41 protein-coding genes are annotated in these 49,516 nt (G+C 45.2%); 15 read left to right on the forward strand and 26 right to left on the reverse strand.

The genetic code is table 11. The annotated features are described in order from the left end of the window. Positions 1–292 (forward strand): integrase core domain-containing protein (locus BLS03_RS22035; RefSeq protein ID WP_143015677.1); only part of this gene is annotated, 292 nt, incomplete at its 5' end. Between the two features lie 12 nt (positions 293–304). On the opposite strand, the gene BLS03_RS22040 is transcribed toward BLS03_RS22035, so the two are convergent. From BLS03_RS22040 to BLS03_RS22125, 19 genes are all read right to left on the reverse strand, one after another. After that, positions 305–892: a 4Fe-4S single cluster domain-containing protein gene (locus BLS03_RS22040; protein ID WP_088729721.1), complete on the reverse strand. Its 588-nt coding sequence runs from the start codon at positions 890–892 to the stop codon at positions 305–307. Next, positions 889–2,733 carry an AAA family ATPase gene (locus tag BLS03_RS22045; RefSeq protein ID WP_093279024.1) on the reverse strand — a complete coding sequence of 615 codons (1,845 nt, stop codon included), beginning with the start codon at positions 2,731–2,733 and terminating at the stop codon, positions 889–891. Before BLS03_RS22045 ends, BLS03_RS22040 begins: the two co-directional genes overlap by 4 nt. Before the next feature lie 5 nt (positions 2,734–2,738). Further along, positions 2,739–3,866 carry a hypothetical protein gene (locus BLS03_RS22050; RefSeq protein ID WP_093279026.1) on the reverse strand — a complete coding sequence of 376 codons (1,128 nt, stop codon included), beginning with the start codon at positions 3,864–3,866 and terminating at the stop codon, positions 2,739–2,741. After that, complete coding sequence (locus tag BLS03_RS22055) at positions 3,863–5,962, reverse strand: PIN domain-containing protein (RefSeq protein WP_093279028.1); 2,100 nt, start codon at positions 5,960–5,962, stop codon at positions 3,863–3,865. The genes BLS03_RS22050 and BLS03_RS22055 overlap by 4 nt, the downstream gene beginning before the upstream one ends. Further along, positions 5,959–10,035, reverse strand: coding sequence for a DEAD/DEAH box helicase (locus BLS03_RS22060; RefSeq protein WP_093279030.1), 4,077 nt, complete (start codon positions 10,033–10,035; stop codon positions 5,959–5,961). The genes BLS03_RS22055 and BLS03_RS22060 overlap by 4 nt, the downstream gene beginning before the upstream one ends. Positions 10,036–10,083: 48 nt before the next feature. Next, positions 10,084–10,620 (reverse strand): HEPN domain-containing protein, encoded by a 537-nt coding sequence (locus BLS03_RS22065; protein ID WP_088729726.1) that lies wholly within the window; start codon positions 10,618–10,620, stop codon positions 10,084–10,086. Positions 10,621–10,752: 132 nt separating this feature from the next. Continuing rightward, on the reverse strand, positions 10,753–11,712 hold the full coding sequence (locus tag BLS03_RS22070; RefSeq protein ID WP_093279033.1) for a 5'-nucleotidase: 960 nt from the start codon (positions 11,710–11,712) through the stop codon (positions 10,753–10,755). A gap of 300 nt (positions 11,713–12,012) precedes the next feature. Beyond that, the gene (locus tag BLS03_RS22075; protein ID WP_093279072.1) at positions 12,013–12,654 is read right to left on the reverse strand and encodes a hypothetical protein; all 642 of its coding nucleotides are present in this window, start codon (positions 12,652–12,654) and stop codon (positions 12,013–12,015) included. A 1-nt stretch (position 12,655) separates the two neighbouring features. Beyond that, positions 12,656–13,747: a ComEC/Rec2 family competence protein gene (locus BLS03_RS22080; RefSeq protein ID WP_093279034.1), complete on the reverse strand. Its 1,092-nt coding sequence runs from the start codon at positions 13,745–13,747 to the stop codon at positions 12,656–12,658. A 147-nt stretch (positions 13,748–13,894) separates the two neighbouring features. Then, entirely contained in the window at positions 13,895–14,065 is a 171-nt protein-coding gene (locus tag BLS03_RS25735) for a hypothetical protein (RefSeq protein ID WP_176765669.1), read from the reverse strand. Positions 14,066–14,170: 105 nt separating this feature from the next. Beyond that, complete coding sequence (locus BLS03_RS22085; protein WP_093279036.1) at positions 14,171–15,334, reverse strand: restriction endonuclease subunit S; 1,164 nt, start codon at positions 15,332–15,334, stop codon at positions 14,171–14,173. Next, complete coding sequence (locus BLS03_RS22090) at positions 15,331–16,911, reverse strand: type I restriction-modification system subunit M (RefSeq protein WP_093279037.1); 1,581 nt, start codon at positions 16,909–16,911, stop codon at positions 15,331–15,333. Before BLS03_RS22090 ends, BLS03_RS22085 begins: the two co-directional genes overlap by 4 nt. Before the next feature lie 86 nt (positions 16,912–16,997). Further along, positions 16,998–20,447, reverse strand: a complete 3,450-nt coding sequence (locus BLS03_RS22095; RefSeq protein WP_093279039.1) for a DEAD/DEAH box helicase family protein — start codon at positions 20,445–20,447, stop codon at positions 16,998–17,000. Between the two features lie 62 nt (positions 20,448–20,509). Further along, on the reverse strand, positions 20,510–21,994 hold the full coding sequence (locus BLS03_RS22100; RefSeq protein ID WP_093279041.1) for a sigma-54 interaction domain-containing protein: 1,485 nt from the start codon (positions 21,992–21,994) through the stop codon (positions 20,510–20,512). 209 nt (positions 21,995–22,203) lie between these two features. Continuing rightward, positions 22,204–23,247: a GMP reductase gene (locus tag BLS03_RS22105; protein ID WP_093279043.1), complete on the reverse strand. Its 1,044-nt coding sequence runs from the start codon at positions 23,245–23,247 to the stop codon at positions 22,204–22,206. Positions 23,248–23,613: 366 nt separating this feature from the next. Beyond that, entirely contained in the window at positions 23,614–25,089 is a 1,476-nt protein-coding gene (locus tag BLS03_RS22110; protein WP_093279045.1) for an NAD(P)H-hydrate dehydratase, read from the reverse strand. A gap of 81 nt (positions 25,090–25,170) precedes the next feature. Further along, entirely contained in the window at positions 25,171–25,617 is a 447-nt protein-coding gene (locus BLS03_RS22115) for a PAS domain-containing protein (protein WP_093279047.1), read from the reverse strand. Next, on the reverse strand, positions 25,617–26,621 hold the full coding sequence (locus tag BLS03_RS22120) for a response regulator (RefSeq protein WP_093279049.1): 1,005 nt from the start codon (positions 26,619–26,621) through the stop codon (positions 25,617–25,619). The genes BLS03_RS22115 and BLS03_RS22120 overlap by 1 nt, the downstream gene beginning before the upstream one ends. Positions 26,622–26,750: 129 nt before the next feature. After that, entirely contained in the window at positions 26,751–27,212 is a 462-nt protein-coding gene (locus tag BLS03_RS22125) for a TetR/AcrR family transcriptional regulator (RefSeq protein ID WP_093279051.1), read from the reverse strand. Positions 27,213–27,720: 508 nt separating this feature from the next. Here BLS03_RS22125 and BLS03_RS22130 point away from each other — a divergent pair. Together BLS03_RS22130 and BLS03_RS22135 are read left to right on the forward strand one after the other, a co-directional pair. After that, positions 27,721–28,020 (forward strand): YfcZ/YiiS family protein, encoded by a 300-nt coding sequence (locus BLS03_RS22130; RefSeq protein ID WP_093279053.1) that lies wholly within the window; start codon positions 27,721–27,723, stop codon positions 28,018–28,020. Positions 28,021–28,140: 120 nt separating this feature from the next. Next, complete coding sequence (locus tag BLS03_RS22135) at positions 28,141–28,740, forward strand: hypothetical protein (protein WP_093279054.1); 600 nt, start codon at positions 28,141–28,143, stop codon at positions 28,738–28,740. Between the two features lie 108 nt (positions 28,741–28,848). Here the strand turns inward: BLS03_RS22135 and BLS03_RS22140 are convergent, their stop codons facing one another. Continuing rightward, positions 28,849–29,955 carry a lysophospholipid acyltransferase family protein gene (locus BLS03_RS22140; RefSeq protein ID WP_093279055.1) on the reverse strand — a complete coding sequence of 369 codons (1,107 nt, stop codon included), beginning with the start codon at positions 29,953–29,955 and terminating at the stop codon, positions 28,849–28,851. 175 nt (positions 29,956–30,130) lie between these two features. On the opposite strand from BLS03_RS22140, the gene BLS03_RS22145 reads away from it, so the two are divergent. Further along, positions 30,131–30,733 carry a cupin domain-containing protein gene (locus tag BLS03_RS22145; RefSeq protein ID WP_093279056.1) on the forward strand — a complete coding sequence of 201 codons (603 nt, stop codon included), beginning with the start codon at positions 30,131–30,133 and terminating at the stop codon, positions 30,731–30,733. Positions 30,734–30,803: 70 nt separating this feature from the next. On the opposite strand, the gene BLS03_RS22150 is transcribed toward BLS03_RS22145, so the two are convergent. Beyond that, a complete protein-coding gene (locus tag BLS03_RS22150; RefSeq protein ID WP_093279057.1) occupies positions 30,804–32,153 on the reverse strand; it encodes an alpha-amylase family glycosyl hydrolase in 1,350 nt (449 codons plus the stop codon). Positions 32,154–32,372: 219 nt separating this feature from the next. Between BLS03_RS22150 and BLS03_RS22155 the strand changes: the two genes are divergently transcribed. Continuing rightward, positions 32,373–33,026 (forward strand): DsbA family oxidoreductase, encoded by a 654-nt coding sequence (locus tag BLS03_RS22155; RefSeq protein WP_093279058.1) that lies wholly within the window; start codon positions 32,373–32,375, stop codon positions 33,024–33,026. 21 nt (positions 33,027–33,047) lie between these two features. Here the strand turns inward: BLS03_RS22155 and BLS03_RS22160 are convergent, their stop codons facing one another. Next, positions 33,048–33,971, reverse strand: coding sequence for a DUF808 domain-containing protein (locus BLS03_RS22160; protein ID WP_093279059.1), 924 nt, complete (start codon positions 33,969–33,971; stop codon positions 33,048–33,050). 174 nt (positions 33,972–34,145) lie between these two features. Between BLS03_RS22160 and BLS03_RS22165 the strand changes: the two genes are divergently transcribed. Then, the gene (locus tag BLS03_RS22165; protein WP_093279060.1) at positions 34,146–35,072 is read left to right on the forward strand and encodes a M14 family metallopeptidase; all 927 of its coding nucleotides are present in this window, start codon (positions 34,146–34,148) and stop codon (positions 35,070–35,072) included. A gap of 3 nt (positions 35,073–35,075) precedes the next feature. Here the strand turns inward: BLS03_RS22165 and BLS03_RS22170 are convergent, their stop codons facing one another. Continuing rightward, positions 35,076–35,864, reverse strand: coding sequence for an AraC family transcriptional regulator (locus tag BLS03_RS22170; RefSeq protein WP_093279073.1), 789 nt, complete (start codon positions 35,862–35,864; stop codon positions 35,076–35,078). A gap of 301 nt (positions 35,865–36,165) precedes the next feature. On the opposite strand from BLS03_RS22170, the gene BLS03_RS22175 reads away from it, so the two are divergent. After that, positions 36,166–36,930, forward strand: coding sequence for a DeoR/GlpR family transcriptional regulator (locus tag BLS03_RS22175; protein WP_093279061.1), 765 nt, complete (start codon positions 36,166–36,168; stop codon positions 36,928–36,930). Positions 36,931–37,030: 100 nt separating this feature from the next. On the opposite strand, the gene BLS03_RS22180 is transcribed toward BLS03_RS22175, so the two are convergent. Further along, positions 37,031–38,848 (reverse strand): hybrid-cluster NAD(P)-dependent oxidoreductase, encoded by a 1,818-nt coding sequence (locus BLS03_RS22180; RefSeq protein WP_093279062.1) that lies wholly within the window; start codon positions 38,846–38,848, stop codon positions 37,031–37,033. A 210-nt stretch (positions 38,849–39,058) separates the two neighbouring features. Between BLS03_RS22180 and BLS03_RS22185 the strand changes: the two genes are divergently transcribed. The 3 genes from BLS03_RS22185 to BLS03_RS22195 all read left to right on the forward strand — a co-directional run bounded on the left by BLS03_RS22185 (position 39,059) and on the right by BLS03_RS22195 (position 41,743). After that, entirely contained in the window at positions 39,059–39,217 is a 159-nt protein-coding gene (locus BLS03_RS22185) for a YqaE/Pmp3 family membrane protein (RefSeq protein WP_093279063.1), read from the forward strand. A gap of 202 nt (positions 39,218–39,419) precedes the next feature. Continuing rightward, positions 39,420–40,454 (forward strand): dihydroorotase, encoded by a 1,035-nt coding sequence (gene pyrC / locus BLS03_RS22190; protein WP_093279064.1) that lies wholly within the window; start codon positions 39,420–39,422, stop codon positions 40,452–40,454. 263 nt (positions 40,455–40,717) lie between these two features. Further along, entirely contained in the window at positions 40,718–41,743 is a 1,026-nt protein-coding gene (locus tag BLS03_RS22195) for a glycosyltransferase family 2 protein (RefSeq protein ID WP_093279065.1), read from the forward strand. A 94-nt stretch (positions 41,744–41,837) separates the two neighbouring features. On the opposite strand, the gene BLS03_RS22200 is transcribed toward BLS03_RS22195, so the two are convergent. After that, positions 41,838–42,038: a chromosome partitioning protein ParA gene (locus tag BLS03_RS22200; RefSeq protein WP_093279066.1), complete on the reverse strand. Its 201-nt coding sequence runs from the start codon at positions 42,036–42,038 to the stop codon at positions 41,838–41,840. Between the two features lie 93 nt (positions 42,039–42,131). Continuing rightward, positions 42,132–44,048 (reverse strand): methyl-accepting chemotaxis protein, encoded by a 1,917-nt coding sequence (locus BLS03_RS22205; RefSeq protein WP_093279067.1) that lies wholly within the window; start codon positions 44,046–44,048, stop codon positions 42,132–42,134. 435 nt (positions 44,049–44,483) lie between these two features. Between BLS03_RS22205 and BLS03_RS22210 the strand changes: the two genes are divergently transcribed. The 5 genes from BLS03_RS22210 to BLS03_RS22230 form a co-directional block, all read left to right on the forward strand. Beyond that, positions 44,484–45,440 (forward strand): AAA family ATPase, encoded by a 957-nt coding sequence (locus tag BLS03_RS22210; RefSeq protein ID WP_093279068.1) that lies wholly within the window; start codon positions 44,484–44,486, stop codon positions 45,438–45,440. Between the two features lie 15 nt (positions 45,441–45,455). Continuing rightward, complete coding sequence (locus tag BLS03_RS22215; RefSeq protein ID WP_093279074.1) at positions 45,456–46,382, forward strand: DUF58 domain-containing protein; 927 nt, start codon at positions 45,456–45,458, stop codon at positions 46,380–46,382. Between the two features lie 6 nt (positions 46,383–46,388). Further along, entirely contained in the window at positions 46,389–46,862 is a 474-nt protein-coding gene (locus BLS03_RS22220; protein WP_093279069.1) for a DUF4381 domain-containing protein, read from the forward strand. Next, positions 46,855–47,823 (forward strand): vWA domain-containing protein, encoded by a 969-nt coding sequence (locus tag BLS03_RS22225; RefSeq protein ID WP_093279070.1) that lies wholly within the window; start codon positions 46,855–46,857, stop codon positions 47,821–47,823. The genes BLS03_RS22220 and BLS03_RS22225 overlap by 8 nt, the downstream gene beginning before the upstream one ends. Then, the coding region (locus tag BLS03_RS22230; RefSeq protein WP_093279071.1) for a vWA domain-containing protein at positions 47,816–49,516 on the forward strand (1,701 nt) is incomplete at its 3' end. The genes BLS03_RS22225 and BLS03_RS22230, both read left to right, overlap by 8 nt.

The raw sequence follows: 49,516 nt of genomic DNA on the forward strand, positions 1-49,516 counted from the left end.
AAGTCGTTTTTATCGACAACTGTTGTGGCGTTATCAAATCAAGCAAAGCTTATCTAGGCGTGGTAATTGCTGGGATAACAGTCCGATGGAACGGTTCTTCAGAAGTCTAAAGACAGAATGGATACCCGTGTCGGGTTATCGGAATTTTAGCGAAGCAAAAGAGAATATAACTCGATACATCTCGGGCTATTACAGCCAACTCAGGCCACATCAATATAATGGTGGGCTGACACCCAATGAGTCTGAACGACTGTATTGGGAAAACTCTAAAGCCATGGCCAAATTTAGTTGACCACTACACATGTTATTCCGAGCTCCTAATAATAAAAGGCAGCCCATTTACGACAAGATTATTCTCAGAAGAGATCCTCCATTCATTTGTAATTAAATTATCGTCCACTTCTATATTTTTATCGTAACGCTCGCTGAGGTAATGAAAGTTCTGGTTTGTCGAACCGACCCAGTTCCTGTTTGTTTCTGGTTGATGATGATCATATTCCCCATCAATTAATAGATCGGTAAACTGAATCAGCTTTAACGCGCCTTTAAACTTCTCGTCACTAAGTTCCTCCATGTTGTAACCAGTAAATATCATGACGGTTAACCCCAACTCTCGAGTGAACTTAGCGATATCAACCAAGCCTGCCGCCTGTAAAAACGGTTCCCCGCCCAGAAGCGTAATCCCCTCTATTCCATAGTTTTGATAATTGCTTTTAATACGCTGGCAAATGTCTTCTGAAGACAATACCTTTGCTGGTTTTATCTCCAAAAAAGCCGGATTGCAGCAACCGCGGCATCTTTTTAGACAACCCTGCACCCAAATCGCCGTTCTTAATCCCGGCCCTTCCGCATTGGTTTGGTCAACAACGGCGGCGATGTTCAGATAACTCATCGGAGGATATCAAAGTCGAAAGACTTACCCGCTTGAACAACCGAGATAGTTTTACCAGCAAGCGCATTCGCATCATCAACTTCTTCAAACAGAAATTGAGCCAACGGGTCAAAGAGACAAGAGACCAATGCATTTAATACGCCTCGTCCACCACTTTGCGGGTCGACCTTATCGATGATGGTGCTAAGCGCTTGATCTTCATCCTCGAAAACTAAATCGGAAATTAACCATTTTTCCTTGAGGCGATTCTTTAACGGCTCAAGTTTGGTTTTTGCTATGGAAACAAGAAATTCTCTATCTTGCATGAAGTTGAATGGAACGATATTGGCTTCACCAATACGACCCAGCAGCTCTGGACGTTTCAGTTCATTCACAAAGTGATGGCTTACAGCGCTCTTAAACGCTTCAGCGGTATTGTGCCCCGGCTGAATAGTGCTCGCACCAATGTTTGACGTAAAGACGATAAACGTATCAGAAAACATGACGGTTTCACCTTTACCGTCAGTTAAGCGTCCGTCTTCAAGTATTTGTAGGAATTTATCCAGAATTCGTGGGTGTGCTTTTTCTATCTCGTCAAACAACAACAGAGAAAAGGGACGACGTTTTACTGCATTAGTAAGTTGTCCGCCTTCTTCGAAACCAACGTAGCCCGGAGGAGCACCAATTAATCGCTGGTCAGCGTGTTCATGATTGAACTCAGACATGTCAAATCGCAGGCATGCGTCTTCATCACCGAATAAAAAACTTGCCAGTGATTTAGCTAACTCGGTTTTACCCACACCGGTCGGTCCAACAAAGAACAATGCACCTTTCGGGGTTCTGGAACGGGAGGAATGTTGCAGGCCAGAAAGTCCAGTGTAGGCTCGGATCAGTACTTTTTTAACCGTTTCTATTGCTTCCTGTTGCCCTTTCACTCGGCGGCTTAGCGTTTCTGTGGTTGTTTTTAGCTTGTCGCGATTGAGTTGCTCCCAAGGCGACTCTTTCTTTCCATAGCGATACAGAGAGACGAGCGCATCGATACTCAGCGAGCCTTCTTGTTGGCGGGATAGTCTAGCCAGGTGGTTTATGTCTCTGAGTGTCAGGGCATCAGTTAAATCTGCCAGATCTTCCAATGCACGTGAGCCGGAGCTTAGTGTTTCATCCACATCAAAAACATGAGCGAGAGACAGAATGGCTTGCTTTCTGCTCTCTCGATTAGGCAGCGGAATGTTAACTTCTGCGAACTGGGGGTTTCCTAAATAAAGAGAAGGCGGCAGGATACTTGCGCCCTGACACATAAACACCATCAGACTTTGAACCTTATCTACTTCACTTGCCGTGACAGCGTCGCGAGCGTTACGAAGACCTTGGGAGATCTGCAATAACCAACCGCGCTCTTGCTCTGATAATGCATTAACCTGACCAAATAAATAGTTCGACCAATCGATGATAAATGCAATCTTCGCCGCGTTATGATCAAGCATGACACGCTGCGCCATTGCGAAGAAATCTTCTGGTGTTATCTCTGTCGTCGGGTTTAACGTTTCAGTCTCGGAACCAAAATCTTCGCCCAAATCGTAATCATCTCCCTCCAATTCATCGGTAGATGATTGCAACTGTGACTGCAAATTTTGCCACTCTTGTGCTGTGACACCTGAAATCCCGCCCACACGGGAATAAAATACCACATGTTTAAAGCCCGCTTTTTTAAGGCTGCTATCTAATACTTCTCGCATCGGCATGATGCTATGTTGCGCCGAAAAAGCTAAATCGATCACATTGCCACTTAAGACGATACCGCGACGTAGCTTTGCCTGACGTAAAAAATCATCAAGCCAACCCGCTAATACTTTGTTATTCATTGCGCCTACTTGTTCATTCGTTGTGTTTGGGAAGGAATTGGTTTCATTACCGCATCTTCATCGTCCGGGTTACTCCATAAGACACGAGCTTCTGACAAATCTACGCCATAAATATCCGTGAGTTTTGGCAAGACTTGTTGAATGTCCTTCTGGCAGGTTTGGCCTTTGTAGTTGTCAAACTTGTAGGTGCACTGACCATCAAGTTCTATCTGAAATAAGGCTCTGTTCCCAGCGGGGCGAGATGCGGCAATCAAGACTTCATCCTTGCCTTTACCCTTTACTAATTTGGGCTTTTGTACATGGAATCCAGCTTCTTGGAGAGATTTGTAAACGGCCTTGACCATCTCACGTCGTACTGCTTCTTCTTCAATGGCGGTATCCATTTGCTTACTTATCTCATTGAGTAACTCCTGACTTTTTTCTGGCTCATCATTTGTTTTTCTTCTTACCAACTCGAGCTGCTCAGTCAGGCCAAGCGCTTTTTCTTGAGAAAGATTTTTCACGATATCTTTAGAGATCACTTGAGCAAGCTCCGCACTCGCTTCCTTCTGACTTTGCTTATTTATTTGTTCCCGCCGTCTGTGAGCTCTCTGTTCAGCTTCGATCTTTAGGTTGCCCAAAGCCGTTTTAATATCGTCTTCGCTAACACTTCTCTCGTTTGAAAAAAGGGTCGCATACAGCTCATTCAATTCTCTTAGTACCGCATTACGGCTAAGCTTATCATTCCAGTTCAATAGCTCTTGTTGCCATACGTTAAGCAAATGACTCTTGTGCTGGCGCTCCTTTTCCTCTTTCTCCTTCAATGCAGCCACATATGCCTGATGCTCTGCGTGTTCCACTTCTTTTCTTATGCTACGAGCATTACGTGGCAATGCATGTATTGCCTGACCAATGGACATGCTGATTTCACGCGCTCTAAATGGGTCATTATGCAGCTCTCTTTGCAGATTATTGAGCTGGTTGCGCAAGCGGGTGTAGTCACTTTGGACAAACTCTTCTAGTCCCTGCGCTAATACGTCGGATAAGATTGCTTCATAGCGGTCTGCGTATTCTTGCGTAGTCTGTCTGACTCGACGCGCTGCAATTTCCCGCTCTCTTGCCAAGCGATATTGGCGCTCGTGATATTCACTCATTTCACTTTTCCTTGCTTACCAAGATAATTTTTTACATGCTGGGTTGGGATGTTTTCTGCATTCGCCATGTTTCGCAGGTTCTTATCTTCGGTCACTATTAAAACCTTTCCTAATCGATAGTAGGCAGCGACAGACAACACTTTTGCATCTGCTGTGTTGCTTCTGTTTTTCTTTAGCAAGTTCAAATGTTCCTGCTCATAGTGCTGGCCTTGAGGCAGTTGCGTTAATCTGTCTATCGCTTTTCTTGCCTGTTTGGCCTTGTCACTGAACTCGCCATTTTTCTTGTCCGTTTTCAACCCGTCAAGTTCATCCAAAACAACCGCTGGTATCACCAAATAGTCGGATGATTTGATTTGATCTAGCAGCGTTAATCTGTGCATTAAACAGTTGGTATCAATCACGACGACTCGTTTGTTGTCTGCTCTTGGTGTAGCAAATGAAGTGACAATGTGCTGTTCAATATTATCTATACGTGATTCAACAAACTTTAATGAAGATACTTCCATACACTGAGGAGGCACGACATCAGACAGTTTTTTAAGTGCCGCTTTCCAGTCAGTGATTAACGTGAGCAGTCGGTGATCAGCCGTGACATGTACCAATTCGCCTGATTCAAAGTAACTTTTCCCCGCCATATCCTGAATAGCAAAATAAGCCTTGGAATACTCATTCAGCACTGGTGTCAGCATAAGATTAGGGATAACTTTTCGCTCAGATAACGAGTGCTGAATAAGGCCAGTCACACACGTTGGGAGCAGCTTTTGACTCTCCAGATGTTTATTGGCAAACATCTTCTGGTATTGTTCAAGCTCTTCTAAATTCGCGACAGGTAATACTTTGTTTTCAAGAAGCTTTAAGCTTACGTCAGGGACGACATTTTTGACCCTGTCGTAGTATCGTTTAACATTTCCGATGTCAGTGGCAGGCAAACGTTCCACAGCTTGGTCCACGCCCAATAATGATGAAAACAGTATGACGTCGACGTCGTTTGTCTCTAAAAGGTACTGTTTAATATCCTCCCAAAGCTCCGAGCCACTTAGTTTTACTGCCAAGTCAACCTGTCTCGGTTGGCCCGCAAAGTGAACCGTTGTATTACCTGCATGGATCTCAAACGCATTAAAACTGCTATCAATATTCAACGCTTTCAGGCTATCTTGCGCCTCAAATCGTTGTTTAGGAAGAGTAAGTTGATTTCCGGATAGAGAGACGTCATCCACTGCGGCTAAGCATATTGTCGGCAGTTTGCTGACGTCCACACTTTCCCGAGTCACAATAAGCTTCGATGCATCAATATTGTTCAGTCGCTTTGTATGCGCGGGAGCGGCTATGGCTTTAACCTGCTGCCATTTGAACGATGGTAATTCGAACTCCGCATGGTTTGAAAAACAGCCCTGTACGATTTGAGACCATAAAAACTCTTTGTCTGCCGCATTCAACCAACTTAGGAAAGGCTTTTCCGACGAGGTGACATTCACGTTGCCGTTGGTATCGATATCGAGAGAGATTGTTTTAATGTCCCACGATGTTTCGGATAATCGCGGTTTTACACGTTCAATTCTTATATTTGGCTTACTTTGCCACTCACCACGAATGCGCTCTTCAACAATGCCTTCTACAACTGCTAAGGTCACGTCTAGTGAACGAGGATTTATTGAAGCGACATCATCATTGACGTCTTTTCGCAAACCGTTTTTGTTTACGAGCTTTCTTAGTACCGGATGATAATAGTGAGTCTCTGACGTATTTTTGTTACTACTAGGCAATGCATTATCGACCAAAAATTTTTTTCCGCTTAGTGTTACATCAAAACTATTCAGCGTCAGTGTTCCTCCTTCATCTATCGACAGTCCGTGCATAATCTCAACGGCATTAAAGTCCATCAGATACCTGAGCCCTTCAATGAAAAATACTGCATCCGTCTTTAGTTCTTGAGTAATCTGATCAATGCTTTGGTTGCCCAAGTCATTCCGATATTTAACCAATAATTGCAGGAGGCTTTTTTCAAAAACTGTTGTTTTACGAATAGTTTGATAAGAAATCTGAGAGTTTATCTCATATACAGGCACGGCTATTTTATGGTTTTGAAGGTATCTCATTTACGCGCCCTCTTTTTTCTGTTGCTTGTCGACTCTTCTTTAATTCGCATCTCTGAAGCAGGGAATATCCGAGCAGCGCGATCGAGATCTCCAAAGATGTTTCGATACACCTGCTTTTTCTGAGTCCCCGGTGCATCCATATTCGGGAGATATACATCCCTTTGCTCCAACATATTTCTCGCACCAAAGACGATTAACAAGTTTTGTGCACGGGACATAGCAACGTTAATAAATTCATACCGAGCAACATTGGCTCTAGCCGAGCGTCGTTTGTTCTTTGGTCCGCCATCATTTCTGACCAAGCTAATCAAAATGATCGGTTTCTCTTTCCCCTGATAACGAATTACCGTATTGATTTCCACGTGAATCGCATCAAACTGAATGTTTCCACCATTAACTTTGCGGATTTCATCTCGGATAACACGACACTGAGATGCATAGAACGATACCACTCCAACTTTCTGTTTCTTTTTCTGGCTGAAGCCATTTTGTCTGGACTGCTCATTTATGTTTTTCAGCGAATGCGCAATCAAGCGGGCTTCAAGCCTGTTGGTACGCTCTTCGCTTTCTCTAAATGGATTTCCCTTGAGGTCATAGGATGTATCGATCCAGAGTATATGGTCTTCAACAAGATACTCATCGCCATCTTTAGCGCACCGCTTTTCGCTTGATATAAGTTTGTTGTTTTTTCCATCGATAACAATGCCATGCATGTGCCTTCTATCCTGGTTCTCCTTATTGATTTGTTCACTCTTCTCACGAGAATCAAAACCATATCGCAGCTGTCCTTCATAAAAATGATTAACGATTTTCATGATTTGTGGATGCATTCGATACTGGACAATTAACCGCTCGCGTATTGAAGGGTCCGCGTTTTCAAAATGCTCCTTAAACAAGGACGCCGTCACCAACTTCTCGAAGCGACGAAGGTTATCTTTGGTGAGTGTCTTACTATCCCCTTCCTCCATGGCTTCTTCGGCTTTATCCGTAAAGGCTTGCGCGTCCTGACTTTCCTGAAATACAGGCGGCAACTGCCTATGGTCCCCAACTAGAATGGCTCTGCGGGCACGCATAAGTGGCAGAAGTAATTCAACTGGTGTCGCTTTAGATACCTCATCAATAACCACCGTATCAAAGCTTTCCACCCCCGCATTTTTTAGCGTCTGTTCGCTTTCATTACATGAAATGGCTATCAGATTACAGTTCTCAACAAAGGTATTTTCAATGTGCGCCCAATCAGACTGCGCCGCATTGTTCTCTGAAAGGTTTTCAGCCCAGTCAGAGAAAAAACCTTCCCAAGGAGCTCTGATCTGACTTTCTTCCAGTAACTCAGAAGACAGTTTGTTCATACGCTGTTTAGCGTTACTCAATTGCAACTCAAAATCTTCTGACTCAGCTACGTTCTGTTCTAACAACAGTTTCCCTGCCTGATTCTTGGACTGTTGAAGGGTGCTCTGTAGCTTTCTTAACTTATACTCACAATTGGCTAAGACAGATTCTGCATGTTTAACTGCATCACCATTCGGCGTTTCTGCACTTCCGATCTCTTTTAACCAATGTTCTTGCTCATTGGTCACGATGAGAAGCGCTTCTTCTATGGAGCCAGAAATGGCGTCTAGTTTGTTTATACGCGCCGACAGTAATTGTTCCGTTTCCGATGCATTACTTACGTTAGCAAATATTTCTTTGTCCACAAAACATGAATAGGTCTGTTCATCTAATCCAGTCTGTTGTTGTTTCAACTCGCGCATCTGCCTTCTTGCATCACGCCATTGATTTGCTAGCGAGGCGCTATCGTCGATTTCCATCTTGTCTGAAAGGCGTTCAACTTCATCTGACAATTGTAACAACCGTTTTTGCGTGTCGTCATCTTGCAAACTACCCTCTCCAGCAGCTTGCAAACGCAATATATCGTGCTTCATTTTTTCAGCACGATTTGTCACAACGCGCCAAATAGGCAACGTTTTACTGATAATTAAGGCTAAGCTTTCTGGATTATCTGTTGGTTCGTAAGAGTGGATAAAATCAGGCAACTTAACCTGTATCTCAGACAACTTAAACAAGCGATGAATCAACATATGCGCACTTTGAGGGAAAAATGCTGCTTGAGTTAAATTACCCTCACCTTGTTTGATAAATGCAATACTTTGGTTTGTCGCCTGTCTTTGCTCCTGAAGATGAGCGTATTGCTCATTAGCTTCGTCAAACGATTTTCTTACCTGAAGAAGTTGATCGCGGCCTGCTTTGCACTCAAGCTGAGTGTCACTGTGTTCTTTTTTCGCTTTAGCTATATCAGCCGCAACGAAATCTGCGTGGTCAATCCATTGTTGAAGCTTAGCGATTTCATCTTTTTTGATCTGGTGAGGTTCAATCCATGATGTTTGGACATGGTTATGCAAACTACTGTAGTAACGCTCAAGAGACCGATGTTCAGAAAAAGCCTGCCCTTCTTCGGTTATTTTCCCTTGCCCCTTTGCTAAACGGATTGCTCTTAATTCTGGATGATTACGTATACACCTTAAACAATTATCAATGGCATCATGCGATTGACTGGCAAGCAACACGGTTTCACCTTGTCTCGCCATTTGCAAAATAGCTTCTGCGATAACCGTAGTTTTACCAGTACCAGGAGGCCCCTGAACCAAACACAAGTCTGGCGCTCCCATCATTTTTGCTACAGCACTTTTTTGTGCATCATTGAGCGTTTCATTAAACCAACTATCTACTTTTGGCAACTGCTCCAATTTATTTGCCTGATTGATATCGAAAAGATAGCTCGATAAATAAGGGGAATAACAACTTTCATTTTGTCGCAAATTTTTGATTGTACGTTCATGTCGATTGATAAGCGCTAAGTCACCTACTGAAGGAAATGAGATAAAACCGTCTTTGGGTACACTATCTAACAGCTCTTTTTTTACCTCAACATATTGATGTGGCTGGTCATCACCTTGTGTTTCTTCATCATCATTTAGGACCTCATGTGTTGCATTGTCTAGTTTGTTTTTCCAATCTTCTGGTAACTCAATGGTGGCTGTTGCTAAAACTGGATTATCTACACCCTGTTCGTAAAGCTCTGTCAGCACCTCGGAAAACTGTTTGCTTTGATTAGCATCTATAATGCTTAACTGATTTTTCAATTGTCCAAGTTCCATGCCTCTGGGTATACGATTAGCAAGTTTTTTATCACTGATATTGAATTGCCAATTGTCTGTCGATATACTTAGCTCGTAAGCTTCGAGAGCTTTTCTCCTAAAAACTTGATTCGCTTGTTCTAATTCTTTTTTGCTTCCGCCCACGACCAAAAACTCAAGTTGATCTTGTTCATTTAGATCAAACTTCAGATAACGCAACCCTATTGTTTTTTCACTAACCAATGCTCGTTTGAATTTCAAGAACTCCAGCCACTCTTGGAGTCGATCGGCTGTCTTTACAGAAATGAGAGGAAGTTCTTGAGCGAGTTTGGGGGTTAACACATTGTCACGTGAGTTTCGTTCTGGTTTTAAAGAGGATGCGGTTGCAAGTAACTCAACTTCATAAGATGCTGCGCTGTCATCGTTGTACGTAGTAAAAATATCTTCTGGGATAAATACCGGTTCTCTTTTTCTGACTGGCCAATATCCACGTATAGAAACCGTGCTGTTAGGAGGCAAAAGGTCGATGAAGCTTCCATGATTCGGTAACCTGATAGCTAAGGCGATACGCTTATCAGAGTTATCCTGAAGAGAAAGGTTGGCGAGAAAATAAGATAAAGGAATGTTCTGAGGGAAAAAGTCAGAAAGAAATTGCTCTAATTGCTCCTCTTCATCTTTAGAAACGCGCTTATAATATAAAGCTAACCGCTTGTTTTTACCTAATAGCCGCTTAAATGAACGCAATAAAAAGTCATATTTACTGTTGTTTTCATTGCTCCAGTATAGCGTTCCTTTCAAAGCATCAGGTGACGACTTTTGAATACCACCTCGCGACGAGTAAAAATTGAACTCTTCAACATTTGACTCTTCTATATCTATTCCTGGTTCCTGTTCGTTTTTATCTTGCGTAGATAACTGTTTAAAAAAGTCTCTTAACACAACAACCTCTAATATCTTATATTATATACATAATGCTATTCAGCAATATTATCCAATACTTAAAGCCCTATCAGTAACTTCAACTAACCCTTTAAAAAAACGAATACATTTTTCTGCTTCTGGTTTACTGATTAGATGTGAGGTCTGCTTATCCGTTACTGAACGATGAACTGCATCTCCTCTCTTTTTGATCCAGTCATTTAGCTTTGCTCTAGTGCGCTCTTTATCTTCATAACCAGGCCATGACCAATACTCTGTTACATCTACCCCCAAAAAACGTTCAAATATATCTTTCGTTTTCTTGCTATTCGGGGTGTGGAAGTACTTGAGGTCATTCTCAAGGGTTTTGTTTATGAAATTCCCGATCTGACAGCCTTGCAATACTTTCGTCTGTCTTTCAACCTCTTCACTAATCTTGTCTTCCACATACGTTTCCCAAGCAGTTAAAGTCATAATTAATGCTGCACGCTTTAATTCTTCAGGATCTCTACCCAACTCAGGGATGTTCTTCATATGTTCATATGCTTCTAAAATGCGCTCCGCATCTTGAATCGAAACATCAAATACACTTTTAGCTTGGCACATATAAATTCCTTCTATTCTGGTTGGTTGACCAGCCGTATTGTTTACAAACAAATTTTACATTTCCTAAAGACATTACTATCTAGTACCTTGTAATCCCCTGCGTTTCAGATAAAGATAACGAATGTATTAAGTCTAACCTTTCGGTTTCACGGATAGTTCCGACGTACTCAAATAAGGTACTTTCCCAGAAGGAACTAGATTTGCGGCTTTATCTAAATGCACATCCTGGTCATCAAAAAAGATATGTGGACGAAACGCTTTGAGAACTTTTGTCTTCTCTACTCCTCCGAGAAAAAAGGCTTCATCAACGTATACCCCCCAACTACGCAGTGTTTTGATAACTCGCATCTCAGATGGACTATTTCGAGCGGTTACAATTGCAATACGAACAGGAGAATACTCAACACGCATTGGTAAGCGCTCTTGAAGAGTTGAAAGCTTTTTAAGCAAGCTAGCATAAGGACCTTCTTCCATGGGAATATTTTGCTTTTCATCTTCTTGAGCATGAAATGCTGCAATTCCTTGTGTTTTGTAAACTAATTCGCTTTCTTCAGAAAACAACACAGCATCACCATCAAATGCAATACGCACCTGACCCTCTGGGATTTCAGGAGCATCATGAGGTGGTTCTTTTAGAATTGCAGCAGCACACAACTTTGAATCAATAACTTTTTGTGCATCTTCCACGCTGGTTGTTAAAAACAGATCAACATCAAAGGCGTCTAGATAATCGGGAACAGATTCTCCAGCAGTAAATGCAGAACGCGTGATATTGAGTTGGTCATATCGAATAGTATTCAATACACGCAAACCAGTGTCAGGGCTATTACGAGACATCACCACTACTTCCACTAAAGGCGAATTACCCAATTGATACTGATTCAAGCCAAGTAGAGCCTTCACTAAATGCCACCCCGTTCCCGGAGATAGCGGTTCATTTTCATGCTCACGCATAAAATCTCGGTATTTTTCAATCGCAGTGTCGGGGTCTGATGTTTTGGTATCACGGAAGATACGATCTGACTCTTCCATATCATAAAGCGCGGTGGCACTAACGCCTATAACAAGAGTGTTTGATAAATCCAATGGCATCGTTATACCTCACCTAGCTTAAATAATTATAAAAATCAGAACCATATTTTTAAATCTATCATCGTTACAACTGAGGAATATCACAAAATTTCCATATGCTTTTTTGCACGTTTTGCTACATATATGGCACTGTCGGTTAACTCAATAACTCGTGTTGCTACAATTTCCGTCAACTGACATACTGCCGCTGGTATCAGCCATAACAATAATTGGTAATGGTCGTGCACTCTGAACCTGAAATTTTTTAAGATCTGACATTGTTATATTCTCTTTTATTTAATAACCGCTAATATACGTCATTTATTCTGTAACTATCGTAGTTAAGCTCACAGCAATTGCTGTGGTAACCATTCTCTGCCCTGCATTTCGTGCCGCAACGATAAAACCGATAATGGCAATAGCAAATACCCAAACGGAATCAAAACCAATTTGTGCCATCTGCATGTCTATCAACAATTTCGCCAACACCAAGATAACCGCACTAATCAAAGAAACCGCTGCTGCATCCCGGTAAAGTAAATACGATTTATGCGTTGTTACTACTTCATCCTGATTTGTTACCGGTCGATAAAATTCCCGATACCAGTAACTATTTTGGCTTTTGTTGTCAGATTTAAGAGATTCATAATCAACCACTCTCGTCTTAAACAAGTCGATATCAATACGAGTATCCTTTTCGGCAAGCTGAATAAATCGATGACCTGGTAACACATTTCGCCAGCGAAGAAACACCAGTGCATTTTTTAAGTCCGCAGGCATAAGGTGGCTAAGCCACCCTGCTAATACACTAATTGCCAGCATCGTCCCCCCAGTATCCTTTAGGATATCCAGCAAACTGGTATCGAAGGTATGACGGTTAACCATAGTAACAGCAATAAGTTGAATAACCACTAACACAGAAAGTGGTGCGATATTTTTCGCCTTTAGAGATAAACCAGCCATCTTATGCCGCCTCATCTTCATATCCATAGTGGTAAGGTTCTGGATCTAAACTATTCCAGCCGGCTCGGTTTGGGGCATTGTGGTAATGGTGGATCCCTGTCCCTCTAGTGGCGAGAACTTTAACACCTCGGTGAGTAAAAGCATTCATCACCGCTTTTCTTGGATGTTTTGGCTCAGCCCCTTTCGCTGTGGAAGCTATAGCCGTAATCCCGCGGGACTCTCCTTCTGGAACAGGCTCCCCAACTAAACGATTAAGTACCGTTTTACCTATATTTCGTTTGCTACCATGGTGAGGAATTTGTATAAATCGAAGGTCTGCAGTTTGACCACTTTGTTCTAATTGATCGGCTGCATATTCAAGGGCCTTAATACCAGCATCTCCCGTGAACAGCGAGCGCCGTTCATCCACCAGTAGTTGGGTAATTACACTCGAATTGTTTCTAGGAGAGGTTTCTCCACTATCATCAATTTTATCTTCTCCCCAGGAGACAAAGAAACGACGAAGTGCAGAAGCCGCTTTATTAAATGCGCTTTCCAGCATATTTGTCAGAGCGGCTTTTTCTGGCATTCCTTCAAAGTCCGGAATAAGCGATTCATAAAACTCAACTGAAGGTCCGAGAATTTTAATACCACCACCGGCGTCCGCTAAACCAGTAAATGGTTCTTGAACTCTGATACCTTTTGCTTCGGCCAATTTAACTAACGACCAAGCTTTTTCTAAGTTCTCCTTGAGGCGCTCACCAATACTGTTGTCCGTGACTCGTCCATCTTTAAACTTATCTGCCAAACCTTGGTTGTGTTCCCACGGTTTATGAATCCAGAGTTCTTTGACATCCAGTTCATTGAGTACTGTTTCCAGACCGTTGATATGGTCTAGATCCGGATGAGTGTTGATGACCAAATCAACCTCAGATGTACCGTAATGATTTTTGATATGTTCAACGAGGCTTGAACCTGTATCTTTGAACCCACCATCAATCACAACAACGGTTTGCTCTTCACGAGTACCGTACAGATTGCCATAACGCAAAGCAATCGCATCACCACTCTTAGACTCTTCACCAACACCTAAAAAATCAATTTCATAACCCATAACATCTTTTCTCTCTTGTTAATGTTACAGGTTATATATCAAGTCGTGTGCCAAATTATTTTATTACATAAATTCAATTAGTTACATTAAATCCAGCACAGAAACAAAAACAATAAGTAAATAAATTTACATTATTTGCAATGTTATTTACAGACAACCTAAACTCACGGCAACAAAACATCTAGTGCCAACCCTATGTTGTCTTCTTGCTGTTTTCGTTCTTTGGAATCCATCACACCATGTTTTTTCAAACCAGTTATTTTTAAATAATTTAGGCAAATTTGAGATACGCAGTTTTTGTTTGGTTATTTTTTTCATGCTGAATATTCCATGTAAGGATACTTAAAAATTTCTGCTGATGAAGGCTTGTTTTAAACAGAGATAACAGGCAGAAAAAGAGGCATCCTAGGATACCTCTGAGATTTATAATTGACCTGAAAAGGCCTTTTGGGACAACGAGCTAAATAACAGCTCAGCACTATCAGATTGAATCATCAAGTTATCTAAATTTTCCATCACTACATTATAGATGTCTGCATATTTAGCTTGAATTGTTAATGGCGGTAAATAAACCTCAAACGTCCTTATGTCTTCAAAGTTTAACCCTGCTTTTACTGCTGCTTTGTTTTTAGCCTTAAACTGTTTAAGAGCACCATCCGATGAAAGTAAAGCTGACAAGAACTGAGGTTCCAACTTACTCATTTTTAACCTGAGTAGAGCTAAATGCTGGTTTATATGCCCTTCGCTCAACTCTTTAGTTACGACTGCAGATCTTCCTAAGTCGGCAGTAATCGAGAGCAGAACATCATTCACTTTAACTCTTGTTCGCTCGGCTTCTTTAGTATCTGGAGCATTCACATATGCTAATTCATCAAGCAGTAGTTTGTTTTTACCAACATTCTGAATACGAATGAATTTGCTACCTTCTTCCGAATAGTACTTCGCCCAGCCTCGAGATCCACTCGTCAAAAAATCGAGACAACTATTTAATTCGCCAACCTCCCACCCCTTCGGATTCGTCACCGGATCACCAAACATATCCAAAAACACGCTGCGTAAGAACTCATCGGCAAGGTCAATGGCTTGTTTGCGTTTCTGGCGAATGGCATCGGCTTTCTCCAACATGGCAGCAATGCGTTTTTGTTCTTCTAGTGGTGGGAGTGGAATTTCATGCTCCCAAAAAACCTTCATCGAGACTCTAGGCATCTTCGCACCAGCCACTTGATCACTTATCCAGCTAACAAACTGTTTGGAACGTAAGTAGTGAACTAGATATCGACGGTCTAACATTTCGGGATCTGGAAGCATCGGAACAAATTCTGTTGTAGCTAACCCCTGTTCATCAGGAAGCACTACCTTGTTTAAATATGGACGCAATTTTGAGTAGAGAACATGCCGACTATCAAACCAATGAGTGGAAGAGCCTGCCTCACTAAGTGGAGCTTTAATTTTATTAAGGATTTTTCCAGAACCAGATTCAACCATATCAAGGTTGAGTTGCCATACATTATCTTCATCGCGCACAACTGGTTTCTTCAAAGCCTTTGACGGTGCAACTTCACCAAGTTTTACCAAAGGCCAACTCATAGCATCGACTCCAACTCATTCAAATCGGCCAGAATCTCATTCTCTAGCGCTTTGAGTTTACCTAAAATCACTTTTGGTTCGTCATAAGTTTCTTGCTCGTAAACCACTTCTTTGTAGCGGTTGATTGAAAGGTCGTATTTGTTGGTTTTAATCTCTTCTTTATCAACTAAGAAAGCCTTTTGCGCTTTATCTATCCATTGCTCTGTTGATTCGCCTGCCATTACCGCTGCTTGGTAGGCTTTATATTGTTTCACCAATTCTGGCAGGTCATTATCTTTAATTGGCGTACGTTTATCATCTAGCGAAAGTCCGTCCGCCAGCACATCGTAGAACCAAACTTTATCTGTACTGCCACCTTTGGTGAAAATCAGAATTGCGGTAGACACACCCGCGTATGGTTTAAACACACCGCTTGGTAGTGAGATCACAGCTTCTAACTGGTTATCCTCTACAAGATGCTTACGCAGGGTTTGGTGAGCTTTAGAGCTGCCAAACAATACACCATCAGGTACGATGGTTGCACTGCGCCCGCCTACTTTGAGCATGCGTTGAATCAAAGCGACAAACAGCAGTTCTGTTTTCTTGGTTTTCACCACTTTCAGAATCGCAGGGTCAACATCTTCTTCGTCTAAACTACCTTTAAACGGCGGGTTGGCTAAAATGATGTCAAAACCGTTTTTGGCCTCTTGTGGGCTACGCTCGGCAAAACTTTGACTCAAGGTGTCCTGATAATGAATGCCTGGCTCTTTTACCCCGTGCATCACCAAGTTCATCGCTGCTACTCGGAGCATGGTTGAATCAAAATCAAAGCCGTTGAACATACGATAGTCGATATGACGACGATTTTCGGGGTTAAGCAAATCTCCGGTATAAATGGTGTTAAACATCTCCTGGCCTTTGGTATCGAGCATTGGCTTGCCGTCTTTATCAAACAGCGGTTCCTTCTCAATCCCTTCTGGTGAAGAATATTTTTCCAGCAGATATTCGTAGGCCACCGCTAAGAAGCCACCTGTACCACAGGCTGGGTCACAAATGCGATGAGTCTCTTCGATGTCCAGCATTTCCACCATGGCGCGAATGATATGGCGTGGCGTACGGAACTGACCATTAATCCCAGCCGTAGTTAATTTAGAAAGCAGGTATTCGTACAAATCACCTTTAACATCTTTGTTTTCTAGCGGCAGATCATTAACAAGATCCACAGCACGCGCTAGTAGCGACTGCTTTTGAATCATCAGCTGCGCGCCCTGCATAAATTCCGCAAACAGTGTGCCTTCACCCGCTAACTCTGCAAAGAATGGGAATAATTCATCTTTGACTAACGGATACAGTTCTTCAGCACTTTTGTGACGAAATTGCTCCCAGCGGATATGTTGCTTATTTTCGGGGAAACGACGAGAAAATGGCTTCCCAGTACGCGCGCTGCGTTTTTCATCGTTACGCTCGTTCATATCCAGCATACGGGCGTACATCAAATAGGTAATCTGCTCAATTACGGTTAACGGGTTAGTTATCCCCCCCGTCCAGAACTCTTCCCAAAGTTTGTCGATTTTACTTTTTAGTTGACCGTTGATCATGATTTTCTCATTCTGTTTTCTCAGCGTGTATTACTGAGATTTAATATTGGGGCTAGTGTAATGCCACTCTTGGCATCACACTATGATTAAGCGTTATTAGCCGTAACGGATGCCTGCTTTTTACCCAAGGGGACGCTGTAATGGGAGACGAATTGGGCAATTACGTCCGCTTGTGCCGCAATCGGGAAAACGCCATCCAAGCCAGCATCATCCAACTGATTAAATGGCGCATCATAAAGCTGCTCAACTGAAATAGTGCCATAACGACACAAGTGATCTTTAAGCATAATGATAAAACGCTGCTGGCGACTGCTTAGCTGAGTATGAAGCTGCTGCAAAAACTGAGTAAACTGCTTTTCAATTTCTTGTCGGTTCATGCCAATGATGGTGCGAAGAATATGATCAAGCGGCGCACTGGTATCAGGGTAGAACTCAGACAATATCGCCAAATTAACATGAGGATTTTGCGTATGCACTAGGGCACTAAGCTGTGCTAATTCATCCTCAGTGACCGCCTCACCAGCGCGAATCTTTTTCAATACCGAATCGGTATCAAACAGTGGCGTTAGGGTTTTCTCTACCTCTTGGCGGAAAATTTCATAATCCACGGTGCGAATGTCGGTTTTTACTTCATCAGTACGATACTCAGCTGCATCCTCTTTGATGTCGAGCACTGTCGGCTTAGGTGGTTCTGGTGAAACACCCTTATCACGTAGATGAATCACAGAGCGCAGAGTTTGTCGCACCTTTTCCATCTCGGTGAATTCTGCATTTTGCCAAAAGTCTCGTTCCTGTACTTGAGCAATCGTCGTAGCGTGTTGACGCACTTCGTTTAAGTGCATTGATAAAGAAGTTACTTTTTGCATCAGTGGTAACACTTCTTTATCTATCAAATCAGGTTGCAGTAGTTTAACGATTTGAGCATTAATCATCTGCAAATCAAAGCGAAGAGCTTCACTTAAGCCTTGAGTATTGCGCCACTGCATCAGTGGTGCCATTTGGTTAAGCAGCTTTTCCCTTGTTACTGGCGCCATAGCATTCAAGCATCGCTCATCGCTCAGCTCTGCTTTCAATTTCCACTGCTCTCGCACCGCTATCACGCCATCGTTTAAATCTTCGATATCGGCTTTGATTAGAGGAACTGTCTGAGCGAACAAATCCATATTTGCCTTTTTCAAAGCTTCGGTCGCTAAACGCACTTTCGCTTCAAATAATTGCTGAGCGAGTGATTTACCAGGGCGCTGTTCTTCCTCTTCAGGGTTCATTTTGAAATAGTTGAAATTATCCCAATGATCGAAAATCAAAAAATGTTTTTTATGCTGACCTGCGCCATATAAGTTTTCACATAAGCGAGTTCCGCGTCCGACCATTTGCCAGAATTTCACTTTAGATTTGATTGGTTTGGCAAACACCAAATTGACACATTGAGGCACATCGATACCGGTATCGAGCATATCCACCGACACCGCAATGGTTATTTCGTCATTGTCGCCTTCAGCGCTTTTAAACTGGTCAATAAGTTCTTCAGCACGTTCGTTTTTGGAATGGATCACTCGACAAAACTGTCCGCCATATTGTGGATAGAGCTCATAAAACAGTTCAGCTAACAAGTTCGCGTGATCGATATTGCGCGCGAAAATGATTGATTTACCCGGTAATTGTCCATCCACATCACGCAAACCGTTTTCCATTAAGTTTTTTAAGATTTGACGGTTAGTGTCTTTATTGAAAATCGCCTTATCAATTAACTTAGCATCGAATTCCAGTTCATTGGCATCGATACCTTGTTCTTCCAATTCAGCAACCTGCTCATCGGTAAGGTCTGCACTGTGTATGCCATCACGTAAAAACTTAGTAGTGTGCGCCACGACTTTGAATGGCACTAAATGCCCCTGCTCAATCGCCAGTTCTAAAGGATAATTAGCGGTCGGCATTTTGTACGAGCAGCCAAATAACTGACTGGTAGAACGCGAGATCATTTCTACTGGCGTTGCAGTTAAACCAACTTGCAAAGCATCAAAATACTTAAACAGTTCTCCGTATTTGTTGTAAATCGAGCGATGTGATTCGTCGGCAACAATTAAATCAAAATGTCCAACATCAAATTCTTGATAGGTCTGCATCATGCCTGGGTAAGTCGCGATCACAATACGAGCTGAACTCATCTTGTCTTGCTTACTTCGCCCTTTTACAAACAAAGGCTCTTTCGTGTGTTCGTTAAACGCATTCGCTGCTTGTTTACGTAACTCTTTACGGTCACAGAGAAACAGTACGCGTTTGGCCCAACCAGCAGCCAGCAATCGTTTTGCTAACGCAATCGCTACTCGGGTCTTCCCTGTTCCCGTCGCTTGAACGATCAACGCTTTACGATGCTTATCAACAAAACGCTCACACACGCGAGTGATACTTTCGATCTGATAATCGCGTCCAGCTACATTGATATCAATCGGTGTCTCAAGCAGGCTTTTACGAAGTGTTCGTTGCTGAATCAGATATTGCAGGCTGTCTTTCGAGTAATAACCAAACACTTGGCGTGGTGTATAATCTTGAGCATCATCCCAGAGAGTAATATCGTAGCCATTGGTATAAAAAATAACTGGTCGCTGACCATAACGCTTCTCTAAGGCGTCAGCATACTCTTTAGCTTGATCTCGACCTTCTTTATGATCACGACGTGTGCGTTTCGCTTCAATCACCGCTAAGGGTAAATCGTTATCATCAAACAGAACGTAATCACAGAAGCCTTTGCCCGAAGGCGAAGAAATACCCTCAACTTCGAACTCTTTCTTTACTTGCTCTGTGCTTGAATCGTCATCAGAAACATCCCACCCTTCACTACGCAATTCTGCATCAATCAGGCGTTTACGTGTTTCTGCCTCGTTGAATTCAAAGGTTGATTTAAGCTGAATGGTTTTCTCAATCAACTGGTTGGCTTTCGCTTGGTCAATTTCAAGTTTTAAGCGCGCCGCTTCTCTTTGCGCTTCCAATTGTGCTTCACGAACTTCTTCCAGCTCTTTAATCGCTTGTTCAAGTTGCGCACTGTTTTGTGCCAATTTAATTTGCAGCTGCTTGTTTTTACGCTTGTATTCTGCCTTCTCTTCGCCACTTCTAGGCGCGTTTTCAGGAGATTGATAATCAGGCAAATCATCTTGATGGCCATTGCCATAAGCGATATAAAGCCAAACACCGATGTAATAGGCTTCTTTGACTAACCAAATCGCATCGTGCTGATCGACATAACCTTCATGAGCAGCTTTATTGCCTTGACGACGGATAAGATGAAATTTATCGAGAATAAGTCGATCCACAATTTGGATAAATGAATGATTGGTCAGTTTATCGTGGACACTGGCATTCGGCTCTACAGGCAAATGAAGTTCGCTGTAGAGATAACCAACTATTTTTTCAATATAGCAACGTAACTTGACCATCGAACTTTGGGGGTCACTAACAGCATAGTTTTCTGCGAATGCACCTAAATCGGCTAGTTCAGGCCACTGATTACGTAAATGTTCAAAATTCACTGACGTTTTCACTCTTGTTATTTCCTTATCGGTCTATTCGCAATACTCGTACCATTTGTGCGTATATCTTGAAATTAGTCTTCAAGCCCCAGGTTTTTCATCCAGTTATTCAAGGTTTGGTGATTGTTTAAACCAAGCATTTTGGCAGCTTTAGATTTATTTCCACTACAACTTTCCAGAGCTTCTATCACAGCATCTTTTTTAATTGAATCAATATATTGTTGCAAATCTCCGGGCATAGTGAAGCCTGTCTCTTTAACAGCGTCTTTACCTGCACTCAGTACAGAAGACTTCAAATCTTCCATAGAAATCATCTCACCTTCAGACCACAGTACAGCACGGTTGAGAGTGTTCCAAAGTTCGCGGATATTACCGGGCCAAGAGTAGGAAATTGCAAAATTTATTGCATCCTTGGAAATTTTTTTACTTTCAAACAGTGGGTGCGTATGTGCCTGACGATTGATTTCCAGCATCAAAGTACTAATCAAATCTGGAATGTCTTCAGGTCGCTTTCGCAATGCTGGAACTTCTATAACCCCAACAGCTAGGCGATAGAATAAGTCCTCACGAAATGACCCGTCTGAAATCATAGAGAAGAGATCTTGGTGAGTAGCGGCAATAATTCGTACATCGATACTTTTACTGACAGTATCCCCAACCCGAGTAATCTCTTTTTGTTGCAACGCTCTTAGAAGTTTCACTTGGACATTAAAAGGCAGTTCACCAACCTCATCAAGGAATAGCGTGCCACCATCAGCTTGTTCAAATAAGCCTGCATGATTTTTATCAGCTCCAGTGAATGCCCCCTTCACATGACCGAATAAAATCGAATCAACCAGATTCTCAGGTAACGCTCCGCAGTTAACAGCTTTAAATGACTTATTAGCACGTTGACTGGCATTGTGAATCGCGGTTGCCATAACCTCTTTACCAACACCACTTTCGCCAAGTATTAATGCTGGTAAATCTGAATAGGCTAGTTTTTGAGCTTTCCTGATAACACGGTGCATTAGCTCAGACTTTGCAGTGATAGTGTCAAAAGCACGGTTTAGCGCAGGATTCTGTGAAACGAGTTGTGAAATGGCCGATGAAGAGGACTTCTTATACTCCGCAGCAAAGTCGATAGGAATATCCACCTCAATTATTTCACCTTGAGGCGATGTCTGAACTAACTGGCATTTAGCTGTACCTTTGCCCAGCAACACTGAGACAGCTGCCATCGCTGGTGTGCCAGATGTAAGGTTTAGATAGACTTTGTCGGAGTTTGAACAAACTGTACCAAGCTGCTTATGCATGACTTTGGTAATAGAAGAATAATCGATTGGTGAAAGCAATCTTACTCTCTGAATGACAACGGAAGTTTTAGAACGACCTGCTAACGTGAGCTTTTTCTTCAGCCACTCTTTATAGTCATGCCATTCATCATCCCACGTACTTGCAAGTATGATTACCTCATCCAGTAAAGGGCCTTTGAGCGCAATTGTTGCTATAGAAGCAGGGCCATCATCCTTCGCCCGATCAAGGTCCGTTCTACCAAGCCAACTAAGTAACGTTACCACACTATTTTCCGTAATAATTTTTACTTCAAGGAAAATACTTTACAGGAATTACTTTGTTTTTGATATTCAATTGGTTGAACTTTGGGATGTAACGCCTTTATGCCACAAAATAGCGGTTTCCACTCTGTCGCCACTAACCAAATTTTGGACAAAAAAAGAGCCGCGATAGGCGGCTCTAGTTAACTCGGTTTTTACGATAATTAGCCCGTTTACTCTTTACCGTAAACGTTGTTTTCTTGCTCTCTCACGCGGATAAAAGTTGTGCGCTTTGTAAGTTCGCGAAGCGCCGATGCACCTACATATGTGCAGGTTGAGCGCACGCCGCCAAGGATGTCTTGAATGGTATTTTCCACCGGGCCGCGGTATGGCAATAGTACGGTTTTTCCTTCTGCTGCGCGGTACTTGGCAACACCGCCAGAGTGTTTGTCCATCGCCGACTGAGAAGACATGCCGTAGAATTTCATAAAGCTTTTGCCGTCTTGTTCGATAATTTCACCGCCAGATTCTTCGTGGCCAGCGAGCATACCGCCAAGCATCACGAAGTCTGCACCACCACCAAAGGCTTTGGAGACATCCCCTGCGCAAGTACAGCCGCCATCGCCAATAATGCGTCCGCCAAGTCCATGCGCAGCATCGGCACACTCAATAATCGCAGAAAGCTGCGGATATCCGACTCCAGTTTTGACACGAGTCGTACATACTGAGCCAGGCCCAATCCCGACTTTAACAATATCCGCGCCAGCGAGAATCAATTCTTCAACCATGTCTCCAGTCACCACATTACCTGCGGTAATCACTTTATCAGGAAAAGTCGCGCGGACTTTTTCGACATAATCGACCAGATGCTCAGAGTAGCCGTTGGCAATATCAATGCAGATAAACATCAGATCATCGCTTAACGCTAATACTTGCTTGGTCTTTTCGAAATCGGCATCTGAGGTACCGGTAGAGACCATCACATTTTTTAAAGTGGTACTGTCTGCAGACACGACGAATTCACGCCACTGGGCAACATCGTAGTGTTTATGAATCGCGGTCATCACACCGTGCTTCGCTAAGGCGCTCGCCATGGCAAAACTGCCAACCGAGTCCATATTGGCGGCGATCACTGGCACACCTGACCATTGACGCCCACTATGCTTGAAGGTAAACTCGCGGGTTAAATTTACTTGAGAGCGGCTTTTTAGGTTAGAACGTTTCGGGCGAAACAGGACATCTTTAAAACCTAACTTAAGTTCTTGTTCGATACGCATTCTGCATGTTTCCTTGAATAACGAAATAGCTGTGCCTCGGCAATTGCACAGTGTCGATGCTGGCAGGCATCACCACTGATTATCGGACACAAAAAAACCGGAGCGTTGGCAGACGCTCCGGTTTTCAGCATTATAGGCTGTGATTTTTTACTGGCAAGACTGATATTAGTAATTTTTTTGTGATACCCTTTCAGGGTGCATATATCAAAAACGCACTATGCATACACCTTAAAAATCACATAAATATCAGTAATTTAAACGAAAACCTTCCAATCAAAGTAACGCCTCATCACGTCCCCGCTAATGACTGACTGCGCAAGCTCACAAAACCAAGGATAAATCGCGATTTTTGTCATGCGGATTTCTTCAATTTTTATTGATCAACCGACGAATATGCGCAAATAAATCACTCGCTAGCAGGCCATTTTCACCATTTATCTTCGCGTCTTCGTCAGCCGCGCAGCTGTGAAGCAACACACCAAGCAGTGCCGCTTGTTCGAGAGAATACTTATTGGCGAGTAAAGCGGTGAGGATTCCGCTTAGCACATCCCCCATTCCTCCGGTTGCCATTCCCGGATTTCCGTTCGTGCACACGTAGACTTCATCGCCACTGCAAACTAAGGTGCCCGCGCCTTTAAGAACACACACGCCGCCATAACGTTTTTGCAATGACATGACGGCGCGATAGCGGTCGGCTTCGATCGTTTGCACTGTGGTGTTGAGTAAACGTGCCGCCTCACCAGGATGAGGCGTGATGATGCGGTTATGGTCTACATTGGGATACAGAGACAGTAACGTCAGCGCATCGGCATCTAAAACTTTAGGTAGCGCCATCGACTGCACTTGGTTTAGGCGCTTTTTAGCGAACTCATCACAGCCAAGCCCCGGGCCAATACCTACCGCGCTCGCCCAGTTTAAACGCTTTTCAAACAGCGCATCGTCTTGCCAGTCACCAGCCATGATTTCCGGACAAGCCACCAGCGAGGCTTGAATATTGGCTTGATGGGTTAAGGTCGCGGTGAGTCCGGCGCCACTTCGAATGCATGCTTGTGACGCGAGCATGAGTGCGCCGCCCATCCCAAGCTGTCCGCCCACCAACACCGCTTTGCCAAAATCCCCTTTGTGAGCACTTTTACTTCGCGGCGCTCTGAGTAGCGCAAGCAACTCGTAAGGAATGGCGTGCACTTTGGCTTGGCATTGCTGCGTAAACGCCTTTTCAACGCCTAAACCATCAAAGTGTAGCGTTCCTACATAATCTCGAGCTTTGCCTGTGACCAGTCCTTGTTTGAGACCAATAAAACTCACCGTATGGCTAGCATGAACGGCGCAGCCCATCACCGCCCCTGTATCCGCATTAAGCCCTGAGGGAATATCCACGGCCACCACAGGCAAACAAGAATCATTGATGGCTAAAATCAAAGCAAGACGCTCGCTACGTACAGGCCCCTTCAAACCCGTTCCAAGTAGCGCATCAACCACGACATCAAAATTTGCTAGGCTATCACTTGGCTTAGTGACGACGCCGCCAGCCTCAAGATAGGCTTGATAAGCACGTTTAGCGTCGCCTCGAATTTTCTCGGTATCGCCGACATGCCAAACCGTGACTTGCCACTGCTGCTCAAGGGCAAGCTTGGCAACCACATAACCATCGCCGCCATTGTTGCCACCACCGCAGCACACTAATAAACGCTTAGCATTTGGATAGGATTGTGTGAGTACTGAAAACACCGCTTGGCCAGCGCGAGTCATTAACGTAAACATCTCAACGCCGCTCGCGTTGGCGGCATCTACTTCGCCCTGCTTAACTTGCATCGATGAATAATACAGCTTTGGTAATGACATTGATTTCTCCTACAAACCTTATTGATGAATGCGTCATTTTCATACCAAAAACTAATTATCCACGTGCAAATCAGATTTATGTTAACGGGATGTTTTTTCGAGGGAAATAAGTGCCTCGGCGGTTGCATCTTGGATAGAAAGAAACAATGAACGCACTTGTCCTGTTGGGGTTCGCATCGGATTCAGCGTCACGTTCTGGTACATAAAGTTCGCCTGCTGAGTCACAGGACGCACGTTTCGGCACTTAAACAAGTACGGCCTTTGCTGCCAAGTGATGAAGCTGCGACAGCCTAAGTCGTACACAGGTTTGGTCTTGAGTTTAAACCACTCTTGGGGAATCTCTTTAAACACCTCGAACAACGATTTACCAAGTACATCATGAGCTTGCATGCCACTATGATGAGTCATAAACCCGTTCCAGACCTGAATGTTATAGTCACGGTCAATCACGATAAGACCAAGGTCAACGTTTTGCACCATGTCCACCATCCAATGGAACTGTTCAAATTCAGCCGGAAGACTAGACATTAGAAATCCTCCATAAGGTAAGATAACTTGTTGTCGAGTAGCGGAAGTGATTCATCGACAAACATAAATAATAAATCGCAGCGAATCGACGTACTTTCAATGGTATAGCTGACTTCAAACGTCATGGTTTTTTGAAACGATCCCGAGGTATTTTCAATCACCGAGTCAATCGAGATATGTTGCCCTAGTAGAACTGGCGAACTTTGGAAAAAGCGCACTTCCGACTGTTCGCCAAGGCCATTTAAAAACGCGCCCACCAAAATGTTTGACACATCCATCAAAAGCTCCAACTCTTCAAGCTCTTCACTATCGGCAGGCACTTTCATCAGCTTCTTTAAGTCATCGACACTTGAATCGCTGAGCAATACCAGCGCTTCACCGGCAATCCCTTCACCACTAAAACCCTGACATACCCCTGATACTTGATCATTTTCCGCCAAATCACGCAGCGCCATGTGCAGCTCACTGACTTCAAAGATATTGACGTTTGGCAGCGGCAAATTCACAAACACATCAAAATGGCGCGCTAGAGCATCGGCCGCTCGGCCAATCGAGACGTTGGCCACTTCCATATAAATATCACGACGTTTGAGAATAGGCAGTTCGATGCTGGTAGGCGTGATGATGGTCGGGCGACTTTGCGGCTCAACAATGGTGCGTAAAACCTCTTTAAGCACCGTTTGATCTATCGGTTTTTGAATAAAGGCTTTCGCACCGAGCGCCAGCACGCGCTCTTTGGCTTTGGGTTGAATATCACCGGAAACCACGACCACAGGTAAATCAATCTGCCGAGTGTTCAGCGCCTCTAAGGTTTCAAAACCATCCAGCTCTGGCATGGTTAAGTCCAAGAACATCAACTCAAACTCACGACTTTCCAACTGTTCGAGCGCGTCTTTACCGTGAACCGCAAAATGAATGTCAGCGCCAAGCTGAGCAGGAAGAGAACGCGCCATTTGCTTGCGAGCCAACGCCGAGTCATCGCAGATAAGAACAGGGTATGTCATTCCTTGTTACCTTAGCCAACTAGTTAATTAGTTTAAGTGTAACATATAGATAGGTCACTGCATGGCAGCCTGTATAACAAGCATAAAAAAACCTTCCGAAGAAGGTTTTTATTCACCACCGTGATGGAATTATTTCGCCATGTAGATAAGCGATTTGCCCACCAGCCACTCAAGTTGCTTTTTGCTCTCATCACCAAATTGATTCTCAGTGGTTTTGTACAAACGCTCAATACCGTTTGAAGCAAAATCATGCGCAGGCTGCGCAGTCACAATATGGTGGAACAACAAACGCAAAATAGCTAAGAACTGTTGATCGTTCAAAGCTTTCATCCAACTGTCGGTGAAATCTTCGATTTTGTTTTCAAAATCAAGATATTCCACAAACATTCGGAAAATACGTCCATCGAGTGCCGATGTGAAATCCGTCTTTTTCGGAAAGTGATGACTAATACCAGTCCGTGAAACACCTGTCTGTTGACTCAGCGTCGTGTATGACATTTTGTCATAGCCAAGACGAAGAAGCTGATCAACGACTGCGTCCATTATTTTTTGGATGGTAATTTCGGTATCTTCTTTACTACGTTTTGGCATGTTTCTAAGCTCTTCTCTCTGTAAATCCGTAAACTCGAAAAGTGAGTAAATTAATGTTGTATATATGATTATTTTTGTTCATGGTATATACCGAACCGATAACTAATGGCATAGACACATCTAGACGATATGAATTAGTTAAATAGTTCTAACCATGAGGTTGGCATAAGTTAACATAATTTCACTAAATGCATTTGCTTCATGAATGAAACAATCGAACAGTTAGTTGATATTTTAATAATTCGACCGATAATCTTATAAAATTTATTTACTATCAACCCTAATCCGACAAAATGTATTGAACTTTAAGTGCACTATACTTCATATCTTTGAACTAGATCACGTATCTATAAAGTGATTACTCAAAATTTTCAATCACATTTCATTAACATCTGTCAATTAGAAACAGCTAAAAAACCGGCGGTATTTTGTACGATTTCCACATTTTCATAGAATATTGCGAGTGAAACCGTTACCATAACCACACTATTTGTAAGAGGATTAACCAATGATTACAGACCAAGTGAATAATGATGTGTGTGAAGCTTGCGGATGCGCAGGCGAAATGGGTTTTATCATTAAAGAGGGCGACGACGTTGCTGAGGTGTCTGTGTTTGCGCCAAGTGAAGAACAACGCGTGCAAGAGCTGGAAAAATATATTGTTTTAGCGAAACAAGTTTGCGCCAATGTTGAATATGAAACGTCAACAGAAAATGCAGAATCAAATCAATTAAACGCTCGTTTTAAATTTGAAGTTAGTGCCGAAAAATTAATATTTGAGCTAAAATCGCGCTCTATTAGTCGTTAATTTTTAAAAGCGGGCTCAATGTCCGCTTTTTACTTTTTTGTTACGCCGTAATTTATTGACCTTTCCCCCTCCTTAACCAGATACTTAAATCATCAAATTTCATTCATCGCGGTTTTGTTTATGCGAATCTCTATATTAGCTGCACTTTTATTAGGGTTATCGGGGCCTGTTTCTGCTGTTGAGCTTGATATTTACCATATGCTCAATCATTTAGATAATTATGGTAACCTGGATCTTCGCAATAAGCCCTACACTAGCCTGCCAGTGAATACCGTTATCAAAGGGAATTTGAATATCTCTAAAACGCGCTTTGTCGCCCTACCAAAAGGTTTGGATGTACAAGGTAGCTTAGAGGCGGCTAACAGCAGTTTAGCCACTGTGCCTCGCGGGGTGAAAATTAAAGGCTATGCGAATTTTCTTGGCGCTAAGATTGAGAACTGGCCCGCGGGCGTTTCGGTGGGCGGCTATATCAACTTTACCGATACGCCACTGCGTGAGTTGCCACCCGGATTTCACGTTAAAGGCGATTTAAGTTTGGTGCGTACCCAAATTGAAGCGCTACCTGATGGAATCGTCGTCGACGGCAATTTGTTTATCGGCGGCTCAAAACTCACCAAGTTTCCAGACACCATGACCGTCAAAGGCAATATTTTCCTCGGTGGTAACCGTATTAACACCTGGCCAAAAAATCTCACGCTCGGCGGAGCAGTCGCGCCCTAACCGCTTACACATGACAAACCAGCGCCCACGTTCAACATCGAATTTCCACCGCGACAAAAAAGCCCGCATCAAGCGGGCTTTGGTTTTTCTTCGTTTATCACTGCAAGCTTAAGGCTGTGCTTGGTTATGAACCGGGTTGGCATAGCTATCAACCAAGTATTGATGCGCTTCTTGCGGTAGTTGTTCAAGTTTGGCTTGCAGCTTCGCTTTCACCGCGTCATCGACACTAGTATCCCCTGCGGCGAGCAAGTTAATCGGGAACAGTTTGTAGTGTAGATGAATTTGACGGTCGATCTCTTTAGCCAATTGGTCTGCATCTTCATAATCGGCATCGATCACATCGCCAAACGCAACATGAACTCGGCCTTTTTCACCGATGATGCCTTGAATGATGCTTTCGATATCTTCAAACTCGCCTTTTTCGTAACTGCCGTGAGTTGCTTTTTCAAATAGTTCACGCGCTTTCGCCACGTCACAAGGATCATTTTCGTAAGCAATCGAAACCGGCACAATCTTGAGCGTCTTCATATAGTCGCCAAACGCCATTTTCTGTTTGCGACCTTCAACATGAAACATTTTTAGAATCGCGGGATCGGTATAATCGTTACCATCTTTAGCGCGGCCTTCACGCTGCGCGATCCAGACCGAATGTCCGGTATCTAAAGAGTGCTTAATGTAAGAAGAGAGCGTCCCTAGCGCCTTCATCATCTCACGTGGCGCTTTGATAGCCCGTTTGACGATAAAGCTCTTATTTAGGCGCATCAGTTCGGTTGCACACGGCTTTTTAAGCAAATTGTCACCGATGGCGATGCGAACGGTGCGATGATGGCTCATGTGCAAACCGTAATTTACCAGCGCAGGGTCCATGGCGATATCGCGATGGTTAGACACAAACAGATAAGCGGTCTCTTTATCAAGCTTCTCAAGGCCAGAATACGTTACACCTTGGGTGGTTGAGGCAAGTGTCTTGTCCAAGTATTTTTTCACTTCGAGCTGAATCGCTTCAACACTGTTTAATTTGCTCCACTTGAACTTCAAGTAGACTTTAACCAACGGCGACATGATCGCTTTGAACCAAGGCGCATGGTTTTCAAAACGATGATGAAGAATAGCGCTGATGAACTCGTCATCATTGATTAGGCGCTCAATAGCGGCAGGAATTTCGTCGTCGTGATATGGGCGGATCTCAGAATATGGATCGTTGTTCGTTGTCATATGGGGTTACATCAAATAAAAAACGGGCTTATTCTACGCATACTGTCGTCACTTCGCAGCATTATCGATAAATCTTTTAACAAGGTCAGACCAGCAAAACTTGAATCCGTTCCACCTTCTTGGCTTTTTGTTGCTTTGGCGTTACCCTTAGCGCCTCATTTTGTTCGAGGTTTCCATGCACTACACCATTTCCCATACCACCGAGCGCCATGATTATTTAAGCGCCACGCCGCGCAGGCGCACATTCAAACATCAATTGCTGTTGGTAAGAAAAGGCTTAGTGCTGTGCCGTTTGGGTAAAATGGAATACGCTCTACAAGCAAAACAAGCCCTATGGCTACCGTTTGACTGCTTAACCAGTTTAACCTTCTTTCCTGAATCTCACATAGAAAGCGTAGAAATATCAAGTCGTTCGAGCGCTTTACTGCCGTCACAAGCCGGATACGTGACGTTGAGCCCATTAGCCACGGCGTTACTTGATAAATTAGCGCACACAAAACAACCAGATGCGCGTCAGCGATTACTGGCGGTACTGCTTGACGAAGCGCAAAGCTGGCATCCTCATCTCAAAGCAGACGAGTTTACCAAAGCCATCGCCGAGTGGCGCAAATATCCCAAAGCTTTGCCTAAAGAGATTCAACTTGGCCTAACTGTGCGCGAAAGCCAAAAACGCCTGCTATCGGGTGCGGCGCTTGAACAAGTGGTCGATGAACTGTTTAACGGCGACATGCAAACCTATCAGCAGCTTTGCCAATTAATGCTCGCTAAAGACGCCTAACCTTACAGCGAATATACAAAAGCAAAAAGAGCCCATGATGGGCTCTTTTGGTATCAAGCAATGACTTGGCTTAAAACACCAGTAACACGCTCTGCCCCGCCGCTAACGTAAACGCCAGCTTTCCACCTTGAGCCTTATATTGCTTGCCGCTCAACAGGTCTGTCGCATTTTGGTTAGCGCTAACATCAAGTTCTGCATCACGACAAGATTTATTCAACGCGACGATGCCTTTATCGCCGCGCGCAAACACTAACAAATCATCACTGGCTTCCAACACCTGCATGTTTTGACCATGAACATGGTTATGAAAAGCAATTTTGGCTTTCATCTCGGCGCTGCACCAAGCATCCTGCCAGCGAGGCGCAGCGTTTTTATCTTTAAAGCCACTTGGGTCAAGGTCGGCATAAATCAGCGGCACGCCGCCGTCACGTCCCAAAATATAGCTGTATGCTAACGCCTCTTGAGCCTCGGTCATCACCAAATTGGAGAAAACATCGTTATTCGGAATGTCATGAGTGATGGCAAAGGTAATGGCGCGATGCTGCGACAGCGCCAAGCCAAAACAATATGGGTCAATTAATGCGGTCAAACTGCCCTTAGGCTTCAACGCATCAAACAAGGTTTGAAACAGCGGAAAATCGTAGGCACCAAGATGGGTTTGCGACAAGAATGGCTGCAAGAACAATTCATACTCGGCTTTAGTTGCGCCACCATCGGTAATGATCTCGCCAAAAATATGCACATCTGACACGATATCTTCAGTCCACACTTTCTGCAGGTGCCCTAATGTCATGTGTTTGGCTGCATCAATACGAAACCCTTTCACGCCTAATGCTTTGAGCGCGTTAAGATACTCTCGCTGCATCGCAACCACATGTGGGTTGTCGCTAAGGGTTGGCAGGCCGGGATCATGGTCTCCGCCACTAATGCGCCCATTTTGCACTTGCCAGATATCTTCCCAATCCTTGATGCCAAACGCTTCAACAAAGTCGTCGGCTTGGAACAAAGGCTCGCTCAAATCGCCAAACAGGCGCTGCTGCTGAAAGTAATCGCTGCGTTTTGCGTATTCTTGTAACTGGGTAGCACTTGGGTACTGTAAATCGCTGCGCTGCGCCGATTCATTCGCCATGTGGTTAAACACCACATCCACATAGACCAAAATATCAAACGCTTTAAGCGCTTCAATCATCGCAGTCAAATCTTGCTTATTGCCCAATTGATTGTCGATGACACGATAGTCTTGGGGCTGATAGCGCTGCCACCACTGAGTGCCCTGCTCACTTTTATACGATGCCATTGCCGGCGAGACCAACACCGATTTGTAGCCCATTGCTGCAATTTGCGCGGCGCGTTCTGTCACCAGCGCATAAGGCCAGTCGAACGCATGTAAAATGACGTTAGAATGCGTAACCAAGTTCATCTTATCCATCCTCTTAGCCGCGCCCGTTTGAGCACGTCTCCACCATCATAGAATTTCATCGCGCTTAATTATAGAAGCGTGATGCACAATGCCTTCCCCCTTGGGCAAATATTTAAAGGTGTAGATAAAAGGCGTAGAAACAGGCACACTCGTCGTTTGGTTTATGAAATTTATGGCGATCAGCTATAGTTTTATAATGGCAAAACAAGTGAGGTTCCTATGTCTAAAGTTCGAATCGATATTGTCTCTGATGTGGTCTGCCCTTGGTGCATCATTGGCTATAAACGTTTAGAAAAAGCCCTATTTGAGCTCAAGGCTGAGCAAATCGAGGCTGAAATACATTGGCACCCATTTGAGCTCAACCCGGCGATGAAAGCCGAAGGGCAAAACCTTCGTGAGCACGTCAACGAAAAATACGGCAGCAGTGAGCAAGCCAGTCGCTCAGCTAGGGAAACCTTAACCGAACTCGGCCAACAAGTGGGTTTCGACTTTCAGTTCAACGATGAAATGCGTATCTACAACACGCGCAAAGCGCATCAACTGCTGATGTGGGCGCAACAAGAAAACCGTCAGTTCCAGCTCGAAATGGCGTTGTTTAAAGCCTATTTTTCCGACAACAAAGATGTCAGCGATGAAGCGATACTGCTTGAGATTGCCCAGTCAGTTGGCATTGATAGCGACACAGCAAAGCGAGTGTTGGAAGATGAAAGCTGGGCGGAAACCGTGGCATCGACCGAGCAGCAATGGCTTGAAGCAGGAATCAACGCCGTTCCGGCATTGATTTTCAATAAAAAGCATTTAGTGTCCGGGGCGCAGCAAACGCACCATCTAGTGCAAGCGCTGCGCGAAGTGGCAGCGCTTGAAGAAGAGTAAAACCTTGAAGAAAAGTAAGACTTAGTGAGCACTCGGTTTGAGTTTGGCAATCACAGTCACAATCGCGACGATGATAAGCCCGGCAATCAAACCAATCACACCGTTTAGAATCGCAGGCAGTAGCGCTGTGGCAAACGACAAATTCGGCAACTGCATCACAATCGGTTCTACCCAGTGATGAATCAGCGGAATGTTGTGAACGATAATCCCGCCACCGACGAGGAACATGGCTAAGGTGCCGACAAAAGTCAGTACGCGCATAAACTTAGGTGCAAAGGTAATCAAGCCTTTGCCTAACACCGACAATATGCCCTTCCCTTGTGAACGGCGCTCTAGATAAAAGCCCAAATCGTCGAGTTTGACGATGCCCGCTACGATGCCATACACACCCGCCGTCATAACCATGGCAATCAAACTGACCACGATGATTTGAGTTAAAGTTGAGCTTTCTTGCACGGTACCAAGCGCAATCACAATGATTTCCGCTGAGAGAATAAAATCGGTGCGAATCGCGCCTTTGATTTTTTTCTTCTCATATTCTTCAACCGACATTTTGCCGAGCACTTTGGTGTGCTCCTGCTCTTTGTCTTCACTATGAGCATCATCGTGGTGAAACAGCTTCTCAAGGACTTTTTCTGCACCTTCAAAGCATAAGAACGCGCCACCAAGTACCAAAAGCGGCATGATCAGCCACGGAATGAACGCACTGATTAATAGCGCGGCTGGCACCAAAATAAACTTGTTGCGAAACGAACCTTTGGCCACACCCCAGACCACTGGTAATTCTCGCTCCGCGGCAACACCGGTTACCTGCTGCGCATTAAGCGCTAAATCATCACCAAGCACACCGGCGGTTTTTTTAGCGGCGACTTTCGACATCAAAGCGACGTCATCTAATACAGTGGCGATATCATCAAGTAAAGTGAGTAGACTGGCTCCGGCCATTAAATTGTTCCCAGAATAATTGTACCAAACGCGCAATGTAACATTTCAAATGTAGAACACCAATCGCTGCATGGTTAACACTGGGTAAAAATCTCATTGCCACACCAGAGTTGCACTTGTGATATGCGCGCTTTATCCTTGCTGATTCAGCGTATCCAACAGTAAGAACCTATCATGACCACAGTTTCAAGATTCTACCCTATCGGCACACCAGGTACGCCGTGGGGCGAGCAAGAACGTCAGCAGTGGCGCACACAGATTGAAAAAAAACGCGACTACCACACCGAAGTGGTAAGTAAGATTCAAGCGCTCAGCGACCAGTTCGACATCGAGCAATATGGCGAAATCTCCTACCACCCCGAGCGCCTCCCTCTGTTTTGTTTAAAAAGTAAAGATTGGAGTGCAGACAAACCCGTCGTGCTGATTACTGGCGGCGTACATGGTTATGAAACCAGCGGCGTTCACGGTGCACTGCTGTTTTTAGAGACCGAAGCCCAGCGCTACACACAGCACTTTAACCTATTGGTCGCGCCTTGCGTCAGCCCGTGGGGATACGAAATCATCAATCGCTGGAATGCACTGGCACTTGACCCAAACCGCTCGTTTTATCCAAACTCGCCAGCGCAAGAGTCAGCGAATTTGATCGCTTTAGTGGCGAGTATTGCCGAGACAATTTTGGTTCATTTTGATCTGCATGAGACCACCGACAGTGACGAACAAGAGTTTCGACCAGCGCTGGCCGCGCGAGATGGTTTAGACTTTGAACCTGGCAGCATTCCTGACGGTTTTTACACCGTGGGAGACAGCGCCAAGCCGGTGCCAGAATTTCAAAAAGCGGTGATTGATTCGGTGCGCAAAGTGACTCACATTGCCCCTGCAGATGAGAACAACCAAATCATCGGCTCGGATGTGGTGCAAGAAGGCGTCATCAATTACGCGATGAAAGAACTTGGCCTGTGCGGCGGCGTGAGCGATTGCCAATACGGCACCACCACCGAAGTCTACCCGGACAGCCCGAAAGTCAGCGCCGATGAGTGCAATCGCGCTCAGGTTGCCGCGATTATCGGCGGGTTGGATTACGTACTGAGCAAGCTCGACTAAAAATTAAAGTAACTTGTTTTTATATTGCTCCGGGGTCAGCCCGGAGTATTTTTTAAACATCGCAATAAACGGGCTGGCTTGGTGATAACCAAGCGTAAACGCTACTTCCTTCACGGCATGACCACTGCGAAGCAGTTCCATCGAATACAAATAACGCACTCGAAGTCGCCACTCGGTAAAACTCATACCAAGCTCAGACTGACAATGACGCGCCAAGGTGCGCTCTGTGGTGTGTACTTTTTGCGCCCACTCTGCAAGGCTGGTTTCATCGACTGGGTTCTCTTCCACAAATGCCAATATAGGCGCCAAATATTTGTGCTCGCTGGACGGTAAAAAATGCAGCTGAGTGTCTTGCGTGGCGAGCTGATCAATCAATACTCGTACTAAACGTTTATCGGCTTCCGAGCGTGCAATATTGATCTCGCGCTGGCGAAAATCATCGATGATCGCCGACACAATCGGCGTGATTTTGATAAGGCTGGTACGCGCAGGGAAAGTCGAAGACAGTTTAGGGCTGATATTTATCGAGCAGTAAGACAGCGGCTTGCGGTTAAAACTGGTGTGTTCGACCCCTGCCGGAACCCAAATTGCCAAATGTGGCGGCGCCAAAAAACGAGTGTCTTGGGCGTTCATTTCCAAAATGCCGCCACTTATCAGCTGCACTTGTCCCCAAGGATGGCTATGTAAGCGAGTCTCGGTGTTAGACAAAAACGCTTCAAAGTTCATAAACACATCGGATGGCGCTTCATCAATCGCCAGTGATGGATGCAAATGTTTAGCCGATTTTCTCATCAAAACGCCCATCAAAAAATGTCGCTTTATCGACATATCATTTCAAACAGACTTTGAGATTATCATCCTCAGTGATAAATGCCTAGCCGCGAAACGCCGCGATCAATAACCCACCCTGCCAATTCAGTACCCGTAACTCTAGCTAACCCCTTTCGTCTACGCATTGATGTTCGTTTTGCATGCGCGTTTATGTGAATAGCGGCATGAAACGAACATAAAGGTTCATAAAAGCGGCCATAAGATTGGCATTTGCCCCATCAAACCGTAGACTAAAGCGAGATTGAATTTAGGGACAAAAATCGTGAAAGCCATTAAGCGCCACAAAGAGATTATTGAATTAGTTCAAACACATGGATTTGTCAGCACCGAAGAGTTGGTTGAGCGTTTTGACGTTAGCCCACAAACCATTCGCCGCGATCTCAACGAATTGGCCGAAGCGAACAAACTGCGCCGAAACCATGGCGGCGCAACCATCACATCAAGTTCGGAGAACTCCTCCTATCACACTCGCCAAGTGTCGCAGCAAGGCGAAAAAGAAGCGATAGCTCAAAGCCTGGCTGAACATATTCCCGATGGCGCAACCTTGTTTATCGATATTGGTACCACACCAGAAGCGGTTGCACGCGCGCTGGTTAAACGTCATAACCATTTACGGATTGTGACCAACAACATTAATGTCGCGACGATTATGATGGCGAAACCGGACTTTAAAGTTATTTTGGCTGGCGGTGAAGTGCGCAATAAAGATGGCGGCGTCACCGGCGAAGCGACGTTAGATTTTATCTCCCAGTTTCGCCTCGACTTTGGCATTTTAGGCATCAGCGGCATCGATTTTGATGGGTCATTACTCGATTTCGATTACCACGAAGTGCGGGTTAAACGGGCGATCATTGAAAATAGCCGCTGTGTATTTCTTCCGGTCGACCACAGTAAATTTGGCCGCAATGCAATGATAAAACTTGGCTCAATGGCCGATGTCGACCTTGTCATCACCGACCAAGCTCCGCCCAAGGAAATCGAACAGTTTGCCAAAATCCACGACATCACCCTGCAAGTCACAGGTTGATACCTACAGACACGAAACTCAGCTAAACGCCTTTCCGTATTCGATAAAAAACGCCTTGGTTAAACAAGGCGTTTTTGGTTGCTTTCAAGCGTAATGGCGTTTAATCAATACTCACATCCAAATCGCTGACGGGTATACAACAGCAGGCAAAAGCACTGCCTTGTGGGGCGCTTTGCAGTGCAGGCACATCGGTTTGATCCACCGCGCCAGATTTAACTTGCACGCGGCACGCGCCACATAACCCAGCGCGACAACTATTCGCAATCGCAATGCCGGCATCTTCCGCTTGCTCAAGTAGCGTTGATTGATTATCACCATTAAAGGTTTGACCATTTACGGTTAACGTCAGAGCTTTGTAGGGCTTGGGCGTACCACGCGCGGCGCCAAACGCTTCTTGGTGGTAATTGGCTTCTGGCAATCCTTTCTTAAGCATCAAGTTTTTGGCTTTGGTCATAAACCCATCAGGGCCGCAAACAAACACCTGACGCGAGGCCAAATCAGGAATTTGCTTGATATGCGATAGTGACAAGCGCCCTTTTAACCCAGACCAATCGTTCGGTGCTTGAGTCAAACAGATGATCACTTGCAGCCCCGAATGCTGGCTTTGCAACGCTTCAATTTCATCAAGGCAAGGAATGTCCTCAACCGAGCGACATTGATGATAAAACACCACGTCATCAATTTGCTGATGGTCGGCTAAGTAGCGCAGCATCGACAGCATTGGCGTCACGCCGCTGCCCGCTGAAAGCAGCAATAACGGCGACTGGCTTTGAGTATTGAGATGGAAAGAGCCATCTGGCGTTTGCGCCTCTAACTGAGCGCCGACTTGCAAATGGGTACTGAGCCAATTAGACATCACACCGCCATCTAAACGTTTAACTGAAATGGCCAAACGTCCCGGGCGAGACGGGCTTGATGACAAGGTATAACGACGGGCGATTTTTTTGCCTTGATCGTCAATTTCAATCGGCAAATGTTGGCCTGGCTGATAATTAGGTAGCGTGATACCCGGCGCGGGTTCTAACCAGTAAGTGATGAAATCACGGGCGATCTCTTCGCGCTCGACACAAGTAAGCTTAAAACGCTGTGGGCTATTATCGGCATAGACTTCACGGTCTTTGTATTCCAACACTTCAACCACATCACCGGCTTGAATCATGCCTTCATTGCGCGCCACCAAATTTTGGCCGAAGAATACGCCTCCCGCTTCATTGGCACGAAACTGCGAAAGGGTTTTTAGCGGCTCTAGGTTTTTTCTCAGTTTGCCTTGTTCGACATCGACGGTCGTCAACACGCAGCGCTCACAAGGTTTCAACGCTTCAAATTCAACTTCGCCAATTCGAATCCGCTTCCAGCTGTCTTCATCAAAAGGCGCGCCGCCCGCCACTACTAAATTGGTGCGAAACTGATCCATCGAATGGGTCTCTGGGCTGCGGCGGTTGAGCTCATCCAGCGAAGCTTGGCTAATCACCAGTACCGGATAGCCATCAGCAAAGCTCACGTTATGGCCAAATTTATCGCGCACGCGATTAGACTGCTCACCGCAATAAATCAGCGTCGCCGGTTTCCCGAGAATTTGGCTAAACCAAGCATTGGCTGCGTCAGTGGTGTGGTAAGCGACAAATTGGTCATGCCAAACCGTAGTTTCCACTTCGTCCATCGATAAATCGCTGTAGAGCACCGTTAGACTGGGCATATTCGGCGCGCTAAACACCACCCCATTGCTAAGCAGGCTGGATTTGACCAACACCAATTGCGGATGTTTACGCGCAGTCACCATTTGACCATCAGGCTGAGCAATCATAAAACGGCGGTCAAACGCGAGTCCTTGTTTTTCAACCCAAGATGACGACATAGAGATCCCAGCCACGGATTTGGCTGGATAGACATTAATTTGAGACAGGTATGGCGACGACATGACTTTCCTTGCGATGTAATGATTGTTTGATTGTTATGCCTTGATGATAAAGGAAATTTGCCAGCGTAACAAAGCGTTGATAACCGTGCCACTCCATGGATAGTGAAAATCTTTGCATATCTTTGACGTTAGTGATTTGCGCCTTTTCGCGTTGATGCGGATACTTATCGTCAAATTATCGACATATGTCAAAAATCAATTGGAGCGCAAATGCAAAAGCTTGTCCTCATTTTACTGTGTATTTTTCTTCCGCCACTCGGCGTCGCCTTTGACCGTGGTTTAGGTAAAGACTTCTTTATCAACCTGATTCTTACGCTACTGTTTTTCTTCCCAGGCATGATCCATGCTCTATGGCTGGCTCTGAAATAGCCACTGCCGATAAAACAGGCACCGGCGTCCAATGGTGCTCGCCGCGAAGATAATTCCGCCGAATCAACCAACTGGCCGAAAAAGGGGATGAAATAGCTAGGCTTTTGCTCTATCATCCTGTCGCCTAAACGTAAGCGTTTGCGCAAGCCGCTACGCTTACGTTGGGCTTCAATCCAGTTTGACTATTTTGGTGGGAGCAACAATGACAACATTAACGATTACTCGTCCTGACGATTGGCACGTTCACTTACGCGATGGGGATGTGTTAAAAGACACCGTTCGTGATATCAGCCGCTACAATGGCCGCGCGCTTATCATGCCAAACACCGTCCCTCCTGTAACCACCACTGAACTTGCTTCCTTATACCGCGATCGCATTACCACCCATCTTGATAGCAACAGCCAATTTCAGCCTTTGATGGCACTGTATTTAACCGACAACACGACTCCAGATGAAATTCGCAAAGCCAAGCAATCTGGCTTAGTGGTAGCGGCCAAACTTTATCCTGCGGGCGCAACCACCAATTCAGATTCAGGTGTTACTGACCCGAAAAATATCTACCCCGTCTTTGAAGCGATGCAAGAAGTCGGCATGCTGCTTTTGGTTCATGGCGAAGTGACCCACCACCAGATTGACATTTTTGACCGCGAAAAGGCATTTTTGGACAACGTCCTTGCACCGATTGTGAATGATTTTCCAAAACTTAAAATCGTTCTTGAACACATCACCACCGCCGACGCTGCGCAGTTTGTCGCTCAAGCCAATGAAAACGTCGCTGCGACCATTACTGCCCATCACTTGCTGTACAACCGCAACCACATGCTGGTTGGTGGCATTAAACCGCACTTTTACTGCTTGCCAATCCTAAAGCGTAATACTCATCAGCAAGCTCTAATTGAAGCGGCGACCAGCGGCAGTAAAAAATTCTTCCTTGGTACTGATTCCGCGCCTCACGCCAAACACCACAAAGAAAGTGCCTGCGGCTGTGCTGGTTCATACACCGCACATGCAGCGCTCGAGCTTTACGCAGAAGTGTTTGAGCAACAAGGCAAACTTGAAAACCTTGAAGCGTTCGCTAGCCACAATGGCCCAGATTTTTATGGTCAGCCACGCAATAGCGATACCGTCACTTTAGTAAAAGAGAGTTGGAGCGTGCCAGAGAGCATGCCGTTTGGTGGCGATATCGTGGTACCAATTCGCGCGGGCGAAACGGTGCAATGGAAGGTTGAAGCCTAAGCTGTCTCATTAATGAAACAACAAACCGTTGACTAACGGTTAAATAACACTCAGACCTCGCTTGGCGGGGTCTTTTGTTTTGGGCTTAAAATTTGTCAGATTTTTCAACAAGCTCCAGGGCGATTCCTACAGCCTAATTTCAGCATGCGTTGATAATCCAAAGTTGATCACACCTTCACCCTGACTACAACAGAAGTTGGTCACATTATTTTGCAACTCACCCCTCTATACTAAATTACAGTATGAAGTTCTGGGGAAATATTATGTCTGCATTCAAATCTCAATTTTTAGACACCAACGCGACCACACCAAAAGACCAAGATCATGTCACTCTCTCGGTGGTGGCCCCCTACTTCAAAAAAACGCAAGCATTACCGATTTTCCACCAGCGCCTGACTGACGTACTCGATACACTGAATATCCACTCTGAAATTATCTACATCGACGATGGCAGCAGCGACGAAAGTACCGAGTTAGTCAAACAATTCAGCGCCAATAAAAGTCGTATCCGCTGCATTTCGCTGAGCCGTAATTTTGGTAAAGAGTCCGCCATGAGCGCCGGGCTTGCCCATACCCAAGGTGATGCAGTGATCCTGCTAGATGCGGATTTGCAAGATCCACCAGAGCTGATTCCACAAATGCTTGAGGCTTGGTCACAAGGTTATGATGTGGTGAATATGCAGCGTTCGGTGCGCCACGGCGAAAGCTGGTTTAAGCGTTTCTCAGCGGCGAGCTTTTACAAGATCCTGAACTTCGTGTCGAAAATGAATGTGCCTGAAAACGTTGGTGATTTTCGTTTGCTCAGCAAAACTGTGGTTTCGCACATCAACTCTCTGCCGGAAAAAAATCGGTATATGAAAGGCATTTTTTCTTGGCCAGGCTTTAAACAAACTACTTTGCAATTTGAGCGTGACCCGCGTTTGTGCGGCATCACCAAGTGGAACTACGTTAAGTTATTTAGCCTGGCAATGGACGGTTTGACCTCGTTTTCAATCAGTCCGCTACGTATCGCGACCGTACTTGGCGGCCTGACAGCGTTCGCTGTGTTTGCTTTCACAGTATTTACCTTACTCAGTACCCTAATTAACGGTGCGCCGCTGATGGACGTGTCATGGTTTATCGTCGCCCAATTTGGTTTTGGTGGCATCCAATTACTGTGTATCGGATTGCTTGGCGAGTATGTAGGGCGAATCTTCGTCGAAACCAAGCAGCGTCCGGTTTATTTGGTCGACACTGTGTTTGATAAACCGGCCAAAGCCAACACTCCAACTCACGAAGCCACTATTTAAATAATTTTTAAAATAAATTAGCTAAGTTTAAAAACAAAAAAGCCAGTCGCTATGACTGGCTTTTTTCATCGCTTAGTAAGTTAAGCGGCACAGATTAATGAATTGGCACACCCGGTTTGGCGTTGTACTGACCAAAGTACTCTTCAAGAATCTCAGGCGTTAACTTGCCCTCTTCTTCAAGCTGTTTAAGCTTGGCGGCAATGGCTTTTTGTTCTTCAAGCGACGGCAGTTTTACTTCCGCCTCTTGAGACACTTCTTCGCCCATCGCTTCGAGTTCTTTTTCAAAATCATTCATGATTCACTTACCTTAAATCTTCTGAAACTGGCGCTAAGTGTAACCACTTCACGCCCGTTATGCCAGACGCCAGATCAAAGCAGCGCGCGAGGGCTAAAGCTTAAAGCTGCCAACCATGCGATCCAGACGCTGAGACAAATCTTTAAGCTCCAAACTTGCCGCCGCCAACTCTTCAGCTGTGGTGGTGGTTGCTTGGTTGATCATATTGATCTCTTCGATATTCTCATTAATCGCGTGTACCACGGTAGATTGCTCTTCGGTCGCGGTTGCCACTTGAGTGTTGCGATCCGAAATATCGTGAATACGCTCAGAGATACTCAATAGCACCTGAACCGCTTCATCGGATGCATCCACACCTTGATGGGTAATCTGAATGCCAGACTCCATCGCTTTTACCGCATCACTGGCATCGGTTTGCAGCTGGTTGATCATGGTTTGAATTTCATCGGTCGATTGCGCGGTGCGACTGGCCAAATTACGTACTTCATCCGCCACAACCGCAAAACCACGGCCTTGCTCACCAGCGCGCGCGGCTTCAATCGCTGCATTGAGTGCCAGCAAATTGGTCTGCTCAGAAATGCCGCGAATCACATCCAAAATAGAACCAATTTCTTGGGTGGTCGATGCCAATTGAGTCACCACTTGACCGGTATTTTCGATGTCGGCCGCCAAACGTCCAATCGCATCTTTGGCGGTATTCACTACGTTTTGACCCGTAGTGCTGCTTTGTGATGCCTGATTCGCCGTTTCCGCAGCAGTTGCCGCATTCGATGCAATCTCACTGATGGTGGCGCCCATTTCATTGATCGCAGTCACCACTTGAATGGTCTGGTCACGCTGAGTCTGACTGTTGTCGTGGGTAATCGTTGCCTTACTTGACACACCGTCAGCTGCCGATTGCAGCGCATGACTGGTTTCCGCCACCTCTTTCATTGACTGATGAATCTTCTCAATAAAGCCATTAAAACCGGCAGAAAGCTCTGCGATTTCATCATGGCCGCTGACTTCAATTCGCTGTGACAAATCGCCGTCGCCTTTACCCAAATCTGAGAAACGGCGCGCGAGCGCTTTGATCGGATTGGTGATGCTGTTCGCAAGGAACACGCCCATCAAAATAAACAGCGCCGCCACTACAATGGTGATAAGCATCATTTGCTGGCCGACCGCATTTAAATCAGCAAACACTTCATCAACAGGCACAACGCCGACGACAAACCAGTCCATAGTTGGAATGTATTGGCTGGCGACGAACACTTGCTGGCCGTTAAAGTCGGCTTTAATCATATTGAAAGACGACTTATTGAGTAGTTGGCTAGCATTGGCGCCATACAAGCTTGGCAACGTTTTTTTCACCTGCTCTTTGTGGCTATGAATCTGAATTTGGCCTTTGGCATCCGCAAGGAACACAAAGCCGGTTTTTTCTATTTTAAAACCGTTGAGCAGCTTAACCATGTCATCCATTGATTTCGACACCCCGGATAAACTAAAGCCGCTGACGTCTTGGTAGTTAGCGAACATCTTCACTTCACCGCTTGGCTCTTGGAACATGCTGACCATGGTCGTATTGCCTGACTGGGTAAAACCAAAGAACCAGCCGTCTTGGCTGCGGGTCAACTGGCGCAAAAAGCCATTTTGATTCCAATAATAAGCGGTATTGCGGTTTGCAACCGAAGCATCATTTAAATGGTACTGCGCGCGAACGTTATTAAGCTGCTTCACCAACTTGGCTTCCGCGGTCGGGTCAACATCGTCAGTTTTGATCACCTCTTTGATGAATTCGTTGCTTGCCAATTGCTCGGCAGCCAACAGTAGCTGATTCACTTGGTTATCAATATCGTTTTCGATTTGATGAAGCATCGAAGGCAACTGAATGTTGACCAGACGATACTCCAACACGTCTCTGGCGGTTTTTTGCGCCATGAGACCGACAATTACTGTCGAGGCCAACACGGCGAAGGTGATCCCTGCGACCACTTTTTGTTTTATGCTGAGAGAACTAAGTTTTAGCATGCATTCTGCCCCAATTTAGAAAATGCGCTGGTGAAAATTTGAGATTTATTATCGGCTGTAAAATAAATAACTTTACCGAATATCAGCCCTTTCTATACTAAAAGTTTATTTTATCAAACAACTTTATGACCAACTCGATTCACATCGCATCTGACTATGGCTTAAAAATTTGATTTTCGTCCCAGCAAAATGGGCGAAAACGCAGAAATAATCCCCTGAATTTGCTCGCTTTTATTTACGTTAAGCGTATATTGTAACCGTTGAGAAACGTGACAGTGTATTGTTAAGAACACTCAACTGTTCCAACCAGTTAAAAAGCATTTGTCATGGATTTAATCGGTTAAAAATTAAGCAATCACATCGCTAAAGTGTGATCTTAGGGAACTTTTCATCTTCACTGACTCTAAACCTGATAAAAACAGGAGAACCCCAGCAATGAAGTCATCACTCCTTCAACAGCTTGAAGAGTATTTGAATCATCAGGTGATTGGCCAAACCGAGCTTGTCAAACAACTGTTAGTTGCTCTGTTAGCCGATGGACACATTTTGGTTGAAGGCCCGCCAGGGCTGGCAAAAACTCGCGCAGTCAAATGCCTAGCCGACTGCATTGAAGGGGATTTTCATCGCGTCCAGTTCACTCCTGACCTGTTGCCAGCGGATCTCACTGGTACCGACATTTTCCGCCCGGAAACTGGGCAATTTGATTTCCAACCAGGACCGATTTTTAACTCGTTACTGCTTGCGGATGAAATCAACCGCGCGCCAGCGAAAGTGCAAGCCGCCATGCTAGAAGCCATGGCTGAAAAGCAGATTACCGCAGGTCGCAAAACTTATCCGCTTCCTGAGCTGTTTTTAGTCATGGCGACGCAAAACCCGATTGAGCAAGAAGGCACCTACCCGCTGCCTGAAGCTCAACTTGACCGCTTCTTATTGCATTTGGATGTCGATTATCCGGATGCAGAGAGCGAGCTGGCGATTTTGCGCCTCAATCGCGGTGAAGCCAAAGGCGAACAGCCTTTGAGCACGCCAAAACTGACCCAACAAGACATTTTTGCTGCGCGCAAAGAAGTGTTGGATATCCATATGGCAGAGCCGATTGAGCAATACATTATTCGCTTAGTAATGGCGACGCGCGAGCCGACCCAATACGATGACACGCTGGCGAAATGGATTAACCTTGGTGTCAGTCCACGTGCCACCATCGCACTGGACCGCTGCGCTCGCGCTCACGCTTGGTTATCTGGTCGTGATTTCGTTTCCCCAGAAGATATTCAAGCCATGGCGTTTCCTGTATTGCGCCATCGCATTTTGCTTAGCTATCAAGCGCAAGCAGAAGGCATTCACGCCAATCAGGTCATCAGCCGTCTGCTTTCCTTAGTTGGCAGCGCGTAATTGGGTGAAGCATTGATGTCAAACGAGACGTTGACGTTACCGGATTACGCAAACGGCGTCACCCTGTGCCTAGAAGAACTGCTGGCGTATAAACAGCAAGCGGTTCGTTGGTTGCCCCCAGCAAAAAGTTTGTGGGCAACCGTGCTTGGCCAGCATCAAAGCCGTCAGCTAGGACGCGGTATGGACTTTGCCGAAGTTCGCCAATACCAAGCCGGCGATGACATTCGTAGCATCGACTGGCGCGTCACGGCTCGCACCGGTAAACCTCACACCAAGTTGTTTACCGAGGAAAAAGAAAAGCCCGTCATGTTGTACATCGACCTGACGCGCAGCCTATTCTTTGGCTCAACCTATCTCTTGAAGTCAGTGCAACTCGCTCATATGGCGAGCTTATTGGCGTGGCTGTCGCTGGCACAAAAAGATCGCATCGGCGCGGTTATCGATACCGGTGATGCACTGCTTGAACTTAGACCCAGCAACCGAAATCAAGGCCCGCTGGGTATTATTCAGCAGCTCATTACGGTGCACAATCAGCGCCTTGAACAACCCCACCATCAGGCACCTATCTCGTTTGAGCGAGCCTTAACCACGCTCAATCGGCTGTGTCCTAAAGGCAGTGAGATCATACTGTTAAGTGATTTTACTCGTTTTGAACCCCAGCATGACGCACTGATTGGTCAATTACGTCAACATAACCGTGTACGCATGGTCCAGTTTTGGGATCCGCTGGAACATGGAACCACCAATTTTCGGGGAGTAGAGCAAGTTTCAGACAGTTTTACCACTCAATGGTTAGACTTCGCTTCAAAACAGACACGAACAGTCTTGGCTAATAGCTTCCAAGCGCGCCAAGACGCGTTAAAATCGACTGCGTTATCACATGGAGTGTCCTTTTCAGCCATCTCCAGTGCAAGCCCCTTATTACAACAATTATTCGGATAACGTCGAATGACAGAAAATCAAAATGAATCGCTATTACCATTAAGCTCCCTTCATCTTCCAGAGGTGCCGTCATGGTTTCCTCTCGCATGGGGATGGTGGGCCTGCTTTTTTGCAGTGGTGGCAGCGGTATTTATCGTTTATTTTATCGTGCGCTGGAAAATCAAACGTCTGGCACCGAAAAAAACCGCGCTGAAGATGTTGGCTAACACCAAAGAACCTTCCAGTGCGATTGAACTCCTGCGCCAAGCGGCGTTGTGTTATTACCCACGCGAAGACATGGCGGCACTCACCGGTAAGCCATGGTATGTGTTCTTGGACCGTCAAATTGGTAAAACCCTGTTTGAACGTAATCAAGAACGCTGGCAGCAAGCGCTTTACACTCGTGAACCAGTTGAACAGGCTCATGAGCTGGTTGAAGACTGCATCTACTGGGTAGAAAACGCGTTGCCGCCAAGAAAAGGGGGAGCAAGACGTGGCTAATATCGAGTTCGTTTGGTGGTGGATGTTGTGCTTGATTCCACTACCATTCGCGATATACAAACTGCTTCCTTCTACGCAACATCGCTCTCCTATCTATCTCCCTGCGCTACCAAAGGCAGGGAGCGGAAACCGTCCCAAACAAGGGCTGATAAAACTGCTCACTGCTCTCGTCTGGCTATTTCTGCTGGTTGCCGCTGCGCGCCCAGTGTGGTTTGGCGACCCAATCACCGCAACCCCCAAACACCGCGACTTAATGTTGGTGGTTGATTTATCGTCTTCCATGTCCCAAGAAGACATGCGTCAAGGTGATGAGTACATTGACCGTCTAAGCGCCGTTAAACAAGTACTAAGCGAGTTTATCAAAAAACGCCAAGGTGACCGCCTAGGCTTGGTGCTGTTCGCCGATCACGCCTACTTGCAAACCCCACTGACCCTTGACAGACACACCATCAGCGAGCAATTACAGCGCACTATTTTGCGTCTTATTGGTAATCGCACCGCGATTGGTGAAGGCATTGGCCTTGCCACTAAAACCTTTATCGACGGTGATGCGCCGCAGCGGGTGATGATCCTGCTCAGTGACGGCTCAAATACCGCCGGGGTTTTAGACCCGATTCAGGCGGCGAAAATTGCCAAGAAATATCACGCCACCATTTACACCATAGGTGTCGGTGCAGGCGAAATGACAGTACGCGGGCTACTGATGGATCGCACCATCAATACCGCTCAAGACCTCGACGAAGATACCTTAAAGCAGATCGCCAACATCACTGGCGGCAAATATTTCCGTGCTCGTGATAGCCAAGATTTGGCCAATATCTACGACACAATTAATCAACTAGAGCCTGTCAGTGTCGCCAACCAAACCTGGCGTCCACAAACCGAATGGTTTGGTCTCCCTCTCGCACTCGCTCTGATCCTGTCTGTTTTGTTGGCCGTTATGCGGAGGAATCATGTCTGATTTTCTTTTCCTCTATCCCAAAGTACTGTTTGCATTAATTCCCGTTGCCGCCTTGCTTTTGTGGCTAAGGCTCAGACGTAAAAATCACACTCTAATTGCCCCGCATATTGCCAAAGCCATGGGGCTAAACAGCACTCAAACTGCGCCCGCACTACTGAAAGCGGCGGCGCTATTTTGGGTGATTGGGGTGATTGCTCTCGCAGGCCCCAGTTGGCAACACGCTAAGCGCCCGAGTTATCAAAGCGGCAGCGCGCGCGTACTGGTGATGGATATGTCACTGTCGATGTTCGCCACCGACATCAAGCCAAACCGTCTGACCCAAGCACGCTATAAAGCCATCGATTTGCTTAATCAATGGCGCGAGGGAACCACAGGGTTGGTCGCCTATGCCACCGATGCTTATACCATTAGCCCAATGACCAGCGACACTCAAACCATCATCAACCAAGTGCCGAATTTATCCCCCTCAATCATGCCCTACCCCGGCGCCAATGCAGCGCAAGGCGTAAGCCAAGCGATTGAGATGATGAAAAATGCTGGTTTGGATTCCGGTGACATTGTGCTGATGACCGATGACATCGACGATAACGAAAAAAATCAGATCAACGACATGCTGAAAGGCAGTCATTGGCATCTATCCATTTTGGGTGTAGGCACCGCATCAGGCGCACCGATTGTGCTGCAAGACGGCAGCTTGATGAAAGACGACGCCAATCAAACCGTCATCGCCAAAGCCAACTTCACCAACATGAATCAGCTGGCGCAAACCGTCAATGGACTGTTTGTACCCATTCAGCTCGACAGCAAAGACGTCAACAGCATTATTCATTTCACCAAACACCTGCAAACCAAAGCCAGTAAAAATCGCGACCAAAATGTCGACGAAGTGATCAACAACGGCTACTGGTTCGTGCTTGTGTTGCTGTTACCAGCACTACTACTGTTTCGTAAAGGGGTCATTTTTGCCCTGCTTTTGACCGCCACACCGTTAATGATGTCAAAGCCTGCCGAGGCAAGCGCGTGGAAAAACCGCGATCAACAAGGTTATGATTTGTACCAATCAAAGCAATATAAGGACGCGCAGCAAACCTTCAACGATCCGGAATGGAAAGGCATTGCTGACTACCAAGCGGGAAACTTTGCTGGCGCCATCGAAACGTTAAAAGGCATCAATACCCCCACCGCGCAATACAACTTAGGCAACGCTTACGCTCAGGCACGTCAGTTTGAGCAAGCGATTGATACCTATGAACAAGTGTTAAAAAACGATCCCAATAACCAAGATGCCAAGCACAATTTGGACGTGGTCAAAAAAGCTCAGCAACAGCAACAGCAACAGCAACAGCAACAGCAACAGCAACAGCAACAGCAACAGCAACAGCAACAAAATCAAAACTCACAAGACCAAAAAAATCAGCAAAATCAGCAAAATCAGCAAAATCAGCAAAATCAGCAAAATCAGCAAAATCAGCAAAATCAGCAAAATCAGGGGCAGAATAAATCCGGCTCAAACCAAACGCAAAGCCAATCACAAGCGCAAAATTCTTCTCAGTCAAAAAGCAGCGCAGAGCCCCAAAACGCCCAAAATGCGGCGCAAAAACCATCGCCTCAGTCATCAGAGCAAAGCGATAAGCAGCGACAAGCAAAAGCGCAATCACGCTCTGACGAGCAACCAAAAAATGACTCGAAATAT

The organism is Vibrio xiamenensis (assembly GCF_900100015.1).
Lineage (GTDB): Bacteria > Pseudomonadota > Gammaproteobacteria > Enterobacterales > Vibrionaceae > Vibrio > Vibrio xiamenensis.

Coding starts and splice junctions, on each gene's coding strand:
- BLS03_RS22040 (WP_088729721.1), bottom strand. CDS start 892: ATGAGTTATCTGAACATCGCCGCCGTTGTTGACCAAACCAATGCGGAA.
- BLS03_RS22045 (WP_093279024.1), bottom strand. CDS start 2,733: ATGAATAACAAAGTATTAGCGGGTTGGCTTGATGATTTTTTACGTCAG.
- BLS03_RS22050 (WP_093279026.1), bottom strand. CDS start 3,866: ATGAGTGAATATCACGAGCGCCAATATCGCTTGGCAAGAGAGCGGGAA.
- BLS03_RS22055 (WP_093279028.1), bottom strand. CDS start 5,962: ATGAGATACCTTCAAAACCATAAAATAGCCGTGCCTGTATATGAGATA.
- BLS03_RS22065 (WP_088729726.1), bottom strand. CDS start 10,620: ATGTGCCAAGCTAAAAGTGTATTTGATGTTTCGATTCAAGATGCGGAG.
- BLS03_RS22070 (WP_093279033.1), bottom strand. CDS start 11,712: ATGCCATTGGATTTATCAAACACTCTTGTTATAGGCGTTAGTGCCACC.
- BLS03_RS22075 (WP_093279072.1), bottom strand. CDS start 12,654: ATGGCTGGTTTATCTCTAAAGGCGAAAAATATCGCACCACTTTCTGTG.
- BLS03_RS22080 (WP_093279034.1), bottom strand. CDS start 13,747: ATGGGTTATGAAATTGATTTTTTAGGTGTTGGTGAAGAGTCTAAGAGT.
- BLS03_RS25735 (WP_176765669.1), bottom strand. CDS start 14,065: ATGAAAAAAATAACCAAACAAAAACTGCGTATCTCAAATTTGCCTAAA.
- BLS03_RS22085 (WP_093279036.1), bottom strand. CDS start 15,334: ATGAGTTGGCCTTTGGTAAAACTTGGTGAAGTTGCACCGTCAAAGGCT.
- BLS03_RS22090 (WP_093279037.1), bottom strand. CDS start 16,911: ATGATCAACGGTCAACTAAAAAGTAAAATCGACAAACTTTGGGAAGAG.
- BLS03_RS22105 (WP_093279043.1), bottom strand. CDS start 23,247: ATGCGTATCGAACAAGAACTTAAGTTAGGTTTTAAAGATGTCCTGTTT.
- BLS03_RS22110 (WP_093279045.1), bottom strand. CDS start 25,089: ATGTCATTACCAAAGCTGTATTATTCATCGATGCAAGTTAAGCAGGGC.
- BLS03_RS22115 (WP_093279047.1), bottom strand. CDS start 25,617: ATGTCTAGTCTTCCGGCTGAATTTGAACAGTTCCATTGGATGGTGGAC.
- BLS03_RS22120 (WP_093279049.1), bottom strand. CDS start 26,621: ATGACATACCCTGTTCTTATCTGCGATGACTCGGCGTTGGCTCGCAAG.
- BLS03_RS22125 (WP_093279051.1), bottom strand. CDS start 27,212: ATGCCAAAACGTAGTAAAGAAGATACCGAAATTACCATCCAAAAAATA.
- BLS03_RS22130 (WP_093279053.1), top strand. CDS start 27,721: ATGATTACAGACCAAGTGAATAATGATGTGTGTGAAGCTTGCGGATGC.
- BLS03_RS22135 (WP_093279054.1), top strand. CDS start 28,141: ATGCGAATCTCTATATTAGCTGCACTTTTATTAGGGTTATCGGGGCCT.
- BLS03_RS22140 (WP_093279055.1), bottom strand. CDS start 29,955: ATGACAACGAACAACGATCCATATTCTGAGATCCGCCCATATCACGAC.
- BLS03_RS22145 (WP_093279056.1), top strand. CDS start 30,131: ATGCACTACACCATTTCCCATACCACCGAGCGCCATGATTATTTAAGC.
- BLS03_RS22150 (WP_093279057.1), bottom strand. CDS start 32,153: ATGAACTTGGTTACGCATTCTAACGTCATTTTACATGCGTTCGACTGG.
- BLS03_RS22155 (WP_093279058.1), top strand. CDS start 32,373: ATGTCTAAAGTTCGAATCGATATTGTCTCTGATGTGGTCTGCCCTTGG.
- BLS03_RS22160 (WP_093279059.1), bottom strand. CDS start 33,971: ATGGCCGGAGCCAGTCTACTCACTTTACTTGATGATATCGCCACTGTA.
- BLS03_RS22165 (WP_093279060.1), top strand. CDS start 34,146: ATGACCACAGTTTCAAGATTCTACCCTATCGGCACACCAGGTACGCCG.
- BLS03_RS22170 (WP_093279073.1), bottom strand. CDS start 35,864: ATGAGAAAATCGGCTAAACATTTGCATCCATCACTGGCGATTGATGAA.
- BLS03_RS22180 (WP_093279062.1), bottom strand. CDS start 38,848: ATGTCGTCGCCATACCTGTCTCAAATTAATGTCTATCCAGCCAAATCC.
- BLS03_RS22185 (WP_093279063.1), top strand. CDS start 39,059: ATGCAAAAGCTTGTCCTCATTTTACTGTGTATTTTTCTTCCGCCACTC.
- pyrC (WP_093279064.1), top strand. CDS start 39,420: ATGACAACATTAACGATTACTCGTCCTGACGATTGGCACGTTCACTTA.
- BLS03_RS22195 (WP_093279065.1), top strand. CDS start 40,718: ATGTCTGCATTCAAATCTCAATTTTTAGACACCAACGCGACCACACCA.
- BLS03_RS22200 (WP_093279066.1), bottom strand. CDS start 42,038: ATGAATGATTTTGAAAAAGAACTCGAAGCGATGGGCGAAGAAGTGTCT.
- BLS03_RS22205 (WP_093279067.1), bottom strand. CDS start 44,048: ATGCTAAAACTTAGTTCTCTCAGCATAAAACAAAAAGTGGTCGCAGGG.
- BLS03_RS22210 (WP_093279068.1), top strand. CDS start 44,484: ATGAAGTCATCACTCCTTCAACAGCTTGAAGAGTATTTGAATCATCAG.
- BLS03_RS22215 (WP_093279074.1), top strand. CDS start 45,456: ATGTCAAACGAGACGTTGACGTTACCGGATTACGCAAACGGCGTCACC.
- BLS03_RS22220 (WP_093279069.1), top strand. CDS start 46,389: ATGACAGAAAATCAAAATGAATCGCTATTACCATTAAGCTCCCTTCAT.